Below are 57671 nucleotides of genomic sequence, written 5' to 3'. Positions count from 1 at the left end.
CGAGCGGTATGGCAAGCCTTATTTCAATCGCATGATTGTGAGTTATGACCTGAAGAAAAGCGGGAACAGTTGGTACGTGATTAAAGACCACGCCAGCTCTGTTGAAAAATCAACCGATTGAGGTCACTACTGACAAATCAATCAACAGAGCTTTCAATTTGTAGATTAGAATCACAGAAAAACTTTCTTTTCCCGATAGCCGTTAAACTGGGAAAGTAGCTGAAAATCCACTGATTATGAATAACCTGCTCAAAGAATTCCAACACGCCGAACTGCAACGTCAAACCCGCCGACACTTCCTGAAAGAATGCGGATTTGGCTTGGGGGCTATCGGCCTGGGTTCGCTACTGGGCAGTTGTGGTACTTCCGGCTCCGAAACTGCCGCGCCGGCCCTCCCCGACGACCCGATGGCCGTACGGATGCCGCAGTTTGCGCCCAAAGCCAAGCGCGTGATTTACATTCACATGGCGGGTGCCCCCTCCCAGCTCGAACTCTTCGACTACAAGCCAGAACTGGAAAAGTACCACGGCAAAGACTGTCCGGCGGAGTTTCTGGAAGGGAAAAAATTCGCCTTCATTCAGGGCGTACCCAAGATGCTCGGCCCGCAGGGAAAGTTTGCGCAGCACGGGCAGTCGGGCGCCTGGATTTCCAACTATCTACCTTACCTTCAATCAGTTGCCGACGAGATCACCTTCGTCAAGGGAATGTACACCGACCAGTTCAACCACGCTCCCGCGCAACTCCTGATGCACACGGGAAGCCCACGCCTCGGACGCCCCAGTTTGGGGGCCTGGTCGGTATATGGTCTGGGCTCCGAAAACCAAAACCTGCCGGGCTTTATCGTACTCGCCTCCGGTGGCAAGCAGCCTGACGCCGGCAAAAGTGTGTGGGGCAGCGGGTTCCTGCCCAGTGTCTATCAGGGCGTGCAGTGCCGCACGGGTGGCGATCCGGTACTTTACGTCAGCGATCCCAGCGGCATGAATCGCGACATTCGCAAAAGTACCATCGAGGCCATCAACGAAATCAATCGCCAGACTTACGAAGAAGTTCAGGATCCCGAAATCCTGACGCGCATCAGCCAGTACGAAATGGCGTTCAGGATGCAAATGTCCGTGCCGGAGGTAATGGATGTTTCTCAGGAGCCCCAATATATCCTGGACATGTACGGCGTCAAGCCGGGCGACGGAACTTTCGCCATGAATTGCCTGCTGGCCCGAAAACTGGTGGAAAACGGCGTCCGTTTCGTGCAGCTCTTCGACTGGGGCTGGGATACGCACGGCACGAGTGCAAGCGGCGCCATCGAAATCGGTCTGCACGACAAGTGCCGCGAGTCCGACCAGGCAGTAGCCGGATTGTTGAAGGATTTGAAAATGCGCGGTCTGCTCGACGAGACCCTGGTCGTTTGGGGCGGCGAGTTTGGCCGAACCCCCATGCAGGAAAACCGCAACGGTCAGGTACTTCCCTTCATGGGTCGCGACCACCATTTGGATGCATTCACGATCTGGATGGCAGGAGGTGGCGTCAAGAAGGGTTTCAGCTTTGGCGAAACGGACGAGCTGGGATATTACGCCGTAAAGGACAAAACGCACGTTCATGACTTGCAGGCTACGATTCTCCATTTGATGGGTTTTGACCACGAAGAATTCACTTATCCTTTCCAGGGCCGGAACTTCCGGCTGACGGATGTAGCGGGGAAAGTGATCAAGCCGGTGCTGGCCTAGGGGCGTCATGGGTAGGTATTCGATTTTTTCGTCTTTCTGAAAGACTTGCTGCCTACTGTGGCATCAATTAGTGATTTTACGTTTTTCATGCTCTCGATTTTTCTCCTTCAAGTATCCGACTGGGCCCTGTTTTTTGGCCGTTTCCATCCTGTTCTGGTCCATTTGCCAATAGGCTTCCTTTTGCTGGCTGCCCTGCTTGCCATTGGAAAACGCTTCGGCAAAGTAAGCATCGGTAACGCAACGATTTCCCTCATCCTGCTCGTGTCGGCCATTAGCGCGACCATTGCCTGTGGCGCGGGCTATTTGCTATCACTGGGCGGCGGCTACGATGAAGAAATCCTCGACGAGCACATGTGGCAGGGAATCGGCGTGGCGGCTTTTGCGTGGGTGGCCTGGGCGGTACAGTCCGATTTTATCCATAAAAAACTCCCCGTCAGCCGTGTCGTGTACTTGCCCGCTCTTGGCCTCGCCACCATTCTCACAATGGTGGCCGGTCACCACGGCGGTAGCCTTACCCATGGCGAAGGGTACTTGACGGCCTACACACCCGAACCATTCCGCGGCCTGGCGGGCATGGAACCGCGGCGCGAGGAAATCACCGAGATCAAGCCCATCGCCAATGTGCAAGAAGCCGTTGTTTATCAAGACATTGTGCAGCCTATGCTCAGCATCCATTGTACGCAATGCCACAACGCCACCAAGAAAAAGGGCGACTTACGGATGGACAGTTTTGAGTACCTAATTAAAGGTGGCGAGAATGGACCAATTTTCGTGGCTGGAAAAAGCGAAGAAAGCGAAATGCTTAAACGCTGCCTTCTACCGCTGGAAGACGATGACCATATGCCGCCCAAAGGAAAGCCGCAGCTCTCCGACAACCAGCTTGCCCTGCTGGCATGGTGGATCGACCAGGGCGCTCCCATCGATAAGAAGGTGGCCGACCTGAAGGCCGATGACAAAATCAAGCCCGCCCTGGCTTCGCTCAGCGAGGCCCCGGCCGACTCCAAAGCCGGCGGCTCTCAGTCTACCGAGTCGCCTGTGCTGAGCCTTAAAGTACCCGAACCTGACGAGAAGGCTTTGGCTTCGCTCAAATCTTTGAACCTGCTGGTAAACCCGGTGGCCAGCGAACAGAATTTCCTGGAAGTGAGTGCGGTCAATGCTCCGGAATTTTCGGATTCAAAAGTTGCTGTGCTGACGCCGCTGGCTGAACAAATTATCTGGCTCAAACTGGGTGATACTAAAATCACCGACGCTGCCCTGAGCGAAATCGCCAAGCTCAAAAATCTCAATAAACTACATCTGGAGTACACCGGCGTCACCGATGCCGGGCTGAAAAACCTTGAAGAACTCCCCTATCTCGAATACCTCAACCTTGTCGGCACCAAAGTAACCGATGCCGGGCTTCAGGGCGTGGCCAACATGAAAACGATCCGCAATGTTTTTGTCTGGAAAACAGCTGTGACGGATGCGGGAATCGCCCAACTCCGGCAGGCCCGGCCTGACCTGAATGTCGTCACTGGCCTTGACGAAGCCGCTGTTGCCGCCTTTCTGCAAGCCGGGAAGGGAGATTCCAGCCAGGTTGCTGCGAAAGTAAAAAAATAGGTTGAACTGGCAGGTGCCCGAATGCCTCATTAAACGCGCCTTAAAGCATTTCAAAAGGTACAAAATCTGCCCGATCCTGCTTATTGAGAACCGCCCTGACTGAACCAGGGCTTCGTCCAAGCGATATTCAGCTGGCAGCGAAGGTGATTTCCTGATCATACTCGCTCGAATTGATTATGCCGGGGAAATGGCAGCTTTTGGGGCCTCTCTTTCTGCACCCTATTTGCTTTATTTAAAACTTTTAAAAAAAAATCCTACTTCCCTAGTAAAAGGGAGGTAGATTTTCCTTTTGAGAGTACCTCTCAAACCCATCCGCCTATGTGAAACTCGATAAGAATGCTTTGACCGTGACACTATTCAGCCCAGGGCAAAAGTTTTTTTATGCCGCCCAACCTACGAATAATTAGCCACTGGCTAACCACGCAAATTCCATCTTACTCCAATTTTGTTTAAACATTAACCTATGAAAATTACTACCCACAGGGCCAATCTGCCTGGCAGAATATGGCTGTTATCACTCATTTTCCTCTTGACGGCAGCATTCGGCGCATTTGCGCAGGATGTCACTGTGACGGGAAAAGTTAACGACGAAGCCGGAACCGGGATTCCCGGTGTGAACGTGGTGGTCAAAAGCTCCACACGGGGAACGACCACCGACGCTGAAGGAAACTTTACCATCAATGCACCTGGCGCCAATTCCACACTTATTCTTTCTTCAATTGGTTTTACCACCCAGGAAATCGCATTGAATGGTCGCACTAACCTCACCGTACAACTGGCCACGGACACCAAATCACTCAACGAGGTGGTTGTGGTTGGTTACGGTACTCAAAAGAAGGAAACCGTGACAGGTTCGGTCGTATCTGTGAAGGGCGACGAACTTGTTAAATCTCCCGCTGTCAACCTGGCCAACTCCCTGGCGGGACGACTTCCAGGCGTAACAGTGGTGAACCGTTCCGGTGAGCCTGGCGCCGACGGAGCTACGATCCGTATTCGGGGTGCCAATACGCTGGGTAACAATAGCGCACTAATTGTAATCGACGGCATTCCTAACCGTTCCGGTGGTCTGGACCGGATCAATCCTAATGACATCGAGAGTATTTCGGTACTAAAAGATGCGGCAGCGGCTATCTATGGCTCACGGGCAGCCAACGGGGTTATTTTAATTACGACCAAGCGGGGCAAGACCGGTAAGCCTTCGCTTTCTTACTCTTTTAATCAGGGCTTTGCCAACCCGACGGTAATCCCCGAGAGGGCTGATGCCGCCACCTACACGGGTATGCTGAACGACCTTGACATTTACGGATTACCCGTAGCGGAGTGGGCAGCGGCCAATGAGGCCTACAAGACCACGGGTTCTTATACGCGTCCCGATGGCACAGTCCGCAAGGCACCCTTTACGCCCGAAGATATGGAGAAGTACCGCGATGGCTCCGATCCCTGGGGTCACCCTGATACCGACTGGTTCGGGGCAACTTTTAAGAACAATTCCCCGCAGTCGCGCCATAATGTGCAGCTAACTGGCGGAACCGAAAGCTTAAAGTACCTGGCCTCGCTGGGCTATCAGAACCAGGATGGATATTACATCAATTCTGCCACAGGCTATAAGCAGTACGATATTCGGATCAACCTTGACGCTACCATCAATAAATATGTCAAAGTGAACATGGGCATCCTGGGTCGGCGCGAAGCCCGGTCTTATCCCACTAGAAGTGCAGGCGCGATTTTTCGGATGTTGAACCGGGGTAAACCGCAAGAGCCGGCCTACTGGCCCGACGGACGGCCCGGACCCGACATCGAGAATGGTGAAAACCCCGTAGTAATCACGACTGATCTGAGCGGTTACGACAAGAATAATCAGGATTACGTGCAGACCAATGGATCGCTCGAGATCAAGATTCCGGGCGTAGAGGGTTTGAAATTCACGGGAACAGCCGCTATCGACACCAGAAGCCTTCTCCGGAAAACATGGCAGATTCCCTGGACATTGTACCAGCGGGGTAGCGGCTTCGAGGCCGACGGTACAACTCCTGTATTAGTGCCCGCTGTGCGCGGCCCCGCCGAACCTAACCTACGCCTTGAAAATTCAAACCAACTGAATATTTTGTTGGGTGGGGTGGCTTCTTATGACAAAGTAATCGGTAACCATACTTTCAACGTTCTGGCGGGTATGAACCGGGAGACTATCTCGGGCGACAATTTTAACGCCTATCGCCGATTCTTCATATCACCTGCCCTGGACCAGTTGTTTGCCGGGGGTGATTTGCAGAAGGACAATGGAGGTGGTGCCTTCAACACGGCCCGTATCAACTACTTTGGTCGGGTAGGCTACAATTACAAGGAGAAATATATAGCCGAATTTCTGTGGCGTTACGACGGCTCGGACATTTTCCCCCCTGCCACCCGTTATGGCTTCTTCCCCGGTATTATGCTGGGCTGGGTCGTATCGGAGGAAGGATTCTGGAAGAACAATGTTCCAGCGGTCAACTTCTTTAAAATTCGGGGCTCTGTGGGACAGTTGGGTAATGACCAGGTGTACATTCCTAACACCACGACCCTGGCCACCTACCAGTACTTGTCCACGTATGGTTTCCGTAGCTACATCATCGGTGGCAACGAAACTAAGACCCTGTTCGAAGCCCGCGTCCCTAATCCCAATATTACCTGGGAGGTGGCCACTAACTCGAACATTGGTATCGACGCCCAGCTTTTCAATGGCAAAGTGACCGTAGAGCTGGATGCATTTAGCAATCATCGGACCAACATTCTTTATTTCCGGAATGCATCAGTTCCCGAAAGTACGGGTCTAAACTTACCTTCTGAAAATATTGGTGAAGTTAAGAACAGAGGCTGGGAGTTCAACATCGGCTACAGAAACGCAATCAAGGACTTTAAGTACAACGTCGGAATCAACGGTGGTTATGCCCAAAACAAAATCATTTTCTGGGATGAAGCACCCGGTGCCCCCGATTGGCAGCGTTCGACGGGCAAGCCGATCAATACCGGCGTTTTTTATCAGTATGACGGGGTATTCAAGGATCAGGCGGAAATCGCTGAAAATACTTTGGATTATTCAGCCATCGTGAACCAACTGCGTCCTGGCGACATGAAGTATAAGGACATCGGTGGCCGCGACCAAAACGGAAACTTTGTCTTTGGACCCGACGGCAAGATCAATGCGGATGACCGGATCCGTGAGAAGTTCACCAACCTCCCGCTGTTTCAGGGCGGCATCAATTTGGGTGCGCAGTACAAAAACTTCGACTTGACGGTGCTATTCCAGGGAGCCGCCGGAGCGAAGCAGTACGTAAGTACGGGTGAATCCGGCAACATTGGTAACTTTTTACAAGAAGTTGCCGACAATCGCTGGACAATCGACAATCCAAGCAGCGTCCATCCGCGTATAGCTAATAGGAGTGACCAATACTATTCCAATGGTAACACCTACTGGCTGCAGAGCACGGATTACATCCGTCTGAAAAACATGGAAATAGGCTACTCACTCCCATCGGAGATTATCAGCAAAGTAGGTCTGAGCCAATTTCGGCTGTATTTTAACGGTTTAAACCTGTTGACCTTCAGCAAAATGAAAGCGTATGATCCAGAAGCTGCTAACGATACGGGATATTATTATCCGCAGCAAAAAGTGGTGAACTTCGGTTTAACTGCCACCTTTTAATCCAAAAACCCACAATTATTATGAAAAAATTTAAAATTATGGCATTGACGTTTGTCGCAGCGACGGTAACTTTTACCAGTTGCAACGACGACTTCGTCAACACCGAGCCACTTAGCGAACTCTCGCAGTCGGCTGTATGGACAGATGCTGCCCTGGCGGAAGCTTTCGTCACTGAAATCTACGCAGGTTTTAACGTTGGCGGCTTCGAGGAGCAGTCGCTTTCTTCTCTGACCGACGAAACCATCTTTACGCACCCTGGCCGCGGTATAACAACAATCACTGAGGGCCGCTCTAATCCCGCCGACATTGGTTGGGTGAGCGCGAACCTCCGTTGGGATGCAATGTATTCCCGTATACGAGCGGCGAATCTGGCCCTGAAAAATCTGGCAGACCCTCAGTTTCCAAACACCGGTAACATCGTGGAACGCCTGCAGGGTGAGGCCAAGTTTATGCGGGCATTCTATTATCATCAATTAGCTCGCTATTATGGTGGCGTTCCCATCATCGATCGGCCCTATGAACTGGGCGAGGCAGATTATCTGGCACCCCGCAATACCTGGGAAGAAACTGTCAATTTCATTGTAAAAGACTGTGACGAGGCCGCCACCTTACTGGATGGAAGAACCATGGCAAATGGCCGGGCGAACAAAGCAGCGGCCCTTGCGCTCAAGGCTCGTATCCTGACCTATGCAGCCAGTGACTTGCATGATGTTCCTACGGCTAAATCTAAATCCACCACGATCTCAGGGTTTTCAAACCCTGAACTGATTGGCTATGTAAGTGGCAGTCGTACGGAACGGTGGCAGAAAGCAAAAGACGCTGCCAAGGCAGTAGTTGACCTGAATCGGGGATATAAAATGGACTTAACTTCCCCCGCTACCCCACCAGCGCAGGGAACCGCGAACTACATGGACATTTCCCTTGCCCGTAACGGTGGACAGACAGAACTCTTGATGGCAAGGTATTTCACTAATGCCAAGCAGGAGAATGGCGGACGCCTGGGTCTTTACAACGGTCCCAATGGCTACAATAACTGGGCGGGCAACACCCCCATCCAATTACTGGTGGACGACTACGAAATGATGGATGGCACCAAATTTAGCTGGAGCAATCCCGTACACGCGGCTGACCCTTACGCTAATCGTGACCCTCGCTTTGAAGCTTCAATCTTGCACGAAGGATCGCCCTGGAAAGTTCGCTCCAACGCCAACCTTCCCAAAGATCCCGCCAGCCAGATTCAGACGGGTCGTTATGAGGTAATCAATGCGGCTGGTCAGAAAGTGACCCATTTTGGTCTTGATACCCGCCAAAGTTCCATCGAGGACTGGAACGGCAGCTACACTGGTTATTACATCCGTAAGTTTACCGATCCAAACCCCGCTATCGTCGACCAGAACACCTGGCAGCAAATCCCCTGGCCTATTCTGCGTTACACTGAAGCCGTATTCAATTACGCCGAGGCGTGTATCAACTTGGGGCAGGAAGAGGAAGCCCGTACTTGGCTAAACAAAATCCGTTTCCGGGCGGGTATGCCTGCCATCACCGCAACGGGTGCCGCTTTGGTAGATAAATTCCGCAATGAAAAGCGAATTGAAATGCTTTATGAAGAGCAACGGTACCACGATGCCCGCCGCTGGATGATTGCCCCTACAACCCTAGGGCGTAAGGCAAACGGGATTAATATCGTGGGTACGTTGAAACCGGGTAAATCGGTAACCGTGTATAAATTCAGCAAGGAAAATTACGATTACACGTACACTCCTTTCGAAATCGACCCAGGCAAAGAAAACCGAGCCTGGAATGATAAGTTGTATTTCCTGCCCATTTCGCAAGCCGAAATTAACCGGAACGACAAGCTGGTACAGAATGCGGGCTATGGAAAATAATATGTTCTCCATCTATTGATGTTACAAAAAAGAATCCGGGTCGGCAGTTTGTCGGCCCGGATTCTTTTTTGCATTTTTAAAAACCATTTTTTGTATAGAAATCATCCTTTCGGACTTATGTCGGTGTATACCTTACTTTGGCGTGGAACAGCCTTATTTTTTTGCTTCGGAATACTATCGAGTTGTCAGAAACAAACTGATGAGAAGCAGGAGGAAGCCGCACCGGAAAACCCGCTTTTTACGCTCCTGGCTCCCGAGCAAACGGGCGTCACTTTCGAAAACACCCTTACCGAAAGCCTGAACGGCAATGTGCTGATGTACGAGTACTTTTACAACGGCGGCGGCGTGGCTGTGGGCGATCTCAACGGCGACGGCCTGGACGATATTTATTTTTCGGGTAATCAGGTGGGTAATCGCCTATATCTGAATAAAGGAGATCTTAAATTCGAGGACGCAACTACCCCGGCGGGCGTAGCGGGTCGCGACGGCAACTGGAAGACGGGTGTGACGATGGCCGACGTGAACGGCGATGGACGGCTGGATATTTATGTTTGCTATTCAGGAAACTACCCGCCGGAGTACCTGGCCAATCAATTGTTCATTAATCAGGGTCCGGACGAAAAAGGCGTTCCGAAATTTTCCGAGCAGGTCAAAGAATACGGTCTGGCGGGTGAATCAACCAGTACACAGGCCACTTTTTTCGACTACGATAAGGATGGCGACCTGGATATGTTCCTGCTCAACCATAACCCCAAGTCGCTGCCCATCCTGAATGAACTCGGTACGGCAATGGTCCTCAAAGAAGACAACCCGGCCTACGGCGTCCGACTGTACCGCAATGATGGTAACAAATTCAAAGACGTGACTCAGGCGGCGGGCATCCAAAGCTCAGCCCTTTCTTATGGCCTTGGTGCGGGTGTGGCGGATGTCAACGGGGATGGCTGGACGGACATATACGTGTCCAATGATTACCAGGTACCTGATTATTTATACATAAACGATAAAAAGGGCGGCTTCACAGACCAACTCGATAGCCACATCGGCCATACCTCCCACTTCTCGATGGGCAGCGACGTGGCTGATATTAATAACGATGCCCGTCCGGACATCCTGACTCTGGACATGCTGCCCGAGGGCAACCGCCGCCAGAAACTCCTCATGGCACCCGACAACTACCAGAAGTTTGACCTTAACGTGCGGCTGGGATTCAATCACCAGTACATGCGTAACATGCTGCAAATCAATGACGGCAACGGGCAGTTCCAGGAAATTGGTCAACTCGCCGGGCTATCCAATACCGACTGGAGCTGGTCAGCGCTGTTCGCCGACTTTGATAACGACGGCTGGAAGGATCTGCACATTACCAATGGCTACCTGCGCGACTACACCAACATGGACTTCCTGAAGCACATGAGCGACTACGCCCAAAACCAGTCGCAGGGTCTCAAACGTGCCGACGTATTGGAACTAGTGTACCAGATTCCGTCCTCGAACCTCACAAATTACGCCTTTCGGAATGGGCGGGATTTGCAATTCGAAAACACCACCCGCGCCTGGGGTCTGGATCGCCCGTCGAATAGCAACGGCGCCGCCTACGCCGATTTGGATAACGACGGTGATCTGGATTTAATCGTCAACAATGTCAATCTGCCCGCTTTCATTTATCAGAATCAGGCCAATGTTTTATCGAAAAATCATTTTCTGAAAATAAAGACCCAGGGCAAAGGCGCCAATACGCAGGGCATCGGGACACAACTGACTTTGTACAGCGGGGACCAGGAACAGTACCTGGAACAAATGCCCACGCGTGGCTATCAGTCAAGCGTATCGCCGATTCTGCACTTTGGCCTGGGCGAGAAAACTACCATTGATTCGCTGCAGATAGTATGGCCTTCGGGCAAAATGCAGATGCTGGTAAATCCGAAAGTGGATCAACTACTGACGGTTTCTGAAACTGATGCTACGGGTAGTTACAAATGGGGCGAGAAAGTGAATGCATTTTTTCAGGAAGTACCCTCCCCTATTGCTCACCAGGATGCAAAAATGGAAATCAACGATTTCTACCGCCAGCCGCTTCTGGTTAATCCGCTATCATTCTCCGGGCCGTGCCTGGTCAAGGCGGATGTGAACGGCGACGGGCTGGAAGATGTCTTCGTGGGGGGCAGCAAGGGACAAGCCAGCGAACTATTTCTACAGCAGAAGGGAGGGACTTTTAGCAAAAAAAGTACCCCTTCCTTCGCCAGTGCAGCTGGTCAGGTGACGGACGCAGTATTTTTCGACGTCAATGGTGACGGTGCAGTAGATCTCTACGTAGCGCACGGCGGCTACGCGGATTTCGAACCTAAAGACGCCCGCTTCCAGGATATGCTTTATCTGAACGATGGGAAAGGCAACTTTGCTATCAGCCCGAACGCCCTGCCTAAAATGCTGACCAGCACGGGGGCCGTTTGCGCGGGCGACTTTTCGGGCGACGGGAAGCCCGACCTTTTCGTGGGCAGCCGCGTGGTACCGGGCCGCTACCCCGAGACGCCCGAAAGCTACCTGTTGGTAAATGATGGCAAAGGGAAGTTCACCAACCAAACCGCGGAGATATCGCCAACGCTGGCCAGAATCGGCCTGGTCACTGATGCCGCCAGTGCCGACCTCAACGGGGATGGGAAGGCAGATTTGGTCGTGGTGGGTGAATGGATGCCCATCACCGTTTTTATCCAGGAAAACGGCCGGGCGGCGTTCCGTAAGCTGACCGACAAAACGAAGGAGTACTTTGATAAGGAATACCAGGGCTGGTGGAATACGCTGCTCCTGGAAGACCTAAATGGCGATAATAAGCCCGACTTAATCGTAGGAAATCAGGGTCTTAACTCCCAGGTACGGGCCAGCGACAAAGAAATGGCCGCGCTGCACTACAAGGATTTCGACGGTAACGGCACCATCGACCCTATTCTGAGTTTTTACGTGCAGGGCAAAAACTACCCCTACATCACCCGGGACGAGCTCGTGATGCAAATGAGTAGCATGGGCGCACGCTATCCAGACTACAAAAGCTACGCCGATGTGACACTAAATGACCTTTTCTCCAACCGGGAACTGAAAGACGCCGGAAAACTGGAAGCAAACTACCTGAAAACCGCCTGTTTCATCAATTCCGGCAGCAAGTTTCAATTAAAAGAACTACCGCTGGAAGCACAGTTTTCGCCCGTGTTCGCCGTAGCATCGCTGGATTACGATAAAGATGGCAAGAAGGATCTGATCCTCGGCGGCAACACCAGTCAGGGGCGGTTGCGCCTGGGAAAGTACGACGCCAACTACGGTCTTCTGCTCAAAGGCGACGGAAAAGGCAACTTTACCACCATTCCGCAAAAACAGTCCGGCTTCCGACTCACGGGCGATGTCCGCAGCATTCTTTCAATAAGCGACAAACTACTCTTTGGAATAAACCAAAAGCAGATGAAGGCGTACCACCTCAAATAGCGGAATCAGCTTTTTTTGAGCAAGAAAAATCCCCAGTCCGAAAACGAGATTTCGGGTTGGGGATAAAAAAATTCAATATCAACACTTACAGATAACTACTTCCGAACCGACATCTTGAAAACCGTCGAAGTACTGTACGTCTCCCCGGGACGCAGCGTCACGGATGGAAACTGTGGCTGGTTGGGCGAATCGGGGTAATGCTCGGTTTCGAGGCAGAAACCCATGCGCTTGCTGTACGTGGCGCCTTTACCGCTCAATTTTCCATCCAGGAAGTTACCAGTGTAAAACTGCACGCCCGGCTCGGTAGTGGATACTTCCAGCACCCGGCCGCTCGTGGGTTCATAGACGGTCGCAGCCAGCGCCATGTTGTTGCCAACGCGGTCGATGACCCAGCAGTGATCGTAGCCACCGCCCATTTTGATTTGCTCGTCGCTTTCGTCGTCGATGCGCGCACCGATGGGGGTCGGCTCTCTGAAATCGAAGGCTGTGCCGGTCACGGAAATCAGCTTTCCGGTAGGAATAAGCGTGGCATCCACTGCGACCAGGCTATCAGAGTTAATTTTCACGACGTGATCGAGCACATCCCGCTTCAGGCCGGTGAGGTTGAAGTAGCAGTGATTGGTCAGGTTGACGACAGTCGGCTTGTCGGTGGTGGCCTGGTAGTCGATCTTCAACTCGCCGTCGTTGGTCAATGTGTATGTAACGGTCACGTCGAGCTTGCCGGGGTAGCCTTCCTCCATGTCGGCGCTGGTCGTGGTGAGTTTCAGCCCTACGGTCGAACCTTCCTTCATTTCCTCGGCCTGCCAGACTTTTTTGTCAAAGCCTTTCGTCCCGCCGTGCAGGTGGTTGGGTCCGTTGTTCTTGACCAAAGTGTTGTAGGTTTCCCCATCCAGCTTGAATTCGCCCTTGGCGATGCGGTTTCCGTAACGCCCCACCAGCGCCCCAAAGAAGGGGTGTCCGGCCACGTAATTGCTCAGCGAGTCGAAGCCAAGTACCACATCGGCCATCTGCCCGTCTTTGTCAGGAGCCATCCATTTGGTAATGATGCCGCCGTAGTTGGTGATTTGCACTACCATGCCATTGGCGTTGGTCAAAGTGTAGAGATCAACCGCCTCGCCGTCACCCGACGTGCCGAAAGCCTCTTTTGTGATTGTGGATTCCATGTCTTGATTTTCCTCGTTTTTTGTTTCACAATTCGTTAATACGGCACCGAGCAACGCCAGGACCATGATCGGCATGAGCTTTCGCAGGGGCTTCAATTGGGCAAGTTTGGTAGTCATGGGAGAAAGGGTAGTTATGGTTTAGGAAACTTGAAGTTCGGCAGGAAAAGGGCCCGAAGCGGAGAAAATACTCTTACCCCCTTCACGCGGTCATTTCGGAGGTTCCATCGGTGATGCTCACCCGGTAACAGGGTAGTTCCACATCAAATTTCTCCTGATAAGCCTTTTTCATCAACTTTTCAAAATTCTCGACCCCGCCGCGCCGCACCAAGTTTATGGTGCAGCCACCAAAGCCCCCACCCATCATCCGGGCACCCGCCACATCGCCAAGGGACCGGGTCTGATCCACCAGAAAGTCCAGTTCGGGGCAACTCACCTCGTAGCCATGCTGCAGACCTTGGTGGGTGTCATACATTTTTTCGCCGAACCCAGCCAAGTCTCCTTTAAGGAGCAGCTCACACGCCGTTTGTACGCGCTGAATTTCCTCCGTCATGAATTTACAGCGCTTATAGACCGTAGGCCCCATTTCGTCCTTGTGTTCGGCCACCATGGCGGGCGTCGCATCGCGCAGACTTTTTACTTCGGGATAATGTGCCTGCAAGATTTCCACACCCCGTTCGCATTCCTGGCGCCGGAGGTTGTATTCCGAATCAGCCAGTGAGTGCTTCACTTTGGTGTCACAGAGAATCAGCAGGTACTTTTCCATCGGGAACGGAAAGTACTCGTACTCCAACGAGCGGCAGTCGAGTTGAATGACAGATTGCTCCTTGCCGAATACCGACGCGAATTGGTCCATGATGCCGCACTTCATGCCCACATATTCGTTTTCGGCCCGCTGCGCCATCTTCACGATTTCCAGCCGGTCCAGGCCTAATCCGAACAACTCGTTCAGGGCAAAAAGAAGACAACATTCCAAAGCAGCTGAGGATGACATCCCCGCACCCACGGGCAGGTCTCCGCCAAACGACGCCTGAAACCCTTTGATTTTCAAACCTTGTTTCTGCAATTGGTCCAAAACCGAAAGCTGATACACGGGCCATTGCTGCTCGGGCCTGGTCAAATCATCGAGCTGAAATTCATAGGTCTCGCCCAAATCCACGGCCTCTAATTGCACCAGATTATCCTCCCGGGGAGCAATGGCGAAATAGACGGCCTTATCAACACTGGCGGGTAGCACGAAGCCATTGTTGTAATCCGTATGCTCACCGATAAGGTTGATGCGTCCCGGTGAGCGGAAGAGGCGGTGAGTTTGCTGGTACTTTTTAGTAAAGGCGTCCCGGATGCGGTCGGCGGTAGGGTTTGGGTTCATAATCGTTGTCAATTTGGAGTGCCGGAATGAGTGAATGTCGGAATATGCGATACGGCGAAAACAATAGTCCGGCATTCACTCATTCCATATTAAAAGTACCCCTATCGCATAATCTGCAACCTGTTCAATTCTGCCTGGTAAAGCCGGGCATTGGCCAGGTGGTCGGCGTAGTTTTCGGCAAATGCGTGGTAACCCGATAGGTCCGCCTTAGCGCACATGTAAGTGTAGTCATGCTTTTCGTAATTCAGCACCGCATCCAGCGATACCTGGTCGGCCAGACGGATAGGACCGGGCGGCAGACCGGTATTACGATAGGTATTGTAGGGAGAGGGCGTCATCAGCTGGGCAGTCAAAATACGCTTTATGGCGAAATCACCGAGGGCAAACTTCACCGTCGGGTCGGCCTGCAGCGGCATCCCGGCCTGCAGGCGGTTGATATACATGCCGGCCACGCGGGGACGCTCGTCGGGTTTGCGGGCCTGTTCCTCTTCCACGATGGAGGCCAGGATGGATACTTCTTCGGGCGTCAGGTTAATCGCTTTGGCCTTGGCTTTCCGCTCGTCGGTCCAGAACTTCTGGTACTCGCTGTGCATCCGATCAAGGAAGCGTTCGGGACTCACGTTCCAGTAAATGTCGTAGGTATTGGGCAGGAACATACTCACGATGGTCGTCGTGTCGAAGCCGTACTTCTGGGCCAGGGCGGGATCGCCGAGGGCTTCGCGAAACTTCTGCTCGCCAAACTCAAAGCGTGGGCCGATGCGCCCGATCAGTTCGCTTTTCAGCCGGATGTTGTTAAAAGTGAGTCGCACGGCGTCCTGATTTCCCTCACGCAGTTTCTGAACAACCGTGTAGTTGGTCGCATCCGGCTTGATCAGGTAACGCCCTGCTTTCACCCGCTCCGGGTACTTTAACAGTTTGGCTACAAAACGAAAAGAAATCTCATCGTTGATGACCTGATTCTTTTTAAGTGTGTCCACGACCGATTCGTAGGTGGCATTTTCGGGGATGAGCAGCGCGAAGCTACGATCCGCTTCAAGCTGCAGATTCGGCGTCTTGAATATTTGCCAGAAATAAAAGGTGAAAGTTGTGGTAAGTACCGCCAGGGTAATGAAAATACCTACTTTGAGATTACGGGACATTTAATTTAGTTGACAGTTGAAAATGGAAAGTTGACAATGTGGTTTACACTCAACTTTAAGCAGTATGATGACTTACCTGTGATTTTTTTGCGATTACAACCAATTACGACATTCACTACTCTGTAGAAAAATGCTTACTCCGACATTCACTAATTCACTAATTCAAAATTAACAGAAAACCGCTTACTCAACTCGACCAACGATTCTACCACGGGTGGCAGCAGGGGAATACCTTCCTGTCGGCGTTTTGCTTCGGATTCGCGTTCCGGATCACCGGGAATGAGCACCTGATGTCCCTCGATGGCGCGGGCGTTGCGGAAAGCACCGATCCAGCGGTCCATGTTGTTTTTGAATTCGTCGGCGGGCCGGAAACCATCAACGCGCATAGCCCCCAAAAAGTGTCCGGTGCCCAGGCCAACGCCCGCCTGTGCGGCCATAAAGCCCGCCGTGGCGAAGGGCGGCACCCAGGGACCGTAGTTGGCACCGGAAAGTACCCCGGAAAATATGTCCACGATGGCTCCCAGGCCATAGCCTTTGTGGCTGCCATGCTCGCGGTCGGAGCCGAGGGGCAGCAGGCCGCCGCCACTTTTCACGGCGTTGGAATCATCAGTCGGCTTGCCTTCGGCGTCCTGCGCCCAGCCCAGCGGGGCGGGCAAGCCTTTTCGTTGCAGTATCTCGAATTTGCCATACGCCACAGCGGTGGAGGCAAAGTCGGCTACAAAAGGAGGTTCGTTGCGGGTCGGGACGGCAACGGCCAGTGGGTTGGTACCCAGCATTTTGTCAAGCGAGAAGGTTGGAGTCACCAACGGGGCAGCATTGGTCATCGTCCAGCCGATCATGTCGCGGTCGAGCGCCAGCATGGCATGGTAGCCGGCAATACCAAAATGGTTGGAGTTGCGCACCGACACCCAGCCCGAGCCAACCTTGTCGGCCTTATCCATCGCGATCTGCATCGCTTTGGGCGCAACGACCAGGCCAAGGCCCCGATCGCCATCCACCGTGGCGGTGCTGGGCGTTTCGTGGACGACTTTTACTTGCGGAGAGGGATTCAGGCGGCCATTGTCGTAAAGCCGCACGTAACCCGCCAATCGGGCAATGCCGTGCGAGTCGATACCGCGCAGGTCGGCGCTGATGAGGACTTCGGAAGCCAAAAGAGCTTCTTTCGGCGGACAGCCGATTTTTTCAAATATTGTTTGAACGAATTTTTGTAAATAGTCAGCCTTATACATAAGAATGTCCTTGCTTTTTAAACATCTGGGGTCTTTTTCTCTCTGAAAACAAACCTACCATTAACACCACACCTTACAAAAGTAGTTTTCATCCCAATCTATCATGCCATGAAAAAAACCATTGTTTTTGTCGCCCTCACCTTTTTTGTGCTGACGGCTTACTCCCAAAGTACTGACCCGCAAACTACCTCCCCTACCCTGACCCACGCCACGGTATTTCTCAATCGGGCTGAGCTGACCGCCACTGCGAAGGCCACCATTCCCTCCGGCGAGCAGCGGCTGATTATCGACAACATCCCGTTGAGTATCGACCGCAACAGCATTCAGGTGAAAGGATCGGGCGATGCCGTGATTACGGGCGTACGTTTCGTGCAAAATTACCTGCAAAATGCGCCCCGTCCCAAAAATATTCTGCAATTGGACGACTCGCTGCGTACCGTGCAGGACGACATCGCCGCCGCGCAGCTCTCGCTATCGGTGCTGGAAGAGGAAAGAATGCTCATCATAACCAACAGGCAGCTAACCGGGACGGCCACGGGAGTGAAAGTTGCCGACCTGAAAGAAATGGCCAACTTCTACCGCGAGCGACTGACCGACATCGGCGCAAAGTCCATTAAAGTAAAAGAACGCCTGAAAGACCTACAACAGCGGGAGAACAACTTTAAAAACCAACTTTCTAATTGGCAAAACAGCCGCAACCGTCCCACCGGTGGCATTGAAGTGAGCCTCAAAGCCACGACCCGCACGGCCTTAAATCTGGAATTATCTTACGTGGTCAATGGCGCGGGCTGGCGGCCCATTTATGATCTGCGGGTGAAGGAGACTAATGCTCCGGTAGCCCTGGCCTATAAAGCGGAGGTTTTTCAGAACACCGGACAAAACTGGGACAATGTAAAGCTGACGCTATCTACGTCCAATCCAGCGCTCGGCGGGATGATGCCCACGCTTGGCGTACAATATGTGGACTTCCCAAAACTCGTTCGGATGCAATCCAAGGGAAGAGTTAATTTTTCGTCGGAGGTAGTCAAGAAGGAGGCGATACCCGCAGAAACAGCCCCGATGGCTTTGGGAGCTCCAATGGCTGATGTCCAAACTACCGCCGACTACACCCAAATTACCGCCAACGACCTTTCAGTTTCTTTCGACATCGCTCTGCCTTACGACATCCCCTCGGGCGGACAGCCGCAGTTGGTGGATGTAGCCCGGCACGAAGTACCTGCCAACTACCGCCACTTTGCCATTCCGAAACTCGATACGGACGCCTTCCTGGTAGCGCAGCTGGTAGACTGGGAAAAATACAATTTACTGAACGGTAAGGCAAACGTGTATTTTCAGGGAACCTACGTGGGTGAAACGCAGTTGATTACGCAGAACACCAACGACACCCTCAATGTATCGCTGGGCCGCGACAAAAAAGTGGTCGTGAAGCGCGAACGCCTGAACGAATTCAGCAGTAAACGTTTCATTGGCAGTAATATCCGTGAAACGGTCACCTACAGGATCACGGTGCGCAACACGAAGTCCGACGCTGCCCGGCTAACCCTGGAAGACCAGGTACCCGTCTCGCAGAACAGCGACATTGAGGTGAGCGTGGAAGAGACTTCCGGGGCAAAGTACAATTCTGAAACCGGAAAATTAACCTGGGATGTAAATTTAAAACCCAACGAAAGCCGTACTTTTGACATCCGTTTCGAGGTAAAGTACCCCAAGGGACAGGCAGTCGTATTTTAATTTTGAATGAGTGAATTAGTGGATGAGAGAATGCAGCTTTCGCAAGCTAAACTTCCATTCACTAATTCACTCATTCGCTCATTCAAAATTGTCTTCATATGAACAGCCCTTTCCTCAATCGCATTTTCGGGTACTTTGTGCGAGGATTGGTGTTGGTAGCACCCTTATATTTTACCATTCTGATTATCTGGACCGGTGTGGAGGCGCTGGATGGCATTTTGCCGGTTTCCATCCCTATTTCGGCCAAGAAAACGATCTACCTTCCCGGTTTGGGAATGCTCATCATTCTTTTGGGCATCCTATTGCTGGGTTTTTTCTTCTCGACGGTCGTTCCCCAATCTTTTTTCAGGTTCACTGAGCGTATTCTGCGAAAAATCCCGTTGGTCAACCTGATTTTTTACTCGATCAAAGATCTGATTTCAGCCTTCGTAGGTGACAAAAAGAAATTCAATCAGCCCGTACTGGTGACGATTAACCGCGAGTCGGACGTCAAAAAACTGGGCTTTATCACCCAAACCGATCTCAGCCATTTGTACATAAAGGATTATATTGCGGTCTATATGCCGCATTCCTATGCCTTTTCCGGGGAGCTGTTTATCGTACCGATTGCGAATGTCACCCTGCTGAATGCCAACAGCGCCGACATCATGAAAATGATCGTGTCCGGCGGCGTATCAGCCAAGGACTACTCACCGGAATACGAGGAAGAAGAGGGTTAAAAGACAGATTTGAGGATGAAAGCTATTTTTTGTGGGCTGCTGTTATTTCTGGCCGTTGCCGGGCCGGGTCGGGCGCAGGATCATTACGACCCTGCGAAAGCGCTGTCGAGCGAAGAACTGTTTTTGAAGCAGTACAACAACAAGCGGGTATTCACCAAAGCCGGAGAGCGCTACCTGGCCCTCGATGCCTCCCCCATGCTCGGTGCCTTCCACCGCTACCGGTATTTTCCCGGTGATCAAATCCGCTTTAAGGTAAAGGGTGTGCCACAGCGTATGCGGAAGGAGATTTACACGGTGACTGACAGCAGCTTTACTTTCAGCTATGTCAACCAGCTGGAACGGAGGATGGAAGTTGAGGAAATACTGCTGGGGGATATCCAAAAAATAAAGACTTTCCGCCGCATCCCCTGGGTGACCGAAGGCTCGGCGATCCTGCCCTTAGCGGGCCTGATTTTCATTGGTGCTGACTTTTTTAACAAAGGCTTGGACGGACAACGTTTTACCACCGACGCAAAAACACTGGCCATTGGCGGTGCATTGGCCGCCACGGGTTTCATTTGTTATAAATTCAGTTTTTCCTCGGTAAAAATCAACGGCCATAATCGTATCAAAGTCCTGAAAACATATTGAAGCAGCAGGCGTGGGTAGTTCGGTCTTCGACTTCCAGCCTGTCTTTGGAGGTATTACGCCTCGCCAACATATCATACATTCTCAACTTTCAACTCTCCACTAAAATTAAGTGTCCCAGGTAACCGTTCACCCTCCGCAGAAAAAAGTACACGCCGAGATAAAACTCACCGCTTCCAAAAGCGAATGCAACCGCGCCTTGATCATCGACGCGCTGACAGGTTTCAAATGCAGCTTAACCAACATTTCTGAGGCCCGGGACTGCCAGACCATGCAGCGACTGCTGGCCTCGGACGGGCCGGTAGCCGATGTGATTGACGCCGGGACGACCATGCGTTTTCTCACTGCCTACTTCGCTATCACGGGCCAGCGCAAAACCATGACCGGAACGCCGCGAATGTGCGAACGTCCTATCGGTCTATTGGTAGATGCGCTGCGGCATTTGGGTGCGAAAATCGAGTATGAACAGAAAGAAGGCTTTCCGCCGCTGCGCTTAGAAGGTTTCAACTATTCAGGAAAAAATAATCTCAACATCCGTGGCGATGTCAGCAGTCAGTATATCTCAGCCCTGCTCATGATCGCTCCGCTTTTGCCCGATGGCCTGGTGCTAACCCTGGAAGGCGAGGTCGGTTCCCGGCCCTACATCGAAATGACGCTTCAGCAAATGGCGTATTTCGGTATCAAATTCCAGGCTGATTGGTCGGCCCAAACCATCACCGTGCCAGCCCAGTCTTATCAGCCCAAGTCCTACGCCATCGAGTCCGACTGGTCGGGAGCGAGTTACTGGTACAGCATTGTGGCCCTGGCCGAAGAAGCCGAAGTGGAGCTACTAGGTCTTAAGGAAAATTCTCTGCAAGGCGATAGCGCCATTGTAGCAATTATGTCCCATTTGGGTGTTAAAAGTACCTTTACCGAACGGGGAGTTCTTTTGCAAAAAACAAAAGCCGAATCCTCCCTGGATTGGGATTTTACCGACTGCCCCGACCTGGCCCAAACCGTCGCCGTTTGTTGCGCCATGAAAAACATCAAACTCACGCTCACGGGCGTGGAAAGCCTGAAAATCAAGGAAACCGACCGCATTTATGCTTTACAGGAGGAACTGAAGAAGCTGGGAGCAGAATTGGTGGAGGTAGAAACCAACCATCGTTACGAACTCAACCGGACTCAGGAGGTTGCTTCGGATATCACACCCTCCATCCATACCTACGATGACCATCGTATGGCCTTGGCTTTCGCCCCCGTTGGCATGCTACGCTCGGTAGTTATTGAAGAGCCCGGCGTAGTTGTCAAGTCTTATCCGAACTTCTGGGAACATCTGAAGTCGGTTACAGAAGTGGCGGAATAAATCATTGGCTCATTAATTTTGATGGCTCGCCTATCGGTCGCTTGTTCATTTCTCTTGCTTCTCATCGCGTGTGAGGGTAATGACTCGCCTCGTCCCGATCCCGGCTACGAATATTTTCCCCTGGAAACGGGTACTTTCCGGGAATACGAAGTGACCGAAACCCGCTACGCCTTGGCGCAGCCCGCCCAAACCCGCACCTACCGAATCCGCGAAACCATCGGCCTAAAATATACCGACGCCAGCGGGCAGGACGTTTACCCTTTCGAGCGCTCGGTTCGCGAGGGTAAAGCCTGGCGGGTAGATTCCGTCGGTTTGGCCTGGCGTACCGCCGATCAGGCTTTTCGTACAGAAAATGGCCGTACTTTTATCAAAATCCAGTTTCCAGTCAGGGAAAGTTTGCGCTGGAACGGGAATTTGTATAATACGCTCGGCAAACAAATTTTTGAGATAAATGCAGTAGACAGACCGCTGATGCTCGATTCCTTAGCCTTCGCCCGAACTATCACCGTGGTGCAGCAAAACGATTCGACGCTGCTTTCTCTTCGTAAAAGTCAGGAAACATACGCCGGGAATATTGGTTTGATTAAACGCGAACAAACCAGTGTGCAGTACTGCGGCACCCCTGATTGCTTAGGGAAGGGAATTATTGATTATGGTTTTACAAAAACCACGCTACTGAAAAATTACGGACGATGAAGAAATACTATCTGCTTCTCAGCTTGCTACTCCTTGCCCTTCCGGGAATTCGGGCGGAAGCGCAGGTGCTGCCACGTTATTTTATTTATTTCAAAGATAAAGCCAACAGCACTTTCTCCGTCCAGAATCCCGACGCTTTCCTTTCCCAAAGGGCTATTGCCCGACGGCAGCGGCAAGGTATCGCCATCACGACTTCTGACCTCCCGGTGAATAGTACTTACATTCAGGCCGTGCAGCAGACGGGTGCCAAAGTGTTCTTCACCTCCCGATGGTTCAATGCCGCCCTGCTGGAAGCCACCGACGCGCAATGGGCCGCGATCAAAGCGCTCCCGTTTTATAAAAGTACCGAGCGAAACCTGCCCATCGCTCCCGCCAGTACACCTGGCGTAGCCCGCCTGGGTGCCGTTCACGATAAATTCGGGGCACAGGAGACTATCGACTACGGGCAAACGCAGGGCCAGCTCGCCATGCTGGGCATTCCTGCCATACACGAAAAAGGCTTTCACGGTGAGGGAATGCTCGTCGCTGTGCTAGACGCCGGGTTTCCCAAAGCCAACGAGGTCGGGTATCTGAAGCCGGTTTTCGATAGTAAGCGAATGCTGGATACGTACGATTTCATATCCAGGAAAACGGGTGTTTACGACAACCACCCGCACGGGCTCAACTGCCTGTCGATCATCGGCGCCGAGCAGCCGGGCCTGATGGTAGGCGCCGCCTATAAAGCCAGCTTTGCGCTCTATCGCACCGAAAACGATTTCAGCGAAACCCCCTATGAGGAAGCGACCTGGATCATGGCCGCCGAGCGCGCCGACAGCCTTGGTGTAGACATCATATCCAGCTCGCTCGGCTACAACTTGTTCGATAATCCGGTGTATGATTATACTACCCAGCAGCTCGACGGACGAACTGCCCTTATATCGAAAGCGGCCCTTTACGCAGCCCGCCGCGGAATTCTGGTAGTCAATTCGGCGGGCAACTCCGGCAATGACCCTTGGAAGTTGGTTACGCCTCCCGCCGACGCAGATTCCATATTGGCCATTGGCGCAACGTTTTCCAACCGCAGCTACGCCCCGTTCAGCTCCATAGGTCCTACGACAGATGGTCGCATCAAGCCCGACGTTTCGGCGCAGGGCGTGGGAACTACCATCGGGAACTCCACCGGGGGAGCTACTTCCGGCAGCGGCACCTCGTTTTCCGCCCCCCTTATAGCAGGCATGGCCGCGTTACTCTGGCAGGAATTCCCGTATCTGACGGCGCAACAACTTATCAAGGTAATAAAACAAGCCGGTGATAAGGCCGCCAACCCCGATAATCTGCTGGGCTACGGTATCCCTACAATCCAGAAAGCCGAAGAGCTGGTCCGCCAGACTTACGCGCCTCTGGCGACAGAACCCGGCGAGTTGGTCAGCGTAGAGCTTTACCCCAATCCCACGAGGGAAGAGGTGTACTTGCGTTTTGGCAACAATCAAGTACCTGGTGCCACCGATGCCCAAATTCTGAGTACGGCGGGCGTCAGCCTTACAACGGCAATGCCCGTCACCCAAGCCAATGTCCGTTTACCAGTCGGAATGTTGCCAGCCGGGTTGTATTTTGTTAAAATCACGACACCGCAGGGCGTCCGGGTACTGAAATTCCTCAAATATTGAGGGGCTGGACACTAAACGTTGGGTTCAGGACTTTCGCAAACTTCCAGCATCGGGTACTTAAGCATCTGAATGAGGCAGCGTCTTCCGTTGCATGCGAAGAATGCTCTCCGAGGAGTTGTACAGGAATACTTCCTCCATCGGCACCCAGCGGATGTCCTTCGATTCGGAATTTCGGATTACTTCTGCCGCAGGGTCAGCTTCCAGCAAGAATCGAATATCGTAGTGAAAATGGGTCGGCTCGCCCGGCCGGGCCGGAATGGAATGTACATCCACATCGAAAATACTGCTGGTTACAGGCTGCACATCAGCGCCTGTTTCTTCCTGTGCCTCTTTCATGGCCACACGCAAAACATCGGAATCACCATCGCAGTGACCACCGGGCTGAAACCATCGGTTGAGTTTACTATGGTGCATCAGTAATACCTGGGAGCGATCAGGCGACACCACCCAGCCCGAGGCCGTTACGTGGCCAACGCGCAGCGAGCGTTCGAAGCAATCGGGATGCGTTTCCACAAACTCGATGGTACGCAGCCACATATCCCACTCAAATTCGTCACGGGGGACATGATTATTTAACATAGCTAGCAGTACTCCTCGCGGCATGGAAATAGGGTTTGTGGGAACAAATGGCTAATTTTGCGCTTTAATTCAACAATATATCAACAAATAAAAGTCAATTTTCATGAAAAAGTATTATCTCTCCTTTGCACTGATTGTGGCTATTGTTGCTACTTCCCTGGCGCAGCGCACCCCGCAGCCCAGCCCGGCGGCCAGTATCATGCAGACCGTTGGTGTAACGGACTTCACCGTCACTTACTCACGCCCTTCTGCCAAGGGACGCACCGTGTATGGTGATAGCACTGCCATAGTTTCTTATGGTCGTACCTGGCGTACAGGGGCCAATGCTGCCACCACGCTTCAGGCTTCAACCGACTTCATGTTCGGAGGAAAGAAAGTTCCTGCGGGTACTTATTCGCTGTTTTCCATTCCGCAGGGCGGCCAGTGGACGGTGATCCTGAACAAAGACACCAAGGCCAGTGAGGCCAGCTACAAAGAATCCGGCGACGAAGTACGCGTGATGGTAATGCCCGCTTCGGCTTCTGAGTTCATGGAGTCGTTCACCATCGGGTTTTCCGACGTGACCGACAGCACGGCACACCTGAACATCGGCTGGGGACCGGTAAATGTTCCCGTCCCCATTGAGGTCATGACGACCGACATCACGATGGCAGCGATGGACAAAGCCGTAATGGAGAAACCCGAAGATCCCAACACGCTGCAAAACGCGGCGGGTTATATGCTCTCTAAGGGTAAAAATCTGAGTCAGGCACTTGCCATGGCCGACAAAGCCATTGGTTTGAAGGAAACATTCCGCAATGTCTGGCTGAAAGCCCAGATTCTGGCCAAAATGGGCAAAGTAGCCGAGGCAGTACCTCTGGCGCAGAAGGCCCTGGCCATGGGTAAAACCTCTGGCGACAGCGCATTCAGTTTCATGGGTCCACAGATTGAAAGCGGCCTGAAAAGAATGCAAGCCATGCTACCCGCTGGTGCCGAAGCTGCTTCCGGGGTGATGAATAAAATGAAGAAAGGGCGGAAGAACTAAGTTTTCCGAACCCTCATAAAAAAGTCCCACTGTCGTCAACAGTGGGACTTTTTGTTTTGGGAACTCAGCTAAACTGGCCCTTATTTCTAAAGAAGAATATGACTGTTACCTTTTTCTTCAAAACGAAATTTAAAACCGACAGGAAAGAGGCCGATGTTACCGCACGTACTCGTCCCAGCCGCCGTAATGTTCCTTCTGAATTCCTTTTGGCAGAGCCAAAGCCGCTGCCGCTCCTCCCGCAATCGCCGAGGTGATCGCCAAACCAATCGAAGGGTAGTCGGTGAACCAGATGCTGACTGCGATGCTCAGCCCGAGCAACACGTTGAGGTAGCGTCCGATGCGAAACACTTCGCCCATCGAAATCACGGAAACCACCACAATGAGTGCTCCTCCCAAGTGATTGATCGTAGCCGAAGGGGATTGAATGGTATCACCGAAAAGATCAGGAGCGAACATCAGCCCCATTCCCAGAAGCATCGAAACTGTCAGCGTCCAGGGGAAACTCATGCCCCAGATGGATGCCTGGAAAACAGAATTTTTCTGGTCGGGAAACTTCACCAGTTCGGGCGAGCGCTCGTCTTTGTCCATACTTTCCAGACTCCCCCCAAACCAGAATACATGCCAGAGATTCTCACCTTTCGCTTTTGCTTTTTTCATAAACTGAAACATGGCAATGACCTCGTCGCCTTCTAACGGCAGCATCGGGAGCATAATGGCGGCGGGAACGATACACATGAAGCACCATGCTCCCACCAGCACGGGTTGTGAGATCACAAGGAAGATATGTACCAGCCCCAACGGAATAACTAAGATACCGAAGAAGGTCACCATCCACGGCATGGTGCGCCAGCGGGCCGGACTCCCCATAAAGCCCATAAGAAACTCAAAAGTGTAAGCCAGTGAACCTAGTCCGGCATCGGAGACGGGCAGAGAGTGCGACATGGAAGAGTTGAGTACTTCAATACTACTGGAACCGAAAAACGGATCCCAGACGGTGTCTATATAACCCAACTGAAAAGCCGCCAAGTACCGTGATACCATCCAGCCCGCAAAGCCCGTCACAATCATGATCCAGCGTTGCGGCCAGCTTGACGGGTTATACGTCCACCCCGGTGGTACTTCCGACCCCATCTCCATGTACATGATCATATTGGGCATTCCGGGGATCAGCACCGTGAGGCCCATCACCAGCGCCCCGACCAGGGTGGCATTCATATAGGCCAGCGCGGAGGGCGACCAGAAGATAAGCGGGGCCATACTTAACCACACTCCTACGAAGCAGCATATCCAGATACTGACGGGGCGGTTGGGTGTCAACGAGCGGTACCCAAAAATAATGAGTAAAACGCCGCTGATGATATCGCTCCATTCCATGACCGATACCCGGGTACTTAGGTCGAGCCAGACGCTGCGGCCACCGCTGGGCAGGGAGGGATTTTTGCCGTAGTCGAAAGTCAAAGGCGAGAGCAGAATCCAGAAACCCAGTATGACGACTAGCCAATACACCCACAGTGTCTGCTTGTGGTGCATCGCAAGCATATCCATCCGGTCGTCATGGCTCATTTTCATGGATTGGTGGCCAGAGCCCTTTCCTTTCTTACTATCCATGTCCATCATCGGGCGGCTCACGCCGCGCTTGCCCATATCTTCCATACCGCTTTTGAAGGTTACAAGCTTTACTACATTTTATTTTCTACTCACAAATAAGCCTATTGTCACTGCTGCCAGCGAAATCAAGGTACCCCAGGTGGCAAGCTTGTGAGTGGCTGCCCAGGTTTCGGGGCTGAAACTCCATGATTCGGCATCAAAAGTACCGTGTGATCCATGGTCACCGGGCAGTGGTTCGTAAAGATTATCCTTACGATTTGGGTCTTTCGGTTCATCGGTTTGCTGACCATCGTACCCCGTAGCCCCCAAGTACCTGTCCAGCAAACCGGGAGCAATTTTATTCCCAAGGATAGATTCAACGGTCGGGTAGCCCACGTAGAGCTCACGGCGGGGATTTTTGGCAATGTAGGCGATGGCCTGCGCGGCCACCTCGGGCTGATAGATGGTACCCATAGGCTGCGGCTTGTTGGGTAGATAGCTCTTTACAAAACCAAACTGCGTAGTGTTCATGGCGGGCAACTGCACCATGCTAAGGTTAATGTTACTCTTGTCGTGAAACAACTCCGCCCGCAGTGAGTCGAAGAAACCTTGAATACCGTGTTTTGCTCCGCAATAAGCTGATTGCAAAGGGATACCCCGGTAAGCCAGCGCCGATCCCACCAGGATGATACTTCCCCGGTCACGTGGTAGCATACGTTTCAAAGCCGCTTGGGTTCCGTAGACTTGTCCGAGATAGGTCACTTCCGTCACTTGCTTGAAATCTTTCATTTCCAGCTTTTTGAAAGGGCCAAAGACGCTGATCATGGCGTTGTTGACCCAAATATCGATCGGGCCGAGTTCGCGCTCGATCTGGTCGGCGGCGGCTTCAACCTGGTCGGGTTGCGACACGTCGGTGGGGATAGCGAGGGCTTTTCCGCCCATATCTTCTACTTCTCTCTTAGCACCTTCCAGGCCGTCTTTGCCTCGGGCCAGCAAACCGATGTTTGCACCTTGCCGGGCAAATTCGCGCACGATGGCACGGCCCAGGCCGGCAGAAGCTCCGGTTATGACTACTACTTTTCCTTTAAATTCCATAGTTGATTTTGAATGAATGGCTGTACTGATTATTTGTTTACGATGTAAAAATACCCTGCCATTCCTCTTCCGTCACCCAAAGCTTTCCAGCTTCAATAGGCGTCACAAGCCCATTTGATTCAGTCTGTTATTCATGTTCTCATCCAGAATAAGTATAGGTTAATGACGGCAAGATGTTGCAAAAAGAAACCCAACCGTAATGGATATACGGTTGGGTAGTATTGATTGAGAGATGATCCGTATCACTGTCTGTTCATAAGCGCTTCTTTCACTTTTTGGATCACAGAATTATTCCCAGCCAACGGGCTTTCTCCTGTTCCCCTCGCTTCAATATCGGGCCGAAAGAAAGCCCTCCCGGTCCGCTGACTTCCAAAGAAAAAAATACCCTTCAACGTTTTTCATTCCTTTCCCTTCAAATGCTCCAGCAGCCAGTCATTCATCATGTCTCGCTGCTCGGGGTAGGTCCAGTGTCCCGTGTCCAAAGCAAGATACAGCGACTTGGGAGCGCTGATTACATTGTAGGCCGCATACATGGAAGTGGGCGGACAGGTTTCGTCGTTAAATCCCCAGGAGTACTGACCGGGGATTTTGACCCGGCGGGCAAAGTTGACCACATCGTAGTAGCCGGTCGTTGCGATCTTATCTTTTTTGTTATTGAAATCCAGAGAGTTAGTGGCAAAATAGTGAGGCCAGCCCCCGGCCCGCCCGTGCAGGTAGCCCGTTACGTCGCTCAAAGCCGGATAAAACGCTCCCAACCACTTGACCCGGCCGTCGAGTGCCGCAGTGATGATCGACAGCGCCCCACCCTGGCTGCCACCCGTCACGGCCAGGTTGCGGCCGTCGAACTGTGGCAGACTGGTCAGGAAATCATTGGCCCGTACACAACCCAAATACACACGCTTGTAATAAAATTGGTCTTTGTCGTCAAGATTAAAATTCTGGTAACCGTTCAGAGCACCGTAGCGCAGGTTGTCGTACACCTCGGGATCCATGGTCACGGGTACTCCGTGGATGCCGATCTGAAGAGTGATTACGCCTTTCTCAGCATTGTTGACATCACCATAATAGGCTCTGACGCCCGCTCCCGGCACATGAAGAAGCGCCGGGTACTTGCCTTCCTTTTTGGGAACACTCAGGACGCCGTAAAGCCGGGAATTCTGAAAATTGCGCAGATTGACGTGATAGACATTAACCGTTTCGGTGCAGCGGTCGGGGAGTAGGGTCATTTCGGCATCCAAAGGGATTTTCGCCAGATCCTCCTTGGCTTTCGTCCAGAACTGGTCAAAATCGGCAGGGTCCGCAGCAGTCGGCTTGATTTGTTCCGGTCCGAATCCAGCCGTCCCCAGGCCTCGATACTCCACGCCATCGATGTCGGCAATGGCGATACAACGCAGGAAACCGGGCGACTTCATGGTACCGCCGTCCACCGTGAGGGTACCGTTTGCGAGTGTTTTTGTTTCCTTAGCTGTCGCGGGCATTTTCTCCGGGCCGACTTCGTAGCGCACCACGGCCCCTTTCACCGGATTGCCGCTTTTCAGTACGCTGATCGTGAATTTCACTTTGTCGCCGGGTGTATAGGCCCAGTCGGCATGGTCGGGGGCGACAATCACTTTGACGAAACGCTCGGCGGGTTGCGCCAGGGCAACGTTCAAAACCAGGAATAGCGCGAGGAAATAAGGCGGTAGAAATCGGAATTTCATAAGAGAAGTAAAGTTTTTGAATAATTGTCGATAGGCAAAGGCAGAAACCTGCCGTTTTTATCCGCAACTTGCGCCAAAATTATCTTTTTATAATTTTTTTGGGTAAAACCCTCCTTTCCTTCGTTATTTGAGAATAACCAGGAAAAACCAATATGAAGACCCGATATCTAGTCCCTTATCTTGCATTGGCCGTCTTTTGCGCCGCCTGTACCTCTACCAAAAAGGCCATGCGTACGGTGGAATCACAGCGTACAATCCGGGAAGGCAACGCGGCTCCCTCCCCTACCAACGAACCTACCCTGGTGGGCGTGACCAGTAAATTCCTGAGTGTTGACTCTGCACGCGTTCGCGTGTATGTTTACATCGACGCTGTCAGAGGGCAGTCACCGTTGAGTGTGGCTGAATTTGGCGATTTGTACAACTTAAACTACGTCATGTATTCCGACTACGGTACCCGCGATCGCCTGGCTTATGGCAATGTACCGTTGGGACCGGAAAACCTTTCCCGGCTCGATGATCAAATCGTGGCTCAGTTCGAAATCAAGAACCCCGGTAAGGATTACGGCGTGCTACTGATGGAACTCAGCCAGACGGGAACGCTGAAAAAAGTGTTGAACGACCTGCCCATCCGCTTCAAGGAACAACGCGACAGCGATAGACTGGCGGTGTTCGAGGGTCAGCAGAACGCTCCGCTGCGCCGCCATTTTATTCCCAAAAACGAACGTGTCAAAATTCAGCTGCTTGACGGAAGCAGCAAGCCCCTGCAGGGCTATTATTACCGGCATGGGTTCGAGGCGGCCCCTTCACCCATGAACACAACGCCGCGAACCGCTGTTTCTAAAACGCTCAGTGTGGACAGTACTTTCACGATCCAGAGCGGCCAGGAGATCGCTTTTTCTCAGGAAGGGTTGTACTATTTCTTGACCGACACGTCTCAAACAGAGGGCCTTGGCATACTGGTTACGGACGACCGCTATCCCAAGATAACCCAGCCCGACAAGCTGACCGAGCCATTGCTGTACATGAGTACCAATCAGGAAATCAAGGAAATGGACGCAGCCCGCGACGATAAGAAAGCGCTGGACAAGTACTGGCTCTCGCTCATGCAGGGCAACCCCGAACTGGCCCGGCAGGTGATCCGCAGCTACTACAGCCGGGTAGAGGAAGCCAACCGGTTGTTTACAAGCTATAAGGAGGGCTGGAAAACGGATAAAGGAATGATTTTCATCGTTCTTGGTCCGCCCGACAGGGTGCAGCGCAGCAAAGACAAAGAAGTATGGGTGTACGACCAGAAGGCGAACGCCACCAATGTCAATTTTACTTTTAACAGACGATCAAACCAATTTGTGGACGATCATTATGAACTGGTACGCTATGTCGAGTATCAGCCCATTTGGTACCCCATTGTAGAAGCATGGAGAAACGGCGCTATCCGGTAAGAAAATCCCCCTCAATCCCGAAATCCGACATGGTTTTTGGGATTCAATCTGTATTGGAAACCCTTCGCTCGGGGAAAGAAATCGAGCGTCTGCTGATTCAGAAAGACCAGAGCTTTCCTGAAATCCAGCAACTCGCCCGCGAGTTGGGCGCACCGCTCAGCCGGGTTCCACCGGAGAAACTCGACCGGCTTACGCGCAAAAACCATCAGGGTGTGGTTTGCTTTATTTCGCCCGTGCGCTATGTCCCGGTTCACAACGTGCTGACGCAGGTATTTGAAGACGGTCAGACGCCTCTCTTTTTGATGCTCGACCGCATCACCGACGTTCGCAACTTCGGGGCCATTGCGCGCACCGCCGAATGCGCCGGCACACAGGCTTTGCTGGTACCCTTTAAAGGCGGCAGTCAGATTAATTCCGATGCCATGAAGACTTCATCCGGTGCGCTGAACTACCTGCCCGTCAGCCGGGAGGGAAGCATTCTCGACACACTGCATTATCTGAAGGATAGCGGCCTGCAGGTGATCGCCTGCACCGAAAAGGGCGACGACAGTCTGTACGAAGTTGATTTCAAACTACCCACGGTCATCATTATGGGTTCGGAGGAAGACGGCATCGCGGAGTCGCTGCTGAAACTTGCCGACCGGCAGGTCAGAATACCACTGGCCGGAAAAGTAGAGTCGCTGAATGTGTCGGCGGCGGCGGCGGTGGTACTCTACGAAGCCGTCCGGCAGCGGGAAAGTAAGTAGTTCAAAAGTGGTCATACAAGCCGGGGATGCTGAGATTTTATTTTCGGCATCCCCGGCTTTGTGGATTTCCATCAGACCAATTTATAGGTATTTCTACTTGATTTATCCAACGGCAGAAAAACACAAGCACCTTACTTTCAGACAATTGATAATAATCAAGATTGCCCGATTACCGAACGGTTTTGGTTTCGCAGGAAAGCCTTGTAACTTGAAGAGTGAAGTTTATACCACCAATCCAAATTTTATAAAATACAGCTAAACCTAACTACATGAATCCCTACAAATTCACCGGGGAGGAGGGAAAATTCGTCACCGCCACTGACGCCTCCAAACTTACCGAGCGCTTTCAGAGCACCCAAAGAGAAGATAAGAAAAAGCCCGGCACTTTCACCGAAGCTCAGTTTTTCGGCAACAAACAGTTGCAGAAGCTCATGCAGAAAGATGGTTGCGTGGGATTGCGCTTTTACTTTGCCAAAACTGATGCCAAGGAGATCAGTGAACAACTCGTGGTGGTAGCCGTTGACGCCGACGGCAGAGATATCACCAGCTCCCGCATCGGTCTGAAAGATATGCCCGCCGGCGAAGACGACGCCCTCACCGATGGTCCATGCTGTCCTCATCACTGCACTCCCTAAATCCGGTCAATTTCACTCTGCCCGTGGGGAACCTGTCCATCAACCAATGGCTTTTTTTACGTACATAGAGCGCTATCCACTGGCGAGTTCCGCCGTCTTCTTCATTTTGGTGCCTTTATTTGTGGCGGGGCTCCGGTACCCTCAATTCAATGTGGCGTTCCGGCTCCTCTTCATTTATTTGCTTCTGGATCTGACCGTTGGATTGTGGATGATGTACCTCGCCGCCCACCGTACCAATAACATTTTGCTGCTCAATCTGTTCGTACCCTTGCGGTACGTTTTATTCAGCGGCATGTTCTATTATTATTTCCGATCGGCCTTGGTCAGGCGGATCATCTTTTACTCAATTCTCGCATTCGGACCATTTGCCCTGCTGGACATCTATGCCAGCAATCGCAATTTATCCGACCTTCATAATCATCTGGTAGGTCGGTATTCGCAGGTAGTTGAGAGCGTTCTTATTATTTTTTGGGTATTACTCTTTTTCTATGAAATAATTAAAACTTTGAAAGTCAGCAATATCCTGGGCTACCCATTTTTTTGGGTTTGTGCAGGCTTGCTGATATTCTACTCCGGAAATATCTTTTACTTCCCGTTTTGGTATTACACCAATACCTGGGAGAACAAACTGCAGGTGGGACTGATCGACGATCTTCCGTTTGTCGTTGAGATCATCTCCTTGTCCCTTTTTTCAATTGGTATTTGGCATACCCGCTCGCATCATGACGACCTTTACTCCTGAACAGATCAGACTGGCCCTGATGATTGCCACTTCCGCCATGCTTATCATGGCGGGCTTTGCCATTGTTTTTGTCATTTATTACCAAAAAAAGCAGCTTGAACAAGAGAAGAAACTGCGTGACGTAGAAAAAAACTACCAGCTTATGTTGCTCGAAACCGCCCTTCATTCCGAGGAAAGCGAGCGACGGCGGATCGCGCAGGATTTGCACGACGACATTGGCACGATGCTGTCACTAACCAAGCTCAGTCTCAATCAACTTGCCAAACTCATTTACCGTGACCCAACCCGGCTCACGTCTCCCGACGCCGCTCACCTGAACTCCCCCCGCGCTGAATTGACTCTTAACAAAGCGCACTCCCTTGTAGAAGAAACCATCGTGCACGTCCGCCGCATCACCCGCGACCTGGTGCCCACCACGCTGGATCAGTTCGGGTTGGTGGCTGCCATCGAAGAGTTTATCCATCGAATGGGCGAGAATTACACCTTGTCGGTACAATTTCATTGTGACGGCGAAGAGATTCCGCGCCAATCGCCCCGCGTTGAGCTGGCCCTGTACCGTATCATGCAGGAACTTGTCAATAACGCTATCAAACACGCCAATTGCGACGAAATAGTCATAGAACTACACCTCGACGAGGGAAAGATTGAGATGCAGGTGACCGACAACGGCAAAGGCTTTGATGCTGCCACCATCAAGACCAGCGACAAAGCCGGCCTGGGACTCCGGAACATCGAAAGCAGATTGAGCGTCATAAATGGCGAAGTGAAATACCAGAAACCGGGCGTTCGTGGTTCACAGGCCCGGATCCAGATTCCCGTTGAACCGCAACGCAGTGCCAAACCCGAACCTTTGCATCCGTTCAGGCGGCCGGCGACGGTTAAAGGTTAACGAAAGTGATATTCCAAACCAAAGCCCGGGATGCCGCCCGGGGATCGGCACCGCACAGCGGGGCCGTGCGCCACAACTAAACCCACCTTTAGATCCATAAGAAATGCTACACCTTGCCATTGCCGATGATCACGAACTGTTTCGAAAGGGATTTATTTCCATGTTGAGTGGCGTGGAGGATTTTTCGTTTGTCCATGAGGCGGCCAACGGGCAGGAATTGCTGGACATGGTGGAGGTTCAGGTACCCGACATCGTGCTGATGGATTTGCAAATGCCCGTTATGGATGGGATGCAGGCCACCGAGCTATTGCTCGAAAAGCACCCCGAGGTCAAAGTGATCGTCGTTTCGATGTACGATGAAGATCGCTTTGTGATGCACATGCTGGAAAAAGGGGTACACGGTTATCTCCTGAAAGACACCTCGCCCGACGAAGTGGAGAAAGCAATCCGCCGGGTGGCCGAGGAAGGGTTCTATTACAGCGATTTCGTGTCGAAGGCAATGCACCGAAAAATGGTAGCCCGAAGCCCAAACAAACAGCCTTTTTTTCCCAATGCCAACAATGTTGGTTTGTCTAATCGCGAGCAGGAAGTACTGCAACTCCTCTGTGATGGCCTTTCGACCATCGAGATCAGCGAAAAACTGTTCATAAGTACCCGTACCGTCGAAGGTCACCGCTTGCGCATCCTGGAAAAAACGGGTACTAAGAATACCGCTGCGGCCGTGGCGTTTGCCTACAAGAATCATTTGATTTGAAAGTACGTTACCAGGCGCCCGGCTGAGTTCCTGAGGGAAAGTGATTTGCACTTTGACTCCCCTACTCTTTACTACGGTACTTTGGTACTTAAGAACTTTGCCACTTCCTATACCGTCTTTCGATATCGCCAGGATGCCAGGCCAATTAAAGCAATTGCCATGCCCAGCAAGGTGAAGAACTGAGACTGCATATCCCGTAAAGTACTGCCTTTCAGGAGGACGTTGCGCCCTACCTCGATAATGTATTTGAGCGGATTGAGCAGATTGAGGTACTGCGCCCATTGTGGCATATCCTGCGTCGAGGAAAACAGGCCGCTCAATAAAATGAAGATGACCAGGCAGAAAAACACTACGAACATCGCCTGCTGCTGCGTGTCAGAAATCGCCGAAATGAGTAGTCCCAAACCAACGGACAGCAGCATGAACAAAAAGGCAAAACCGTAAATCAGCAGCAAACTACCTTCGATGGGAATCTGAAAAAGGAACCTTCCCACCACCAGCCCCAGCGTGAACTGGATGAGTCCGATGATCACGAAGGGCGTGAGCTTCCCCAGAATGAATTCGTGCTTTTTAATCGGCGTCACGTTGAGTTGCTCCTGCGTGCCGATTTCCTTCTCGCGCACGATGTTGAGGGCCGCGATCATCCCGCCGATCAGCAGCATCAACTCAAACAAAATTCCCGGCACCATGAAGGTTTTGTATTCCAGTCGAGGATTGTACCAATACTGGTTTGTTACATTCAACCCTGCCAAACTACCCGCATCAAAGTCAATGTTTTCGGTACGGATTGCAAGGTTGAAGTCCCGGATAATGGTTTGCGCGTAGCCCGAAGCAATACCGCCCTTGGTGCCGTCGATGGCGTTGACCAACAACTGCACTGACGCTTGGTTTTCTTTTCCCAAATCTCGCTCGAAGTGCGGCGGAATAATCAACACCAGGTCGGCGCGGCCAGCCAGAAGTTCTTCGTAGGCCGATTTTGAATTGGGCAAATAGCCCTGGAATAGAAAATTACCGATCTGGCGGCGTTCCGCATAACGGAACTTGCCCGCCAGCCGCTGCGCGTAAGTGGTATGATCCTGATCCACGATGGCAATTTTGAGGTTCTTGACCTCGAAATTAGCGGCGTAGGCCAGCAGTATCAATTGCATTACGGGAGCTGCCAGCATCATCCGCAACAGCACCTTGTTGCGCCGAAGCTGCTTGAACTCCTTTTCGATCATGTAGAGTATGCGTTGCATAATGAGGAGTGATGAACGATGAATGGAGGACGGGGCAAACCATGTGGTGATGATGTAAATCATTCATCACTGCCCACTCATCATTGATTTAACCTTGGTTTCAAGTTTCGCAGACTTACTGCCATCAGGAAGGCGGACATTCCAAGAAGTAACAGTGTTGGCTTCCACAATAGGTCCAGCCCGATGCCCTTAATCATGATGCCTTTGACAATCTCAATGAAGTACTTGGCGGGGATGATATTTGAGACAAATTGCAGGAAACGCGGCATGCTTTCGATGGGAAAAATGAAGCCCGACAAGAAAATAGTTGGCATCAGCAAGACCAGCAGGGAAGCGAACATGGCTACCAACTGCGTGTCCGCAATTGTGGAGATCAACAGACCCAGCGAGAGCGACAGAAAGGTAAATAGCAGTGTTTCGGCCAGCAACAGCAGTAAACTACCGTTGAGCGGAATGCCCAGCAAGAACACCCCCAACGCTATAATGACACAGCCGTTGATGAACGATAACAGCAGATAGGGCAGTACTTTCCCAAACAAAATCTGCAATTGCGATAGCGGCGACACCATAAGTACTTCCATCGTACCCATTTCTTTCTCACGGGCAATCGTGACCGATGTCATCAGCGCCGACACTAACAGCAACACCATTGCCATCACGCCCGGTACGAAGACGAACGCCCCGCGCAGTTCGGGATTGAAGACCATGCGCGGCTGCACATCGATTTGCATAGGAGCCACGGTACCGGGGGGCGCCTGTTCGCTTTTGTAGTTTTGAATAATGTTGGTCGCATAGTTGGTGAGGCTGATCGCTGTATTTTGCTCCGAGGCATCGGCCAGAAGCTGCACCTGCGCCTCAGTGTCGTTGCGGGCAAAATCCTGCGAGAAATTTGGTGGAAAAACTACGACCAACTTCACCTTTCCACGCCGAAAGGCAGGTTCTATGTCACGAGAAGCATTCAGGTTTTGGATCAGCTGAAAGTACCCCGACGACAATAATCGGTCGGTGATTTGACGGCTGTGCGGACCGTGGTCAAGGTCCAGCACGGCGATTTTGGCGTTTTTGATTTCGTTGGTCAAGGCAAAGCCAAACAGCAATACCATCGCCAGCGGCATGCCGAACAAAATCAGCAGCGTCCGCCGATCCCGCAGGATGTGGAAGAATTCTTTTTTGACGAAGGCAAGGAAACGTTTCATTTGGTTATTGATTTGTAGGGGCGAACTTATGTGTTCGCCCGATGGCTGGCGCACGCAGGGCGAACACACAGGTTCGCCCCTACTTTCCCGATGTCCCTCTGGCCAGAATCTGGAACACGCCGTCCATTGAATCGACGCCGTAGGTACGTTTGAGTTCAGTGGGGGTGTCGAGGGCTTTGATGCGGCCATCGACCATAATAGAGACGCGGTCGCAGTATTCGGCCTCGTCCATGTAGTGCGTCGTGACGAAAATCGTAGTACCGTTGTGGGCAGCTTCGTATATTTTGTCCCAAAACTGCCGCCGGGTAATCGGGTCCACCCCGCCCGTCGGTTCGTCCAGAAAAACCACTTTCGGATCGTGAATTAGTGCCACCGAAAAGGCTAACCGCTGTTTCCAGCCCAAAGGCAAAGATTCGACCAGAGCATCGGCGACGCTATCCAAACCTAGTTCACGGATGATGCTGGCCGATTTGGTTTTCAGCTCGGCTCGGCTCAGCCCGTAGATGCCGCCATAAAAGCGGATATTGTCCCGCACCGTCAGGTCCTCGTATAGCGAAAACCGCTGACTCATGTAGCCGATTCGTTGTTTGATTTGTTCAGGTTGCGTGTACACGTCATAGCCCGCCACGGTTGCCTCGCCCGAGGTAGGTGTCAGTAGTCCGCACAACATGCGCATGGCGGTAGTTTTGCCCGCGCCGTTTGCGCCCAGGAAGCCAAAAATCTCACCCTGCGCTACCTCGAACGTAATCTCGTCCGTCGCTACGAAGTCGCCGAATTTCTTGGTCAGCTTATGGGTTGTGACGGCTTTATCCATGCTGCATCAAATCCATAAAACTATCCTCGATACCCGCCTCGATGGGTCGGATTTCTACTGCCTGGTGTTGTCGTTCGGCCAGGTAGTGAGCAATCTGCTGTTCTGAAAAGCCATCCCGCGTAGTCAGATGCAGGAATTCGCCAAAGGCGTAGCAGGTGATCGTAAACGGGGCCTGCCGTAAATCCTGAATCAGGCGATACGTGTCATTGGCCTTCACCGCAAAAAGCGGTTTTTTGAAAAGCTTTTCTACGCCCGAAGGCGTGTCGATCGCCAGTAGTTTTCCGGTTTGCATGAGCGCGATGCGGTCGCAAAGGCTGGCTTCGTCCATGTAAGGCGTCGAAACCAGGATCGTCAGTCCGCGCTTTTTCAAACTACCGAGCATCTCCCAGAATTCCTTGCGCGATACCGCATCCACACCCGTGGTTGGTTCGTCCAGAAAAAGTACCTCCGGCTTGTGAATCAGGGCGCAGCAAAGGGCTAGTTTCTGTTTCATTCCGCCCGATAAGGCGCCCGCGCGGCGATTTTTAAACGGCTCCAACTGGACATAAATCTCGCGGATGAGGTTGTAGTTGGCGGCAATTGTGGTTCCGAAAACGGTGGCAAAAAAATGCAGGTTTTCCTCCACGCTCAAATCGGGGTAGAGTGAAAAACGCCCCGGCATGTAGCCCACCATGGATCGCAACGCCCGGAAGTCTTTTACCACATCGCGCCCGGCTACGGTGGCTCGCCCGGCGTCGGGTAACAACAGCGTTACCAGAATTTTGAACAAAGTAGTCTTCCCCGCCCCGTCCGGTCCGATTAGTCCGAAAAGTTCACCCGCTTCCACACTGAGCGACACGTCCTGTACCGCCCTGGTTTCACCGTAGGCTTTCGATATGTTTTCTACTTCAATCATTTTCCTGCCTGTTCGCCAAACCGCACTTCGCCGGGCATCCCTATTTTCAGGCCGCCATCGTTTTTGACGATGATTTTCATGGCGTATACCAGATTCACCCGCTCTTCTTTCGTCTGAATAACTTTGGGCGTAAACTCGGCTTTGCTGGAAATCCAGGTCACCACGCCATCATAGGTTTTTAGCGCTCCCTCCGGTGCGTCCACGCTCACCTGTACGCACTGCCCGGGTTTTACGTTCACGAGCTGGTCGCCTCCGACGTAGGCGCGGAGGGTAATGTTGTCAAGTGTCGCGATTTTGTACAGCGGTTTGCCATAACTAACTACCTCGCCGGGTTCAGCGTACTTGACCGTCACGGTACCGCCGACCGGGTTCACGACCGACGCCTTGGCAATCTGATCGTCCAGTTGTTTTACCTGCTCGGCCAGCGGAGCAGTTTCGGCCACGGTACCGCTGCGCTGGGTATTCAGGGCCGAGGCCTGGGCGGCGCGCTGCTGCCGGGTGAGGGCAATTTGCCGATCCAGCGTTTCGAGTTGCGCATTGATATCATCGAGCTGCTTGGTGGGTGCGGCCCCGGCGGCTACCAGGTTCTGGCTGCGTTTCTGCTCGCGCAGCAGAGTATTGCGCTGTTGCTCTTGTACGGCTATCTGTTGTTCGTAGGCCGAAAGCTGCGCTGACACATTGGGCGCCCGGCTTTGCACGGCCTGTTTGCTGGCAAGTAGTTGGGCTTTCCGCAATTCCAGTTGTTCCGTGTCGATACTTCCGACCGTCTGCCCGGAATCCAGGGATTCACCTTCCTGAACGGTAAAACTATACAGCTCGCCGGTCGCCTGGGCGGAGACGGTAGTTTCGACAGCCTCGAAATTCCCATAGGCATCGGCGGTGTCCGAGTCAGGGCGGCATGCTACCAGCGTTACCAACCCGGCAAGTAAAAAAATAGAATGGCGCTTCATGAGTTTATTGGTTTATACGAAAATCAGTTTCCCATTAAAGTCCGGTACTGAATCCTGGCCAGGAGCAACTGCAACTCGTGCAGTTTTTGATTCAATTGGGCCTGGTTTTCAGCGTTGAGCTCGGTAGTATAGTCGCGGGCCGCAATGGCTCCGTTGTCGAGCTGCACGGCGGCCGCTTCACGGACCCGGCTGCGCAAGGCTACGATCTCAGCATCAGCGGCAAGCTGCGCGGCAAGTTTGTCAATTTCAGTCTGCTGCTGGCGAAGTTGCACGCTGAGATTTTTCTCGAAAGTAGCTTGCTGAATGTCCACGGTTTGCCGGTTGAGAGTAATCATCTGGCGGTCGTTGTTCAGGGTATAGGCGGAGGAAAGATTCCAATTCAGTCGCAGGCCGCCTATGAAGAAACTTCTAAAGTCATTGCTCAGCATGTTCAGGCCCGGCCTACCGGCACCACCCTGCGCGAAAAGGCTCAAACGGGGCTTCGCTTTGTTACCTGAAAGCTGAAATTGGGCGTCGTAAAGCGATCGCTGCGCCCGGTACAATTGCAGTTCGGGCCTTCCCAATTCGGCTGTGCCCACACCCCCGGCAGCATTGGGTACTTCTTCAACTACCAGTTGGGTGCTGTCCGAAATAGGCAGGTCCGTTAATAAAGCCAGCGATTCGCGTAGTCCAGTGCGGGTGGCGTCGAGTTGGGCAAGTCGCTGTCCGGCGGTAAGAAGCTCGGCCTCCAGCGCATCCGCGTCCATCTGTGCTACCGTACCGAAACGCACGTTGGCCCGAAGTTTTTCCAGTCGATTCTCGAGGTTAGCAAGCAGAGCCCGGGTAAGTACCCTATTTTCGTCTGTGAGCAGGGCATTCAGAAATAAGCCGTTTACCTGATCTTTCAGCCGATTCAATTCGATCTCTACCTGCTGCTGGGCGGTGGCGGTACTGGCCCGTTGCACTTCGGTCTGCAGCTGGCTTAGGTTGCCGTCGTAAAGGGCGTAGCTGGCATCCAGAGTGAGCCTGTACTGGTCTTTGCTGAGGGTGGGAATTGAAAAGTTGGGTAGTTCGATGGGTAGTTTTGTCACCTGCGACTGCCAGGTAGCCTGCCCGTTGAGCGCAAGTTGGGGCAATTGCCGGTTCAGATTCAAGCTCCCGATCGCCAACTCTCCATTCCGCGCCAGGATTTCTTTCTGCTTCAGCAAGGGGTAGTTGGCTCTAGCCGCTTCATAGCATTGCTCCAGCGTTACGACCGACTGGGCTTGTACAGACCAGCCCACAAGAAATAGAAAATAAGAAAAGTACCTTTTCATGACAATCAAACGTTTGATCTAAACATCTGTTTATTTTTAGGGCAAAAAAAAATTTATTTCACTTTCAGGTACGCCATGATCATTTCGGGGATGATCTGCTTGCGTTCTTCCATGAACTCTCTGAAACCCTTATTGTCCAATCCACCTACATAGGACACTACTTGCTGCGCCATAATTGGGAATACAAGGCTGCCTAAAATTACAGTAATCACTTGAAGAGGATCGGTGGATCTGATATTTCCTTTCTCGGTTTCCTCAGCTAACTGTTTCTTGAATACTGAGTTTTCAATTACTCCACGTACGTCAAGTTTTTTGAAGAATTCTCCACCATCCACACGCTGCTTAGATAAAATAAAGCCGGGTACCAGTGGGTTCTCTACAAGGAAGTCACAATAGCGATCCACAATCTTCCATACCTTGACCTCTAATGGGGTAGATTCATTAATAAGTTGAACAACCTGGCCGATGAACTGGGAAAAGGTTTCGGCGTAAATACTATTGAAGAGTTGCTCTTTGCTGCGGAAATAATAGTTGATCATGGCCAGGTTGACACCCGCTGCTTCGGCGATCTGCCGCATCTTCGTCCCTTCGTACCCCTGCGCCAGGAATACCCGGCGAGCGGCTTCCTTTATTTTTATTTCTGCGTCCTGCTTCTCCTCTGCCATGTTCGATTTATCTTTTGCAAAAGTAAGGGAATAATTTCAAAATCAAACAACTGTTTAATTTTTTTTAAGAGTGAATTTCAAAAATGTCTCAGACCAAGAGATATTTTAATCAGGGCCGCCTGTGCTTCCACCGCCGATGGCTCCACAACCAGTTGAAGGGTTGTTGGCGGATATCCCTTTCCAGCAATCGGATTTGCCTTTCCAATATTTCGTTTTTGGGTAGGTCGCGACAATGCTCGCAGATCAGCGAGATCTCGACTTGAAAAAAACCACGCTTGCCCTCTATCCGGCTGAAGTCGGCGTAAAGAACCGCCAGGCCGTTACGACGGGCCAGGATTTCGCCCCCCCGGAAAAATCCGGTTTCCTGATGTAAAAAATTAGTCCAGAAAGCTGACTCAGGCGGGGGGGACTGGTCGTTGGCCAGCACCACTGCGTAGGGCCTGTCGCGTGGCTTGCGGAGTTCGGCGGCAATGTCGTTCATGGGAATCATCCTGGCCCCGAAGCGGGTGCGAAGATCAAAGTACCATTGGTCAAAATCGGGATTAGCCAGAGGCCGATAAACAACCAAGCATTCGTGCGAAAAACGCAATGAAGAAAAGAGATTGGCCAATTCCCAGTTGCCCCGGTGGCCCATCAGGAAAAGAATGTTTTTCCCTTCGGCGTACAGCCGATCCACCAGGCTGATATCACCTTCAATGCGTTCGAGTACCTCTTCGGGCGGACAAGTTCGATACTTTACCGTTTCAAAAATAAGGTCGGAGAGATGACCGTAGAACCGGCGTGCAGTGGCAAGAATCTCGGTTTCGCTCTTCTGCGGAAAGCTACGGCGCAAGTTCTGCAGAACCACTTTTTTCCGGTAGCCGAAAATTCTGGAAATCAAAAAATTGAGAAAGCCGGAAAAGCGGTAGACATTTTTCCATGACATCGTCGACGCAAAATCCAGCAAACGGATATAGAATTTTCGGGAAGGTTGGCTCATGCACCCAATTTTTTCAGATGAAAGACGCCAGGTCGAATTCTTTCCAAGGAAATGTGTTTATTGATTCTAAAAAATTTGCCGAAAACATCTGACCTGAAATGTCCCCAAACCCAGCCGTTATGAGTGCAAAAAAAATGGAATGCCCTTCCTGCGCAATGATGATACCGAGCGACAGCCGCAGCTGTCCTGTCTGCAGCTATGAATTTCCCAGGCAAAGCCGCTGGATTCAAATTGTGGCGGTTCTGCTGGTACTTTTGTTTTTGTACATGGTTATTTTTTGAAGTAGCTGCCAGGTTGCAGAGCAGAAAAGCAATAGCATTCATCACCGGGACGCCAGCCCGGTCATCATTCTTCCTTCTCCATTAAGCCAACTCCCGCCATGGCCGCTCCGATGATCCCGGCTTCGTTGCGGGTTTCGGCCACCAGAATGGGCACGTCGATAGTCAGAATGTCTTCGAACTTGTGGTACTTCTTGCTGGCTCCCCCGCCCAAAATGATCAGGTCAGGTGAAAACAAGCGTACGATATGGTGCAGGAAGACATCTATCCGCTTGCCCCATTTTTTGTAGGTAAGTTCCTTGCGCTGGCGGGCCGCGTCGGAGGCGTAGTACTCGATGGGCTTCCCATTGGTATACAGCAGCCGTCCCAACTCAAAATTGGGAATCAACCGTCCGTCCAGAAAGACACCCGAGCCGATGCCCGTACCCAGTGTCAGCACGAAAACCAGCCCCAGCTTGCCGATGCCTGCTCCGAAGCTCATTTCGGCTAGTCCGGCAGCATCAGCATCATTGATAACCTTAAAGGGCAACCCGGTTTGCTTTCGGAACAACTCCTCGATGTGTACTCCCACCCACTCGGGGTCCATGTTGCTGTGTCCACGCGCGATTCCCTTGTCGATGACAGTCGGGAAGCCGCAGCCCACCGGGCCTTTCCACTCAAAATGATCGACAATCTCCTTGATTACCTTGGCTACCAGTGCGGGTTTGGAGGGCGAAGGGGTGGGAATGCGGAAGCGTTCGGCGGTGAGTTCGCCCGTTATAATGTCCACAGGAGCACCTTTGATGCCCGAACCGCCGATGTCGATACCTAGTATTTCCATGGAGAATGATGAAGGGGGGGTTAAGTTAGAATTAAAGAACAAATGAAGTCTTTGGGAAAAGTATTTGCCCCGTCCACTGCGAACGGCGGGGTCAAATATAAGCATTTGCTCACGATCGGGTTTCTGGCACAGGAATTTTAGGAAAAGGAAAAATCTGTTTTCCCCATAAACTAAACGTTTAACAACACTATGAAAAGGATCTTGTTTAATGTAATGCTGGCCGCTTCTGTCTTCGCAACTGCCGCCTGCGACAGCAACGATAACAACGACAGCACCGAGCAAGCCGAAGAAATTAACGAAGACAACCTCAGCGAGTCAATGGAGGACGACGCGGAATTTGCCGTGGAAGCTGCCAATGGTGGCATGATGGAAGTTAAAATGGGCGAACTGGCTCAAATGAACGGCTCATCCGCTGATGTCAAGGAATTTGGCAAGATGATGGTCGATGACCACAGCAAAGCCAACGAAGAGCTGAAATCGCTCGCTGCCCAGAAAAACATCATGCTGCCCACTACCATGGGTAACGACATGCAGGAAAAATACGACGAGATGGCCAAGAAGACGGGCAAAGAGTTCGATGAAGCCTACGTGGACATGATGGTGAAAGACCACAAAAAGGATGTCGACGCTTTCAGGGAAGAAGCCAACGACGGCAATAATGCCGACCTTAAGGCTTTCGCTTCCAAAACCTTGCCTACCCTGGAAATGCACCTGCAAAGAATTCAGGCCATTCAGGATGCGATGAAGTAAATAATTTTGAATGTATGAATGAGGGATTGATAGAATGTTGCTTTCGCACATTTATGCTATCGATCCCTCATTTTTAATTAACGGATGGCTGTGGTATCGATCGCCAGGGTGTCGGGCGGAATCTGGCGATTGTCCACCTCGTCTTCCGCGGTGACGGGTGTTTCGTTATCGCGCAGGTTTTGGGTCGAGTCGTTATTGCCGCAGGCAGACATGGTCCCCGCGAGTAAGAATACAACGAGTAGTTTCTTCATAATTTTCGGGATTTGAAATTGGGTGAGTCAATCGCAAAAATACGACCCGTTTCCTCGAATCCTACGGTTTGATGACCTTCACACTTCGGTTATAACTGGCAAAAACGCCCAGCCCTCCTTTCACATTGGTATAGATCAGAGACGGCTCCGTGAACGGATTATCCCCGTTGTAGTCTTCCAGGGAGCGGTGGAACTCATAGTAGGGAGCATCCACATTATAAATTTCCAGGAATATGCCCACCCTCTCGGCAGGTCGACTGGGGAATACGGGTTTGCCATCCACCGTAATGATTCGGTTATACTCAGAAAGGCTGCTATAACTCTCGAATTGAGGGGAGGAAAAAGTCGTCCCGTCCAAGTTTTTGTCATTTTGGAATGCACTGCGGAAGTTATTCCGATCGACCCGGTAGTTATTGATAAAGGTCTGCCGGTATTCGTAATATTTATTATCCGCTTGATTGAGCCTGAAAGTAGGCGCGTCGATCACTTCGTATACATTGACCCGGTAGTAGTTAGCCGCGCCCGCCGGATCGTCCCAGGTAAAATTGGTGACGTACACCATTCGGGTACTTCCAGCCCGGTTCGCAATCATTGAATCCAACGTATAGCTCTTGACAGGCACCTGATTTTTCGGCACGGTGCAGGTAGCTTGTGCCTTCTGCCCCCCTTCGGTCACTGTGAGCGTGTAGGTCTGTCCCGCCCGGATCGGAAACTGACTCACCGGGATTTCGAAAGTCTGATTGCGCTTTTGATACGGCAAATTAACGGTTGTCTGCCCATCGCTGATCGCTACCGTAGCGGTCGCGAGCGGCTGGTTGGTGCGAATCGTGTCGCCATTGTCTAAAAAATAAGATTGTCCGCCGCTATTGTATTCCCCAAAGGCCGGGCTGGACCGGCTCACTTTGGCCCGGATGACGGTATCCTGCGGAGAAATGTAGCAAAACATCGTTAGCTGTGGATCGCCCTGCGGCAGCTGGTCTTCGGGAATGGTATTCACCAATGACTCGCAGGAAGTGAGGACAAGCAGAAGCAAGCAAAAGGTATATCTCATTGTCAAATCAGCTTTTCAAAAAGGTCGTAACTAAGGTACTTTCAACTGCTTTAAGGAACCGACGGCCAAACGCTGGCAGCCATCTCAGAATTTAAAATTATAACTGAACGATGGCAGAAACGGGAACAGCGAAACGCGCTGCAGCACCGTCTTACTCGTGTAGGAGCCGTTGGGTTGAGCGGTGGTATTCGAGACCTCCTCTCTTCCTACATTGTAAAAAAACGGATTGCGGCGGTTGTATGCGTTATAAATTCCAAACTCCCAGGTACGTTCGTGCCGCTTCAACTTCTTGTGGAACTGCACCGCTACATCGAGGCGGTGGTAAGGTTCAGCCCGGAACGAGTTCTTCGGCCCGTACTCGTTGACTCCCTGCCCGTACCAGTTCAAACTACCAGCTCCCGGCATCAGACTGGTGGCATTGTCGGAGTAAGCCGTGTAATGCCCAAGCGGTACCGTGAGCGCGTTGCCCGTGCCGTACACCCAGGTGGACGACAACGTCACGCGCTTGCTCAGCTCGAAAATACCCACCACCGACACGTCGTGACGGCGGTCATAACGCGGGTAGAAGGTTTCGCCAAAATTCAGTTCGGGAAATTTCCATTTGGTCCAGGAAAGCGTGTAGCCGACCCAACCCGAGAGCCGCCCGGTTTTCTTCTGCACCAGGAATTCCGTCCCGTACGACCAGCCGCGCCCGGCAGTCACGTTATCCTCCCAACTCAGTTCGTTGGCGTTGTCGCCCGACAAACTCAGAAACGACGCCCCTTCCTTATAGCTCAGAATCTGATCCATGTTTTTGTAGTACCCTTCCCAGGTTAAGGTCAGGGCGGGGCGATCCAGGTCTTTGGCAAAACCGAAAGCTACCTGGTCGGACTGCTGCGGATTCACGCGGTCGGTGGTAGGTACCCACAGGTCGGTGGGCAGGCCCAGGCCGGTGTTGGAAAGCAGATGAACGTACTGGTTCATCCGGGCATAAGATGCCTTGAAGGAGAAATCCTGCGCCAGCCGCAGGGCCGCTGAAAAGCGCGGCTCGGGCCTGAAATACGTTTTTGATTCGGTTTGGAAGGTACTTAGCCGCATCCCGACGTTCATTTTCAGCGCGTCGAAGGGCTGCCAGATATCTTGCACGTACAACCCGGTTTCGATGGCATTGACGGGCGTGACCGACCGCTTGATAGCCTCATTCGTAAAAGATCCCTGAATGGCCAGGGCGGAGGGTACAAAGCGATGCGCCGTCAACTGCGCTCCAAATTTGACGGCGTTTTTGGTATTGGGATAGTAGTCGAAGTCGGCTTTGATCCCAAAATCGCGGATACGGGAATCGTATTCCAGACTGAACTCATCATCCAGTCCCCCGGTACGGCTGATTTCCTTGTTATAGGCCGACACGCCGAAATTAAAATTACTGGCAATCAAGGAAGTATTCACAAAAAGCTTTTGCCCAAAAAGGTGATTCCAGCGCAAAGTTGCCGTGGCGTTTCCCCAGTCCAGCCCGTTGCGCGACTCGACGTTAGGGCCCGTTTCGTTGGCGTAGAATCGGTCGCGGCCAAAGTACCCGCTGAGATAAACCTTGTCTTTCTGCCCGAAGTCGTAATTGACCTTGGCGTTGAGGTCGTAGAAATAATAGCCCGGCTTTATCTTGTCTACCTGGTCGGACTGCTGGGAAGCGATGAGCGGGGCAGCCAGTACGTCGATGTAGGTACGCCTGCCTGACACCAGAAATGACGACTTGCCCTTCGCGATGGGTCCTTCCAGCGTCAGCCGACTGGAAATAAGTCCGATGCCGCCCTCGCCGCTGAATTTCTCCTTACTGCCCTCTTTCATATTCATATCCAATACCGACGACAGCCGCCCGCCGTACTGGGCCGGAAAGCCGCCCTTGGTCAGCTCCACGCTTTTGAGGGCGTCACTGTTGAAAATGGAGAAAAAACCGAACAGGTGGCTGGCGTTATACACCACGGCATCGTCGAGAATGATGAGGTTCTGGTCCGGTCCACCGCCGCGCACGTACAGGCCCGACTGCCCCTCGGTCCCTTTCTGGACGCCCGGCATCAATTGAAGTACTTTCATGACGTCCTTCTCGCCAAAAAAGGCGGGTACTTTTTTAATTTGGGAAATCGGAATTTCGATCTTACTCATCTGGGAAGATCGGCTCTCGTAGTCCTCCTGCCGCCGCGCCGACACAGTCACCTCTTCCAGTTGGTTGACGCCCGTCAGCTGGACATTGATTTCCATATTCTTATTGAAATTCAGCTCTTTGACTGCCTTTTCGTAGCCCACAAAAGAATAGTGTAGCCGCAGCGTATCGCTGGCGGGCATCGTGAGGGAATAGAATCCGTAGGTATTGGTCACCACGCCGTAGGGCGTTCCCGGCACGTAGACATTGACGCCCGGCAACTGCTCCTGACTCCCCGCTTCGCGCACGAACCCACTAATGGTAAACTGACTTTGACCAAATGCAAACTGCGTGAGAAAAAGGGCGAAACAGGTAAAGGATAAGCGCATATTTTAGATTTTAGATAGTGGACGCTGGATATTGGATCATTACATTCAAAAGCAATGCATCAACCGACAAAACGCCGTCCGATCAAAAACAGAATCGCCTGGCGATCCAAAATCTAACGTCTAGTATCCTTCGTCTGAGACCCAACGACCCGGCCCAAACGATATTGGTTGCAAGGTCAAGTAAAAGTTTCGGAACATGCCCTTTTGAGAACTATCCGGCAAAAGTAAACCCATTCCCCGCTTCCATGCTCACCCTCCTGACGATTATCCTGGCCCTAGCGCTGATTATCATTTCCATCATCAAGTTCGACATCCACCCCTTTCTGGCCCTTTTCGTAGGGGCCATTATTTATGGCTTGCTGGCTGGCATGGATGGTGACCTGATCCTGAAATCCATTTCCGATGGCTTCGGCGGGGTATTGGGTAGCATCGGACTCCTCATTCTGCTGGGAGTGATGATTGGTACTTTCCTTGAAAAAACGGGCGGAGCTTTCGTGATTGCTCAGAAAATTCTGGCCGTCATTGGCGAAAAATCCGTGATGATCGCCATGATGGTCACGGGCTATATCCTGTCGATTCCGGTCTTCGGCGACAGCGCGTTCATCATGATGAATCCGATCAATAAATCGTTGTCGTTCAAAGGCAAACTACCCTATGCCTCCACCACGGTGGCCCTCACGCTCGGCATTTCGGCCAGCCACTCGCTGGTGCCGCCCACGCCCGGCCCCATCGCGGCGGCAGGCATCCTGAACGCCGATCTGGGCATGGTGATTTTCTGGGGCATTGTGATTAGTGTTTCGGCTCTGGTTCCGGCTTATTTCTTTGTGAAGTACTTCACCAAACACGTCCACGTCGTCCCGCACTTTGCCGAAGTGGAAAGCAACATTCAGCACGGCAAGCGGCCTTCGCTGGGCAAGGCTTTTCTGCCCATCATCATTCCGCTGCTGCTGATTGTGCTGGCGTCCATCGCCAAGTACCCTACCCTGCCCTTCGGCGAAGGACCTTTCACCACCATTCTGCTCTTTGTGGGTAGTCCGGTCATTGCGCTGCTGATCGGGGCCTTTTTGTCGTTCAGTCTGCCCGAGAAGTTCGACGCCAAGCTACTCTCGTCGTCGGGTTGGGTGGGTGAATCGCTGCTGATTGCCGCGCCCGTAATTCTGATTACCGGGGCGGGCGGAGTATTTGGCAAAATGCTCCAAAACTCCGGCATCGCCGAGCTCGTCAGTAACAACCTCAACGCCGCTTCCTGGGGCATTTTCCTGCCCTTCCTGATGGCCCTGGCCCTCAAAACTGCCCAGGGATCGTCTACGGTGGCGCTCATCACCACGGCCTCCATCGTCGCGCCGCTACTGGCCGCGCTGGGGTTGGACAGCGAGCAGATGCGGGTCTTCGCCGTGCTGGCTATCGGCTCCGGGGCCATCGCCATTTCCCATGCCAACGACAGTTTCTTCTGGGCCATGACCCAGCTCACGGGCATGAATATCAAGCAAGGAAATCAGACGCATAGCCTGGGTACTTTGGTACTATCGCTGTCGGCGATTGTGATCATCTTCGTGCTGACACAGGTGGTGTGAAGGAACATGAGTGTTGACCGAGTAGAATAATTTCATTAAATTCACTCAATGAAAACGAGTAAGCCCATACATCTTGATTTCGAGGTAGATAAGCTAACTGATTCTATTCGAAATACGATCTCGGGTGATAGCTTCACAACAAAAGTATTATTTCTAACAAAGACTGATTTAAAACAGGTCACCAAAAAGAACGGCTGGAATTTTACATGGAGATCAGAGCAAGCGGACAAAACGAGGGAAGTTTTCAAGCTGACCATTCTCAACAACCCCGGCATTATTCAAGGTTTGGTAAGCTTGTCCATCGAGCCTGACCACGTATATATGCATTTGTTGGAAAATGCTCCCTTTAATTTAGGAAAAGAAAAATTGTATGAGGGCGTGGCAGGAAATTTAGTGGCTCATGCGTGTAAGGTTTCCTTTCAGCACGGTTTTGATGGCTTCGTGGCTTTTACCGCCAAGACCAGCCTGATTGAACACTATCAGAAAACTTTAGGGGCTTATATTTTGGGGGGATCAAAAATGATTATTCCGACTGATTCAGCCAAGCTACTCGTTGACAGATACTTCAAATCTTAAAATTATGGGATACATTAAAGAACCGGAGGGAATCGACTTTGTAATCAAAAGTAAAGCTCTGACCGACAAAGACCGTCAGGAAATAAGTGCATTCATTCGTGCTTATAAAGAGAAAGAAATCAAAGAGAAAAGCACCCGGCCAGTACGGGTTCGATCAAAAGCAGATAAAGCCTGAGGGACGGAGATATTAAATGGTAAGCTATAAGTGCCACTTGAAGTGGAATAGACCTATAGCCATTTCCCACGCCAACGACAGTTTCTTCTGGGCCATGACGCAGTTTACGAGCATGAATAGCTGAGCATGAAATCGAGCAAAAAAAAGATCAAGATCATCGTGGAAAGAAACAATACCGGATTTTCTGCTTTCGCTGAGGACCATCCAATATTCACGACCGGACGAACCGTATCTGAACTAACTGACAACGCGCTGGAAGCGGCCAATTTTTATTTTGAAGAAGATGGTATAGTCTTGAATCACAATGATTTTAAATTGATTTCAAACAGTTTTTTCAACACAATTAAGTGATAAATGCGAAATTCCTGGCCGAAAAGATTGGGATGAACCCTAGCTTACTTTCGCAATACGTGCAGGGACACAAAAAGCCATCAGACAAGCAAAACGAAAAAATCTTAGCAGGGATTAACCAGATAGGCCAGGAACTCGCTGAAATCAACTTGACCTGTCGGGGGTGAGGAAATCATCGCAGTATTGATTTCAAACTAATGCTAGCGCGTGCAATATTTTAGGTTGTTTCCAACCAATTTCTCTTAAATAGTATCACCGGTAAGAATGGGGTCAAAAAAAGACTATTGAAAAACTATGAAAAAATACTTAACTATTCTGGCGCTAATCCTGACTGCTGCTTTTGCCGATTCTTCCCTAGCCCAGAAAACCGAAGTGTATATTTCTGCAAACTCCGGGCTGTTTTCGTTTACTGGCCCCTCGGCATCAAGGACATCGCAGATCAATACTGATTATTTTCTCTCGGCACCTCTTGCAAGGGAAGTCACAGGCTACACAAACAGTGTTTTGGGTAAACTTTCAGGGTTGTCCTACGGGATTTCGAGTCATATACAGAGAGTATCTCGAGGTAATTTTATTTCTGGAATTGGTCTTAGTTACGAAGATTTGCGCAGTAAGGTACTGATAGATAAAGTAATCGTTACCAACAACATAGCACCAATCCCTGAAAATGCAGTAGGTAAAACAATATTATCTAATCGATTTGTCAATATCTCCCCATACCTTGGATATCGAATAAAAAGAGACCAAATTTCCTTAGATCTGGCGGCGGGATTTGATTTAGGATATTTATTACGCTCTTACGAAGAGGGGAAAGCTGAAACCGTTTCTGACCGCGTCGCTACCACTTCGCTTGAACGAGAATGGGGAATAAATCTCGATGTCAGACCAAAACTTCAAGCGACAGTTCAGTACCAAAGAACTGGCGTGTTCGCAAGCTATGCGCGTGGACTTTCTAACTACTACAATGAATATGACGGTGGTGATTTTAAAGCTACTTCCCAAATGACGCGGTTTGGGATAACTTACAGGGTCACCAGATAAAATCGACAATATCCTCGCTCGCCCGGGCCGGGCCGCGCCTGATTTGTAATCGGGGCACACATCCCTTCACGTTTGCAACGGCTGCGGCCGACCGTGCGAATACCGAGTACTTCGTAATTCTTCCGAAGCGAGAGTGCGTACCGAAAACACATAATCACTCAGTTGATAAGGTAGTTACCAGGTTTACGTTACTACTACCGATAGGTACAAAATCTATTTTAACAAAAGCAGAAACAGACCCGCCAGAGATAAATCGGTGGGTCTGTTTTGCACGGGTAGTCGCTGAAAGTGCTTCTTCTCATGCTTCCAGAACTACTTGTATTCCCTATGATCCAGGCCGAATGACAAATGTTCTATGACAGTGCTCGTGGGGGTAGTCACATTCAAGCGTGCACTTGCCGCCAGAAGGGCTGCCGGATAATCGTCACTCGGCAGAGCCGAGCGACTGCTGTGAATACATTAGACAACTTGATTTCAAGGTACCAGATTTTTTTTGACGTCTTGCCTGGGTGAAATTGATTCAATCATTGGAAGACGGCAAAAATTTCCAATAGGAAAACACCTATTGAATGAATGGAGCGAGTAATTATGGAATATATTAGTGACAATATAACCAAGACAGAAATAGCAGAAACCCTTTAAAATAGAAAATATGGGAGACGAAACAAACACCATTATCCTTAAATCAGGTGAAGGCAGAGTTTATCATTGCGGAACAATGAAAGCAGTATTTAAGGCAGATGAAGCTGAAACGGCTAACAAATACAGTATTTCAGAATGGTGGCTCGAACCAAACTCCGGCGGGCCAGGTGCACACCAACACGAAGAGAACGACGAAGTTTTTTATGGTATTGAAGGAACTACGTCTGTACTTGTTGGCGACAAATGGGTGAATGTTGATAAAGGAACGTTTTTAAGAATTCCTTCCAAAACTATTCACGATTTTGCAAACAGGACAAACAAAAAATCCGGAATTCTTAATTTTTTTATTCCTGGTGGATTTGAGAGAAACATGCCCTCTATTGAAAAATGGTTTGAAGACAACAAATAAGGAAAGCATACATTGATAAAAAGAAGCGCGCTCCCCCCGGTCTTCAATTGTTTGGATTCACAGAGTATGTCATTCTAGGAACTGGCAGCGGCTGCGCGAACACCTGAATAAGCAAAGGAAGGTTCTCTACTCAGAACACCGCTCGCCCGGACTTGTAATAGGAGCGCTCATCCCGGCGCGTTTGCAACGGCTGTGGTCGACCGTGCGAATACCTTCAAGAGGATGGATATTTTCCTAATCAAGATTCTTGGGGCTGATCAGTTCCATTTCTCAGAATAGGATCAACGATCCGTAGCCCTTCGATCCAGCTGAAATCCTGAACATTGTGGGAATACAACTCGCAATCATTGAGCAGCGCAGTTGCGGCTATGATTGCATCGGCGACAGACATTTTTCTGGTTTTCCTTAGGTCAATCGCCTTGTTGATTGTAAATAAGTCAATTTCGAGTGTTCTTGTTAAGGAGAAGAGGCTATTGAAATAGCGTTCGTCTTTGGGAGTGATTTTATGGTAACCAAGTGTCTCTAAACGCGATATTTCAGATACGGTTGCCTCTGCGTGGAGGATCACCGGCCTTAAATAGGCGAATTTTGATTGTGAAGAATAAATAATCAGATTACTGTCAATCAAATACATACGTCTCCCTTTTAATTCCGAAATGGCAAAGCTCGATCCTGACGACTTTGCTCAAAATCAGTCAAATAGGAGTCAAAATCTTCCCGGTCATCGCCGCCTGCTTCGACGATAGCCCGATGCATGTCCTCGTCCTTAGACGAAATGACCCTTTCGAGCGGCCTTGCCTGCACGCCCAATCGGGCCAGCATTGGGACAAGCCAATCCACATCGTGTTCGTGAGGGAGTGTGAGAATTAATTGCTTCATGTTGTTGGCGTTTTCCCAAAAATACTAAAAATAAAAATACTCGCACTTGCCCCCCTGCGACTCGTAGTCTTCCGTTGTGTCTCATCGCGTTTGCAGCGGCTGCAGTTGCGCGAATACCTGAATAAGCAAAGGTTCCCTACTCAAAACCTGAATTGAAGACGGCAGGTGGCTACATTGTCTTTGATGTCGCTGCGGTACCCTTCCAGCGTCGTTTTTTCGTTTCTGACTACCTCATACCAAAGCAACAGCCGCAGGTTGGCGCTGATGTAAGAATTATATCCGAACCCCAAAGTGCGGAAAGCCACATCGGCTCCCGAAAAACCGGCGTCGAGATCCGTCCCAGCGACTCCGCGGTTGGGATCGTACCAGTCGTACTTGACTCCGAACTGGTGCTTCGGATTTTTGAGCGAGTGCAGGAAATAAAAATAAGCCCCGTCGAACGGACGGATGTAGACCGGAGCGGAGGTGCCGTTCAGCGTGGGAATCGCGAATGGAGTTTCGGACGTGGTGCGGGTGGAGGTTTGGGTACCCCCGATGTACTCGGCCCGTACTTCGGTCGTTCCCAGCGGATTTTTGATATAGAATTGTACGTCGCCTCCGAAATAGTGCCTCGGGGCGATTTGTCCGTTATTCTCGTCGGCAATATCCGCCTCGAATCGCCCTTCCTTCATCCGGTAAATCTCTCTGGTAAATTGCTGCATGCCTCCGTACAGCAGCGAAGCTCCGGCCGAAAGCTGCACCGACGGGGCCACTGAGAGTCGCTTGACGGATATCCGGCTGATCAAATCCTTGTAGCTGTCGAAGTCGGTAGTCCCCGAAAGGCCGGGGCCGTTAAATACGCCCACATCGACTTTCAGAAAGGAAAGCGGATGCGCTTTACGCTGCGGGTGAAACGAAACCATGGCCCCCACGTCGCGCTCGGTACGCATCAGCAGCTGCGACATGCGCCCCCGTTCGGGCGATTCGCGGTCGGCCGAACCCAGGTTGACCTCGAAACCAAAAGGACGCGGGAAGATCCCCGCCGTGAGGTTGAGGACGCTCCATTTGTTTTCAAATACCTGTCCGAAAAAATCCCGGGTAAAAAAGCCACGCTCCGTACCGTCGAACTGATACACGAAGAACACCGTGGGCAATCCCTCGACGTTGACGTGCGTGTAGTCGAGTCGCAAACGCCCGCGGCGTAACGAAAAACGGTTGTTGACTGCATCGGGGAAGTCGCCGCCATTAAAACTGGGTGCTCCCTTGGCTTGAGCTACCTGGAACTGGGGCTGGACATACCCGCTGATGCGCAGGCGGTTGAATTTTTCGTAGAGCGACAAGAGCCCCCGATTGTACTGCGTCGTGTCGGTCATGTCGTCCATGATGAGTTGCGCCCGGCTATCGGGAACAAACCCCATGAGAAAACAGCAGATAGTAAAAACAGGAGAATAGACAGAGCATGTCAGAATGCGCTTGACCATGAGCCAGGACGTATCGTTAAGTTGTGTTAAGCTGAAAAAGCGTTGACTTTCCCGCCTTTCAAAGGTAAAGACTTTAAACCTGATACCCTCAAAAGTACCCCCGTGTTTGCGTTAGGTCGCTGGGCGTACATTTTCCGAAGGAAGTGTGCGTGCTCAAAATAAGCAAGCAGCCAATACCATCCCCGCGAGTAATCTACCAAACCGGACTGTGGGCGATAACATAGTCCAGCCATTGCCGGCATCAGGCAAAAGCCGCTCCAACAAAACAGCAACCGACCCGCCAAGAACAAGTCGGCGAGTCGGTTGCTACACGGGCATTTCCCGGAAAGTACTCATTCTCACGATTCAAGTACCACGAACGTTTCGTGGGGTACGGGCTGGATGATGAAGGTCTTGGTCACGGTACCCGTGGGGGTTGAGACCCGAAGAAGGTACTTTCCCGTAGCCAGTTGGGCTATGTCGAACTGCTGGATGATGCCTTCATTCAGGGCGACCGTTTCAGAAAAGAGCGAGTGGCCCCGCTCATCCAAAAGAGCAATTTTCCCCTTCGAAGCTTCTGGCTGAACCATCAACCTGACTTTCTGATTGTTGGTGGCTACTACGTGAACGAGCGGCTCGATGGAAGAAAAAGATTGGGTGTTGGAATTTTGGGCGAACGATGCGGTTCCGGCTACCAGACCCAGCATCAATAGGATTGTTTTTTTCATACTATACATCAGTTGTTTTTTGTGATTGTTGTTGTTACTATCTGATGCAAAGGTGGCCCCGGTGCGCCACCCCCGAAACTAAATCGGACTCAATGACGGGTTTAGTTGGTTGAGTCGGGCGTTTGCCCGGTTGAATAATTTGACCCCACAATGAACATGTCAGCTAATCCCCTACCTGACTACCCAAATTTGTAAGCGGGACGATTAGCCGACACCGTTGCTTCACTTTTACAACCGGGTGGTACATCTGCAACCCGCTGCTGACTCTGATTGTCAATCAGGCGTTGATTCAACTCTTAGTTGAACCGGAGCATTCGTCCTTTGTAGTGTTCCGTCGCCACGCTCTGAGCGTGTTCCCTCCCAGAGGGCTGGGTATTGAAGGTAATCGGGCAGTCAGCGATGTACACGCTGTTGAGTGTACGCAATTGGATGGCAGACACAGCCAAATGGATGGGTCAGTAAAATCCTAATTCAAGGTTACATCTAACAGAGCCCCACAATAATAAATTAGCAGTACCCGATTAATAATTGTATTGTGGGGATAACTTTTTGTTTAACAGTGATTTATCTGATTATAAATCGATCCTTTACCCCTAACATAAGTCTAACCTACATATTATGACCATTCAGGAAGCTTCTGACTATATTGAAAGTTTAAAAAGCCAGACAACTAGACAATCGGAAATAAAAGTTTATGAAAAATTTAATTCTATTCTGGCGAAATTGATAGAAAGGGATTTCTCAAAGGCCGAAATTCAGTCCATAAAAACAGAACTTGAAAGTTTAAATCTAAAAACACATGTAAAGGATAGGAAGAAATACATCAGTAAATCTTTAAGTAGATTTGAAACCTATCTAAAAGATACGTTCTCACTAATTCCAAAAGGATATTACGTCAGTCGAGGCATTGGTTTAGGGCTATCATTTGGAATTGTTTTCGGAATTATTTTCTTGTCGAGTTTCGAA

The 57671-nt window shown here is 51.3% G+C and carries 51 protein-coding genes (2 of these 51 cut by a window edge); 26 read left to right on the top strand and 25 right to left on the bottom strand.

Annotated elements, in window-relative coordinates; genetic code table 11:
- From IE117_RS06280 to IE117_RS06255, 6 genes are all read left to right on the top strand, one after another.
- Positions 1–121, top strand: the final stretch of a protein-coding gene (locus IE117_RS06280; protein WP_189563453.1) for a YybH family protein. It extends 401 nt beyond the left edge of the window; the window shows 121 of its 522 coding nt (coding positions 402–522); its start codon lies off the left edge, out of view; its stop codon occupies positions 119–121.
- A 115-nt stretch (positions 122–236) separates the two neighbouring features.
- On the top strand, positions 237–1721 hold the full coding sequence (locus tag IE117_RS06275; RefSeq protein ID WP_189563452.1) for a DUF1501 domain-containing protein: 1485 nt from the start codon (positions 237–239) through the stop codon (positions 1719–1721).
- Between the two features lie 87 nt (positions 1722–1808).
- Positions 1809–3320, top strand: coding sequence for a c-type cytochrome domain-containing protein (locus tag IE117_RS06270; RefSeq protein ID WP_189563451.1), 1512 nt, complete (start codon positions 1809–1811; stop codon positions 3318–3320).
- A gap of 463 nt (positions 3321–3783) precedes the next feature.
- A complete protein-coding gene (locus IE117_RS06265; RefSeq protein WP_189563450.1) occupies positions 3784–6999 on the top strand; it encodes a SusC/RagA family TonB-linked outer membrane protein in 3216 nt (1071 codons plus the stop codon).
- 20 nt (positions 7000–7019) lie between these two features.
- Positions 7020–8885 (top strand): RagB/SusD family nutrient uptake outer membrane protein, encoded by a 1866-nt coding sequence (locus tag IE117_RS06260; protein ID WP_189563449.1) that lies wholly within the window; start codon positions 7020–7022, stop codon positions 8883–8885.
- A 117-nt stretch (positions 8886–9002) separates the two neighbouring features.
- Entirely contained in the window at positions 9003–12356 is a 3354-nt protein-coding gene (locus IE117_RS06255; RefSeq protein WP_189563448.1) for a VCBS repeat-containing protein, read from the top strand.
- A gap of 95 nt (positions 12357–12451) precedes the next feature.
- On the opposite strand, the gene IE117_RS06250 is transcribed toward IE117_RS06255, so the two are convergent.
- The 4 genes from IE117_RS06250 to IE117_RS06235 form a co-directional block, all read right to left on the bottom strand.
- Positions 12452–13636, bottom strand: coding sequence for an aldose epimerase family protein (locus IE117_RS06250; protein WP_229580408.1), 1185 nt, complete (start codon positions 13634–13636; stop codon positions 12452–12454).
- 82 nt (positions 13637–13718) lie between these two features.
- Complete coding sequence (gene galK, locus IE117_RS06245) at positions 13719–14885, bottom strand: galactokinase (RefSeq protein WP_189563447.1); 1167 nt, start codon at positions 14883–14885, stop codon at positions 13719–13721.
- 101 nt (positions 14886–14986) lie between these two features.
- The gene (gene mltG / locus IE117_RS06240; RefSeq protein WP_189563446.1) at positions 14987–16024 is read right to left on the bottom strand and encodes an endolytic transglycosylase MltG; all 1038 of its coding nucleotides are present in this window, start codon (positions 16022–16024) and stop codon (positions 14987–14989) included.
- A 149-nt stretch (positions 16025–16173) separates the two neighbouring features.
- Positions 16174–17253, bottom strand: a complete 1080-nt coding sequence (locus IE117_RS06235; protein ID WP_189563445.1) for an Ldh family oxidoreductase — start codon at positions 17251–17253, stop codon at positions 16174–16176.
- A gap of 108 nt (positions 17254–17361) precedes the next feature.
- On the opposite strand from IE117_RS06235, the gene IE117_RS06230 reads away from it, so the two are divergent.
- From IE117_RS06230 to IE117_RS06205, 6 genes are all read left to right on the top strand, one after another.
- Positions 17362–18984, top strand: a complete 1623-nt coding sequence (locus IE117_RS06230) for a DUF4139 domain-containing protein (RefSeq protein WP_189563444.1) — start codon at positions 17362–17364, stop codon at positions 18982–18984.
- Positions 18985–19082: 98 nt separating this feature from the next.
- Positions 19083–19703: a DUF502 domain-containing protein gene (locus IE117_RS06225; RefSeq protein WP_189563443.1), complete on the top strand. Its 621-nt coding sequence runs from the start codon at positions 19083–19085 to the stop codon at positions 19701–19703.
- 15 nt (positions 19704–19718) lie between these two features.
- The gene (locus IE117_RS06220) at positions 19719–20333 is read left to right on the top strand and encodes a hypothetical protein (RefSeq protein ID WP_189563442.1); all 615 of its coding nucleotides are present in this window, start codon (positions 19719–19721) and stop codon (positions 20331–20333) included.
- A 109-nt stretch (positions 20334–20442) separates the two neighbouring features.
- Complete coding sequence (locus IE117_RS06215; RefSeq protein WP_189563441.1) at positions 20443–21675, top strand: 3-phosphoshikimate 1-carboxyvinyltransferase; 1233 nt, start codon at positions 20443–20445, stop codon at positions 21673–21675.
- Positions 21676–21696: 21 nt separating this feature from the next.
- On the top strand, positions 21697–22371 hold the full coding sequence (locus IE117_RS06210) for a hypothetical protein (protein WP_189563440.1): 675 nt from the start codon (positions 21697–21699) through the stop codon (positions 22369–22371).
- Positions 22368–24017 carry a S8 family serine peptidase gene (locus IE117_RS06205; RefSeq protein ID WP_189563439.1) on the top strand — a complete coding sequence of 550 codons (1650 nt, stop codon included), beginning with the start codon at positions 22368–22370 and terminating at the stop codon, positions 24015–24017. The genes IE117_RS06210 and IE117_RS06205 overlap by 4 nt, the downstream gene beginning before the upstream one ends.
- A 57-nt stretch (positions 24018–24074) precedes the next feature.
- On the opposite strand, the gene IE117_RS06200 is transcribed toward IE117_RS06205, so the two are convergent.
- A complete protein-coding gene (locus IE117_RS06200) occupies positions 24075–24596 on the bottom strand; it encodes an NUDIX hydrolase (RefSeq protein ID WP_229580406.1) in 522 nt (173 codons plus the stop codon).
- Positions 24597–24699: 103 nt separating this feature from the next.
- Here IE117_RS06200 and IE117_RS06195 point away from each other — a divergent pair, with 103 nt between their 5' ends.
- Positions 24700–25620, top strand: a complete 921-nt coding sequence (locus IE117_RS06195) for a DUF2911 domain-containing protein (RefSeq protein ID WP_189563437.1) — start codon at positions 24700–24702, stop codon at positions 25618–25620.
- Between the two features lie 156 nt (positions 25621–25776).
- Here IE117_RS06195 and IE117_RS06190 read toward each other — a convergent pair whose 3' ends face one another.
- The 3 genes from IE117_RS06190 to IE117_RS06180 all read right to left on the bottom strand — a co-directional run bounded on the left by IE117_RS06190 (position 25777) and on the right by IE117_RS06180 (position 30002).
- A complete protein-coding gene (locus IE117_RS06190; RefSeq protein WP_189563436.1) occupies positions 25777–27273 on the bottom strand; it encodes a vitamin K epoxide reductase family protein in 1497 nt (498 codons plus the stop codon).
- A gap of 33 nt (positions 27274–27306) precedes the next feature.
- Complete coding sequence (locus IE117_RS06185) at positions 27307–28302, bottom strand: SDR family oxidoreductase (protein ID WP_189563435.1); 996 nt, start codon at positions 28300–28302, stop codon at positions 27307–27309.
- Between the two features lie 398 nt (positions 28303–28700).
- On the bottom strand, positions 28701–30002 hold the full coding sequence (locus IE117_RS06180; protein WP_189563434.1) for an acetylxylan esterase: 1302 nt from the start codon (positions 30000–30002) through the stop codon (positions 28701–28703).
- Positions 30003–30154: 152 nt separating this feature from the next.
- Here IE117_RS06180 and IE117_RS06175 point away from each other — a divergent pair, with 152 nt between their 5' ends.
- The 6 genes from IE117_RS06175 to IE117_RS06150 all read left to right on the top strand — a co-directional run bounded on the left by IE117_RS06175 (position 30155) and on the right by IE117_RS06150 (position 35207).
- Positions 30155–31441: a GWxTD domain-containing protein gene (locus tag IE117_RS06175; protein WP_229580403.1), complete on the top strand. Its 1287-nt coding sequence runs from the start codon at positions 30155–30157 to the stop codon at positions 31439–31441.
- A gap of 29 nt (positions 31442–31470) precedes the next feature.
- On the top strand, positions 31471–32187 hold the full coding sequence (rlmB, locus tag IE117_RS06170; protein WP_229580401.1) for a 23S rRNA (guanosine(2251)-2'-O)-methyltransferase RlmB: 717 nt from the start codon (positions 31471–31473) through the stop codon (positions 32185–32187).
- A gap of 269 nt (positions 32188–32456) precedes the next feature.
- Complete coding sequence (locus IE117_RS06165; RefSeq protein ID WP_189563432.1) at positions 32457–32822, top strand: hypothetical protein; 366 nt, start codon at positions 32457–32459, stop codon at positions 32820–32822.
- Positions 32823–32868: 46 nt separating this feature from the next.
- Entirely contained in the window at positions 32869–33564 is a 696-nt protein-coding gene (locus tag IE117_RS06160) for a hypothetical protein (protein WP_189563431.1), read from the top strand.
- On the top strand, positions 33545–34453 hold the full coding sequence (locus tag IE117_RS06155; RefSeq protein ID WP_189563430.1) for a sensor histidine kinase: 909 nt from the start codon (positions 33545–33547) through the stop codon (positions 34451–34453). The genes IE117_RS06160 and IE117_RS06155 overlap by 20 nt, the downstream gene beginning before the upstream one ends.
- Positions 34454–34556: 103 nt before the next feature.
- The gene (locus IE117_RS06150; RefSeq protein WP_189563429.1) at positions 34557–35207 is read left to right on the top strand and encodes a response regulator transcription factor; all 651 of its coding nucleotides are present in this window, start codon (positions 34557–34559) and stop codon (positions 35205–35207) included.
- Between the two features lie 107 nt (positions 35208–35314).
- Here IE117_RS06150 and IE117_RS06145 read toward each other — a convergent pair whose 3' ends face one another.
- The 9 genes from IE117_RS06145 to ppgK all read right to left on the bottom strand — a co-directional run bounded on the left by IE117_RS06145 (position 35315) and on the right by ppgK (position 44337).
- On the bottom strand, positions 35315–36445 hold the full coding sequence (locus IE117_RS06145) for an ABC transporter permease (protein WP_189563428.1): 1131 nt from the start codon (positions 36443–36445) through the stop codon (positions 35315–35317).
- An 80-nt stretch (positions 36446–36525) separates the two neighbouring features.
- Positions 36526–37641: an ABC transporter permease gene (locus IE117_RS06140; RefSeq protein WP_189563427.1), complete on the bottom strand. Its 1116-nt coding sequence runs from the start codon at positions 37639–37641 to the stop codon at positions 36526–36528.
- A gap of 79 nt (positions 37642–37720) precedes the next feature.
- Positions 37721–38455, bottom strand: coding sequence for an ABC transporter ATP-binding protein (locus IE117_RS06135; RefSeq protein WP_189563426.1), 735 nt, complete (start codon positions 38453–38455; stop codon positions 37721–37723).
- Positions 38448–39350 (bottom strand): ABC transporter ATP-binding protein, encoded by a 903-nt coding sequence (locus IE117_RS06130; protein ID WP_189563425.1) that lies wholly within the window; start codon positions 39348–39350, stop codon positions 38448–38450. The genes IE117_RS06135 and IE117_RS06130 overlap by 8 nt, the downstream gene beginning before the upstream one ends.
- Positions 39347–40300, bottom strand: a complete 954-nt coding sequence (locus IE117_RS06125) for an HlyD family secretion protein (protein ID WP_189563424.1) — start codon at positions 40298–40300, stop codon at positions 39347–39349. The genes IE117_RS06130 and IE117_RS06125 overlap by 4 nt, the downstream gene beginning before the upstream one ends.
- Before the next feature lie 23 nt (positions 40301–40323).
- Positions 40324–41595: a TolC family protein gene (locus tag IE117_RS06120; protein ID WP_189563423.1), complete on the bottom strand. Its 1272-nt coding sequence runs from the start codon at positions 41593–41595 to the stop codon at positions 40324–40326.
- Positions 41596–41648: 53 nt separating this feature from the next.
- Positions 41649–42260 carry a TetR/AcrR family transcriptional regulator gene (locus IE117_RS06115; protein WP_189563422.1) on the bottom strand — a complete coding sequence of 204 codons (612 nt, stop codon included), beginning with the start codon at positions 42258–42260 and terminating at the stop codon, positions 41649–41651.
- 109 nt (positions 42261–42369) lie between these two features.
- Positions 42370–43239, bottom strand: a complete 870-nt coding sequence (locus IE117_RS06110; protein WP_189563421.1) for a lysophospholipid acyltransferase family protein — start codon at positions 43237–43239, stop codon at positions 42370–42372.
- Positions 43240–43584: 345 nt separating this feature from the next.
- Positions 43585–44337, bottom strand: coding sequence for a polyphosphate--glucose phosphotransferase (ppgK, locus tag IE117_RS06105; RefSeq protein WP_189563420.1), 753 nt, complete (start codon positions 44335–44337; stop codon positions 43585–43587).
- A gap of 189 nt (positions 44338–44526) precedes the next feature.
- Here ppgK and IE117_RS06100 point away from each other — a divergent pair, with 189 nt between their 5' ends.
- Complete coding sequence (locus IE117_RS06100; protein WP_189563419.1) at positions 44527–45087, top strand: DUF4142 domain-containing protein; 561 nt, start codon at positions 44527–44529, stop codon at positions 45085–45087.
- 77 nt (positions 45088–45164) lie between these two features.
- Here the strand turns inward: IE117_RS06100 and IE117_RS06095 are convergent, their stop codons facing one another.
- The 3 genes from IE117_RS06095 to IE117_RS06085 form a co-directional block, all read right to left on the bottom strand.
- Positions 45165–45338 (bottom strand): putative periplasmic lipoprotein, encoded by a 174-nt coding sequence (locus IE117_RS06095; protein WP_189563418.1) that lies wholly within the window; start codon positions 45336–45338, stop codon positions 45165–45167.
- A gap of 61 nt (positions 45339–45399) precedes the next feature.
- On the bottom strand, positions 45400–46389 hold the full coding sequence (locus IE117_RS06090; RefSeq protein WP_189563417.1) for a DUF4249 domain-containing protein: 990 nt from the start codon (positions 46387–46389) through the stop codon (positions 45400–45402).
- An 84-nt stretch (positions 46390–46473) separates the two neighbouring features.
- Positions 46474–48891 (bottom strand): TonB-dependent receptor, encoded by a 2418-nt coding sequence (locus tag IE117_RS06085; protein ID WP_189563416.1) that lies wholly within the window; start codon positions 48889–48891, stop codon positions 46474–46476.
- Positions 48892–49136: 245 nt separating this feature from the next.
- Between IE117_RS06085 and IE117_RS06080 the strand changes: the two genes are divergently transcribed.
- From IE117_RS06080 to IE117_RS06060, 5 genes are all read left to right on the top strand, one after another.
- A complete protein-coding gene (locus tag IE117_RS06080) occupies positions 49137–50465 on the top strand; it encodes a GntP family permease (protein ID WP_189563415.1) in 1329 nt (442 codons plus the stop codon).
- A 48-nt stretch (positions 50466–50513) separates the two neighbouring features.
- Entirely contained in the window at positions 50514–51041 is a 528-nt protein-coding gene (locus tag IE117_RS06075) for a hypothetical protein (protein ID WP_189563414.1), read from the top strand.
- A gap of 4 nt (positions 51042–51045) precedes the next feature.
- Complete coding sequence (locus tag IE117_RS06070; RefSeq protein WP_189563413.1) at positions 51046–51216, top strand: hypothetical protein; 171 nt, start codon at positions 51046–51048, stop codon at positions 51214–51216.
- A gap of 645 nt (positions 51217–51861) precedes the next feature.
- Positions 51862–52608, top strand: a complete 747-nt coding sequence (locus IE117_RS06065) for an outer membrane beta-barrel protein (protein ID WP_189563412.1) — start codon at positions 51862–51864, stop codon at positions 52606–52608.
- Positions 52609–53260: 652 nt separating this feature from the next.
- Complete coding sequence (locus tag IE117_RS06060; protein WP_189563411.1) at positions 53261–53659, top strand: cupin domain-containing protein; 399 nt, start codon at positions 53261–53263, stop codon at positions 53657–53659.
- Between the two features lie 238 nt (positions 53660–53897).
- Here the strand turns inward: IE117_RS06060 and IE117_RS06055 are convergent, their stop codons facing one another.
- The 5 genes from IE117_RS06055 to IE117_RS06035 all read right to left on the bottom strand — a co-directional run bounded on the left by IE117_RS06055 (position 53898) and on the right by IE117_RS06035 (position 57145).
- A complete protein-coding gene (locus IE117_RS06055) occupies positions 53898–54293 on the bottom strand; it encodes a type II toxin-antitoxin system VapC family toxin (RefSeq protein WP_189563410.1) in 396 nt (131 codons plus the stop codon).
- A gap of 11 nt (positions 54294–54304) precedes the next feature.
- Complete coding sequence (locus IE117_RS06050; RefSeq protein ID WP_189563409.1) at positions 54305–54538, bottom strand: hypothetical protein; 234 nt, start codon at positions 54536–54538, stop codon at positions 54305–54307.
- 140 nt (positions 54539–54678) lie between these two features.
- Positions 54679–55935, bottom strand: coding sequence for a putative porin (locus tag IE117_RS06045; RefSeq protein WP_229580398.1), 1257 nt, complete (start codon positions 55933–55935; stop codon positions 54679–54681).
- 401 nt (positions 55936–56336) lie between these two features.
- Complete coding sequence (locus IE117_RS06040; protein WP_189563408.1) at positions 56337–56705, bottom strand: T9SS type A sorting domain-containing protein; 369 nt, start codon at positions 56703–56705, stop codon at positions 56337–56339.
- 296 nt (positions 56706–57001) lie between these two features.
- A complete protein-coding gene (locus tag IE117_RS06035) occupies positions 57002–57145 on the bottom strand; it encodes a hypothetical protein (protein WP_189563407.1) in 144 nt (47 codons plus the stop codon).
- Between the two features lie 178 nt (positions 57146–57323).
- On the opposite strand from IE117_RS06035, the gene IE117_RS06030 reads away from it, so the two are divergent.
- Positions 57324–57671: the 5' portion of a hypothetical protein gene (locus IE117_RS06030; protein WP_189563406.1), read on the top strand. It continues 105 nt past the right edge of the window; the window shows 348 of its 453 coding nt (coding positions 1–348); the start codon lies at positions 57324–57326; its stop codon lies beyond the right edge, outside the window.

The sequence above is a fragment of the Persicitalea jodogahamensis genome (assembly GCF_014651615.1).
In the GTDB taxonomy this organism is placed as follows: Bacteria; Bacteroidota; Bacteroidia; order Cytophagales; family Spirosomataceae; genus Persicitalea; species Persicitalea jodogahamensis.
The sequence above is the reverse complement of the archived record's forward strand: the minus strand, read 5'-3'. Positions and strand labels throughout refer to the sequence as shown.

Excerpts from the sequence above, each read along its gene's own strand:
- IE117_RS06115 (WP_189563422.1), bottom strand. The coding sequence starts at position 42,260 with ATGGCAGAGGAGAAGCAGGACGCAGAAATAAAAATAAAGGAAGCCGCT.
- IE117_RS06275 (WP_189563452.1), top strand. The coding sequence starts at position 237 with ATGAATAACCTGCTCAAAGAATTCCAACACGCCGAACTGCAACGTCAA.
- IE117_RS06085 (WP_189563416.1), bottom strand. The coding sequence starts at position 48,891 with ATGCGCTTATCCTTTACCTGTTTCGCCCTTTTTCTCACGCAGTTTGCA.
- IE117_RS06175 (WP_229580403.1), top strand. The coding sequence starts at position 30,155 with ATGAAGACCCGATATCTAGTCCCTTATCTTGCATTGGCCGTCTTTTGC.
- IE117_RS06110 (WP_189563421.1), bottom strand. The coding sequence starts at position 43,239 with ATGAGCCAACCTTCCCGAAAATTCTATATCCGTTTGCTGGATTTTGCG.
- IE117_RS06045 (WP_229580398.1), bottom strand. The coding sequence starts at position 55,935 with ATGGGGTTTGTTCCCGATAGCCGGGCGCAACTCATCATGGACGACATG.
- IE117_RS06265 (WP_189563450.1), top strand. The coding sequence starts at position 3,784 with ATGAAAATTACTACCCACAGGGCCAATCTGCCTGGCAGAATATGGCTG.
- IE117_RS06205 (WP_189563439.1), top strand. The coding sequence starts at position 22,368 with ATGAAGAAATACTATCTGCTTCTCAGCTTGCTACTCCTTGCCCTTCCG.
- IE117_RS06270 (WP_189563451.1), top strand. The coding sequence starts at position 1,809 with ATGCTCTCGATTTTTCTCCTTCAAGTATCCGACTGGGCCCTGTTTTTT.
- IE117_RS06185 (WP_189563435.1), bottom strand. The coding sequence starts at position 28,302 with ATGGAATTTAAAGGAAAAGTAGTAGTCATAACCGGAGCTTCTGCCGGC.
- IE117_RS06235 (WP_189563445.1), bottom strand. The coding sequence starts at position 17,253 with ATGTATAAGGCTGACTATTTACAAAAATTCGTTCAAACAATATTTGAA.
- IE117_RS06155 (WP_189563430.1), top strand. The coding sequence starts at position 33,545 with ATGACGACCTTTACTCCTGAACAGATCAGACTGGCCCTGATGATTGCC.
- IE117_RS06095 (WP_189563418.1), bottom strand. The coding sequence starts at position 45,338 with ATGAAGAAACTACTCGTTGTATTCTTACTCGCGGGGACCATGTCTGCC.
- IE117_RS06040 (WP_189563408.1), bottom strand. The coding sequence starts at position 56,705 with ATGAAAAAAACAATCCTATTGATGCTGGGTCTGGTAGCCGGAACCGCA.
- IE117_RS06180 (WP_189563434.1), bottom strand. The coding sequence starts at position 30,002 with ATGAAATTCCGATTTCTACCGCCTTATTTCCTCGCGCTATTCCTGGTT.
- IE117_RS06220 (WP_189563442.1), top strand. The coding sequence starts at position 19,719 with ATGAAAGCTATTTTTTGTGGGCTGCTGTTATTTCTGGCCGTTGCCGGG.
- IE117_RS06090 (WP_189563417.1), bottom strand. The coding sequence starts at position 46,389 with ATGAGATATACCTTTTGCTTGCTTCTGCTTGTCCTCACTTCCTGCGAG.
- IE117_RS06140 (WP_189563427.1), bottom strand. The coding sequence starts at position 37,641 with ATGAAACGTTTCCTTGCCTTCGTCAAAAAAGAATTCTTCCACATCCTG.
- IE117_RS06230 (WP_189563444.1), top strand. The coding sequence starts at position 17,362 with ATGAAAAAAACCATTGTTTTTGTCGCCCTCACCTTTTTTGTGCTGACG.
- IE117_RS06190 (WP_189563436.1), bottom strand. The coding sequence starts at position 27,273 with ATGGAAGATATGGGCAAGCGCGGCGTGAGCCGCCCGATGATGGACATG.
- mltG (WP_189563446.1), bottom strand. The coding sequence starts at position 16,024 with ATGTCCCGTAATCTCAAAGTAGGTATTTTCATTACCCTGGCGGTACTT.
- IE117_RS06195 (WP_189563437.1), top strand. The coding sequence starts at position 24,700 with ATGAAAAAGTATTATCTCTCCTTTGCACTGATTGTGGCTATTGTTGCT.
- IE117_RS06065 (WP_189563412.1), top strand. The coding sequence starts at position 51,862 with ATGAAAAAATACTTAACTATTCTGGCGCTAATCCTGACTGCTGCTTTT.
- IE117_RS06225 (WP_189563443.1), top strand. The coding sequence starts at position 19,083 with ATGAACAGCCCTTTCCTCAATCGCATTTTCGGGTACTTTGTGCGAGGA.
- IE117_RS06060 (WP_189563411.1), top strand. The coding sequence starts at position 53,261 with ATGGGAGACGAAACAAACACCATTATCCTTAAATCAGGTGAAGGCAGA.
- IE117_RS06125 (WP_189563424.1), bottom strand. The coding sequence starts at position 40,300 with ATGAAGCGCCATTCTATTTTTTTACTTGCCGGGTTGGTAACGCTGGTA.
- rlmB (WP_229580401.1), top strand. The coding sequence starts at position 31,471 with ATGGTTTTTGGGATTCAATCTGTATTGGAAACCCTTCGCTCGGGGAAA.
- IE117_RS06150 (WP_189563429.1), top strand. The coding sequence starts at position 34,557 with ATGCTACACCTTGCCATTGCCGATGATCACGAACTGTTTCGAAAGGGA.
- galK (WP_189563447.1), bottom strand. The coding sequence starts at position 14,885 with ATGAACCCAAACCCTACCGCCGACCGCATCCGGGACGCCTTTACTAAA.
- IE117_RS06145 (WP_189563428.1), bottom strand. The coding sequence starts at position 36,445 with ATGCAACGCATACTCTACATGATCGAAAAGGAGTTCAAGCAGCTTCGG.
- IE117_RS06075 (WP_189563414.1), top strand. The coding sequence starts at position 50,514 with ATGAAAACGAGTAAGCCCATACATCTTGATTTCGAGGTAGATAAGCTA.
- IE117_RS06055 (WP_189563410.1), bottom strand. The coding sequence starts at position 54,293 with ATGTATTTGATTGACAGTAATCTGATTATTTATTCTTCACAATCAAAA.
- IE117_RS06070 (WP_189563413.1), top strand. The coding sequence starts at position 51,046 with ATGGGATACATTAAAGAACCGGAGGGAATCGACTTTGTAATCAAAAGT.
- IE117_RS06080 (WP_189563415.1), top strand. The coding sequence starts at position 49,137 with ATGCTCACCCTCCTGACGATTATCCTGGCCCTAGCGCTGATTATCATT.
- IE117_RS06135 (WP_189563426.1), bottom strand. The coding sequence starts at position 38,455 with ATGGATAAAGCCGTCACAACCCATAAGCTGACCAAGAAATTCGGCGAC.
- IE117_RS06260 (WP_189563449.1), top strand. The coding sequence starts at position 7,020 with ATGAAAAAATTTAAAATTATGGCATTGACGTTTGTCGCAGCGACGGTA.
- IE117_RS06160 (WP_189563431.1), top strand. The coding sequence starts at position 32,869 with ATGGCTTTTTTTACGTACATAGAGCGCTATCCACTGGCGAGTTCCGCC.
- IE117_RS06100 (WP_189563419.1), top strand. The coding sequence starts at position 44,527 with ATGAAAAGGATCTTGTTTAATGTAATGCTGGCCGCTTCTGTCTTCGCA.
- IE117_RS06200 (WP_229580406.1), bottom strand. The coding sequence starts at position 24,596 with ATGTTAAATAATCATGTCCCCCGTGACGAATTTGAGTGGGATATGTGG.
- IE117_RS06250 (WP_229580408.1), bottom strand. The coding sequence starts at position 13,636 with ATGACTACCAAACTTGCCCAATTGAAGCCCCTGCGAAAGCTCATGCCG.
- IE117_RS06130 (WP_189563425.1), bottom strand. The coding sequence starts at position 39,350 with ATGATTGAAGTAGAAAACATATCGAAAGCCTACGGTGAAACCAGGGCG.
- IE117_RS06050 (WP_189563409.1), bottom strand. The coding sequence starts at position 54,538 with ATGAAGCAATTAATTCTCACACTCCCTCACGAACACGATGTGGATTGG.
- IE117_RS06255 (WP_189563448.1), top strand. The coding sequence starts at position 9,003 with ATGTCGGTGTATACCTTACTTTGGCGTGGAACAGCCTTATTTTTTTGC.
- IE117_RS06165 (WP_189563432.1), top strand. The coding sequence starts at position 32,457 with ATGAATCCCTACAAATTCACCGGGGAGGAGGGAAAATTCGTCACCGCC.
- IE117_RS06210 (WP_189563440.1), top strand. The coding sequence starts at position 21,697 with ATGGCTCGCCTATCGGTCGCTTGTTCATTTCTCTTGCTTCTCATCGCG.
- IE117_RS06120 (WP_189563423.1), bottom strand. The coding sequence starts at position 41,595 with ATGAAAAGGTACTTTTCTTATTTTCTATTTCTTGTGGGCTGGTCTGTA.
- ppgK (WP_189563420.1), bottom strand. The coding sequence starts at position 44,337 with ATGGAAATACTAGGTATCGACATCGGCGGTTCGGGCATCAAAGGTGCT.